Source organism: Streptococcus sp. FSL E2-3494 (genome assembly GCF_038007085.1).
Lineage (GTDB): Bacteria > Bacillota > Bacilli > Lactobacillales > Streptococcaceae > Streptococcus > Streptococcus thermophilus.
On the sequence record NZ_JBBOWN010000001.1, the window covers coordinates 1,153,430 to 1,211,100 of the forward strand.

50 protein-coding genes, 7 pseudogenes and 1 riboswitch (2 of these 58 running past the window's edge) are annotated in these 57,671 nt (G+C 37.3%); of the genes and pseudogenes, 10 read left to right on the top strand and 47 right to left on the bottom strand.

All coding sequences use genetic code 11. The features are described from left to right. From NST05_RS05995 to pcrA, 9 genes and pseudogenes are all read right to left on the bottom strand, one after another. Positions 1 to 328: the start of a bifunctional riboflavin kinase/FAD synthetase gene (locus NST05_RS05995; RefSeq protein ID WP_084828809.1), read on the bottom strand. Its footprint begins 584 nt before the window's first position; the window shows 328 of its 912 coding nt (coding positions 1-328); its start codon is at positions 326 to 328; the stop codon falls past the left edge of the window. Further along, entirely contained in the window at positions 325 to 1,206 is an 882-nt protein-coding gene (gene truB / locus NST05_RS06000; RefSeq protein ID WP_004197018.1) for a tRNA pseudouridine(55) synthase TruB, read from the bottom strand. The genes NST05_RS05995 and truB overlap by 4 nt, the downstream gene beginning before the upstream one ends. 121 nt (positions 1,207 to 1,327) lie before the next feature. Continuing rightward, positions 1,328 to 2,682: pseudogene (locus NST05_RS06005) on the bottom strand (DUF438 domain-containing protein). A 1-nt stretch (position 2,683) separates the two neighbouring features. After that, positions 2,684 to 2,917 carry a DUF1858 domain-containing protein gene (locus NST05_RS06010; protein ID WP_084828808.1) on the bottom strand — a complete coding sequence of 78 codons (234 nt, stop codon included), beginning with the start codon at positions 2,915 to 2,917 and terminating at the stop codon, positions 2,684 to 2,686. Between the two features lie 87 nt (positions 2,918 to 3,004). Next, positions 3,005 to 3,625, bottom strand: coding sequence for a restriction endonuclease subunit S (locus NST05_RS06015; RefSeq protein ID WP_084828807.1), 621 nt, complete (start codon positions 3,623 to 3,625; stop codon positions 3,005 to 3,007). Between the two features lie 122 nt (positions 3,626 to 3,747). Further along, positions 3,748 to 4,242 carry a thiol peroxidase gene (gene tpx, locus NST05_RS06020; RefSeq protein WP_084828806.1) on the bottom strand — a complete coding sequence of 165 codons (495 nt, stop codon included), beginning with the start codon at positions 4,240 to 4,242 and terminating at the stop codon, positions 3,748 to 3,750. A gap of 64 nt (positions 4,243 to 4,306) precedes the next feature. Then, positions 4,307 to 5,062, bottom strand: coding sequence for an HAD-IIB family hydrolase (locus NST05_RS06025; RefSeq protein ID WP_084828805.1), 756 nt, complete (start codon positions 5,060 to 5,062; stop codon positions 4,307 to 4,309). Between the two features lie 60 nt (positions 5,063 to 5,122). Then, positions 5,123 to 6,403: pseudogene (locus NST05_RS06030) on the bottom strand (O-acetylhomoserine aminocarboxypropyltransferase/cysteine synthase family protein). A 120-nt stretch (positions 6,404 to 6,523) separates the two neighbouring features. Further along, a complete protein-coding gene (gene pcrA, locus NST05_RS06035; protein WP_084828804.1) occupies positions 6,524 to 8,836 on the bottom strand; it encodes a DNA helicase PcrA in 2,313 nt (770 codons plus the stop codon). Between the two features lie 315 nt (positions 8,837 to 9,151). Further along, positions 9,152 to 9,258, top strand: a riboswitch (glycine riboswitch). A 94-nt stretch (positions 9,259 to 9,352) separates the two neighbouring features. Here pcrA and NST05_RS06040 point away from each other — a divergent pair. The 3 genes and pseudogenes from NST05_RS06040 (at position 9,353) to NST05_RS06050 (ending at position 13,279) form a co-directional block, all read left to right on the top strand. Then, on the top strand, positions 9,353 to 10,696 hold the full coding sequence (locus NST05_RS06040) for an alanine/glycine:cation symporter family protein (RefSeq protein WP_340742925.1): 1,344 nt from the start codon (positions 9,353 to 9,355) through the stop codon (positions 10,694 to 10,696). Positions 10,697 to 10,824: 128 nt separating this feature from the next. Then, positions 10,825 to 12,195: a tRNA uridine-5-carboxymethylaminomethyl(34) synthesis GTPase MnmE gene (gene mnmE, locus NST05_RS06045; RefSeq protein WP_084828802.1), complete on the top strand. Its 1,371-nt coding sequence runs from the start codon at positions 10,825 to 10,827 to the stop codon at positions 12,193 to 12,195. A 142-nt stretch (positions 12,196 to 12,337) separates the two neighbouring features. Continuing rightward, positions 12,338 to 13,279: pseudogene (locus NST05_RS06050) on the top strand (AraC family transcriptional regulator). A 38-nt stretch (positions 13,280 to 13,317) separates the two neighbouring features. Here NST05_RS06050 and NST05_RS06055 read toward each other — a convergent pair. From NST05_RS06055 to NST05_RS06135, 17 genes and pseudogenes are all read right to left on the bottom strand, one after another. Beyond that, positions 13,318 to 13,590, bottom strand: a complete 273-nt coding sequence (locus tag NST05_RS06055; RefSeq protein ID WP_227972279.1) for an LPXTG cell wall anchor domain-containing protein — start codon at positions 13,588 to 13,590, stop codon at positions 13,318 to 13,320. A gap of 155 nt (positions 13,591 to 13,745) precedes the next feature. After that, complete coding sequence (locus NST05_RS06060) at positions 13,746 to 13,976, bottom strand: hypothetical protein (RefSeq protein ID WP_100262484.1); 231 nt, start codon at positions 13,974 to 13,976, stop codon at positions 13,746 to 13,748. Between the two features lie 131 nt (positions 13,977 to 14,107). Beyond that, complete coding sequence (locus NST05_RS06065) at positions 14,108 to 14,680, bottom strand: amino acid ABC transporter permease (protein ID WP_231907511.1); 573 nt, start codon at positions 14,678 to 14,680, stop codon at positions 14,108 to 14,110. Between the two features lie 138 nt (positions 14,681 to 14,818). After that, positions 14,819 to 15,534, bottom strand: a pseudogene (locus NST05_RS06070) (transporter substrate-binding domain-containing protein); the annotation flags it as partial. Between the two features lie 72 nt (positions 15,535 to 15,606). Beyond that, the gene (locus tag NST05_RS06075) at positions 15,607 to 17,055 is read right to left on the bottom strand and encodes a recombinase family protein (RefSeq protein WP_340742926.1); all 1,449 of its coding nucleotides are present in this window, start codon (positions 17,053 to 17,055) and stop codon (positions 15,607 to 15,609) included. Then, positions 17,048 to 18,667: a recombinase family protein gene (locus tag NST05_RS06080; protein WP_044771620.1), complete on the bottom strand. Its 1,620-nt coding sequence runs from the start codon at positions 18,665 to 18,667 to the stop codon at positions 17,048 to 17,050. The genes NST05_RS06075 and NST05_RS06080 overlap by 8 nt, the downstream gene beginning before the upstream one ends. Continuing rightward, positions 18,667 to 20,241 carry a recombinase family protein gene (locus tag NST05_RS06085; RefSeq protein WP_340742927.1) on the bottom strand — a complete coding sequence of 525 codons (1,575 nt, stop codon included), beginning with the start codon at positions 20,239 to 20,241 and terminating at the stop codon, positions 18,667 to 18,669. Before NST05_RS06085 ends, NST05_RS06080 begins: the two co-directional genes overlap by 1 nt. Before the next feature lie 98 nt (positions 20,242 to 20,339). Continuing rightward, the gene (locus NST05_RS06090; protein WP_012775552.1) at positions 20,340 to 20,480 is read right to left on the bottom strand and encodes a hypothetical protein; all 141 of its coding nucleotides are present in this window, start codon (positions 20,478 to 20,480) and stop codon (positions 20,340 to 20,342) included. Between the two features lie 260 nt (positions 20,481 to 20,740). After that, a complete protein-coding gene (locus tag NST05_RS06095; RefSeq protein ID WP_340742989.1) occupies positions 20,741 to 20,965 on the bottom strand; it encodes a helix-turn-helix domain-containing protein in 225 nt (74 codons plus the stop codon). Between the two features lie 603 nt (positions 20,966 to 21,568). Further along, positions 21,569 to 22,324 carry an SDR family NAD(P)-dependent oxidoreductase gene (locus NST05_RS06100; RefSeq protein WP_340742928.1) on the bottom strand — a complete coding sequence of 252 codons (756 nt, stop codon included), beginning with the start codon at positions 22,322 to 22,324 and terminating at the stop codon, positions 21,569 to 21,571. Positions 22,325 to 22,336: 12 nt separating this feature from the next. Further along, the gene (locus tag NST05_RS06105) at positions 22,337 to 23,530 is read right to left on the bottom strand and encodes a thiolase family protein (protein WP_340742990.1); all 1,194 of its coding nucleotides are present in this window, start codon (positions 23,528 to 23,530) and stop codon (positions 22,337 to 22,339) included. A 34-nt stretch (positions 23,531 to 23,564) separates the two neighbouring features. After that, a complete protein-coding gene (locus NST05_RS06110) occupies positions 23,565 to 24,311 on the bottom strand; it encodes an SDR family oxidoreductase (RefSeq protein WP_340742929.1) in 747 nt (248 codons plus the stop codon). Further along, positions 24,311 to 24,949, bottom strand: a complete 639-nt coding sequence (locus NST05_RS06115) for a hypothetical protein (RefSeq protein ID WP_340742930.1) — start codon at positions 24,947 to 24,949, stop codon at positions 24,311 to 24,313. The genes NST05_RS06110 and NST05_RS06115 overlap by 1 nt, the downstream gene beginning before the upstream one ends. Before the next feature lie 33 nt (positions 24,950 to 24,982). Then, on the bottom strand, positions 24,983 to 25,465 hold the full coding sequence (locus tag NST05_RS06120) for a hypothetical protein (protein WP_340742931.1): 483 nt from the start codon (positions 25,463 to 25,465) through the stop codon (positions 24,983 to 24,985). Between the two features lie 10 nt (positions 25,466 to 25,475). Further along, entirely contained in the window at positions 25,476 to 26,318 is an 843-nt protein-coding gene (locus tag NST05_RS06125) for a Cof-type HAD-IIB family hydrolase (RefSeq protein ID WP_340742932.1), read from the bottom strand. Next, complete coding sequence (locus tag NST05_RS06130; RefSeq protein WP_340742933.1) at positions 26,266 to 27,057, bottom strand: AfsA-related hotdog domain-containing protein; 792 nt, start codon at positions 27,055 to 27,057, stop codon at positions 26,266 to 26,268. Before NST05_RS06130 ends, NST05_RS06125 begins: the two co-directional genes overlap by 53 nt. Positions 27,058 to 27,076: 19 nt before the next feature. Continuing rightward, the gene (locus NST05_RS06135; RefSeq protein WP_340742934.1) at positions 27,077 to 27,421 is read right to left on the bottom strand and encodes a carboxymuconolactone decarboxylase family protein; all 345 of its coding nucleotides are present in this window, start codon (positions 27,419 to 27,421) and stop codon (positions 27,077 to 27,079) included. A 146-nt stretch (positions 27,422 to 27,567) separates the two neighbouring features. On the opposite strand from NST05_RS06135, the gene NST05_RS06140 reads away from it, so the two are divergent. Further along, a complete protein-coding gene (locus tag NST05_RS06140; RefSeq protein ID WP_340742935.1) occupies positions 27,568 to 27,924 on the top strand; it encodes a MerR family transcriptional regulator in 357 nt (118 codons plus the stop codon). A 496-nt stretch (positions 27,925 to 28,420) separates the two neighbouring features. On the opposite strand, the pseudogene NST05_RS06145 reads toward NST05_RS06140, so the two are convergent. From NST05_RS06145 to NST05_RS06160, 4 genes and pseudogenes are all read right to left on the bottom strand, one after another. Then, positions 28,421 to 30,309 (bottom strand): annotated as a pseudogene (locus NST05_RS06145) (SAG1250 family conjugative relaxase). Then, positions 30,296 to 30,661 (bottom strand): MobC family plasmid mobilization relaxosome protein, encoded by a 366-nt coding sequence (locus NST05_RS06150; protein WP_212575954.1) that lies wholly within the window; start codon positions 30,659 to 30,661, stop codon positions 30,296 to 30,298. Before NST05_RS06150 ends, NST05_RS06145 begins: the two are co-directional and overlap by 14 nt. Positions 30,662 to 30,670: 9 nt before the next feature. Continuing rightward, entirely contained in the window at positions 30,671 to 31,030 is a 360-nt protein-coding gene (locus tag NST05_RS06155; RefSeq protein WP_044979926.1) for an SAG1252 family conjugative relaxosome accessory protein, read from the bottom strand. Between the two features lie 490 nt (positions 31,031 to 31,520). Next, positions 31,521 to 32,936, bottom strand: a complete 1,416-nt coding sequence (locus tag NST05_RS06160; RefSeq protein ID WP_010730302.1) for a HEPN domain-containing protein — start codon at positions 32,934 to 32,936, stop codon at positions 31,521 to 31,523. A gap of 310 nt (positions 32,937 to 33,246) precedes the next feature. On the opposite strand from NST05_RS06160, the gene NST05_RS06165 reads away from it, so the two are divergent. From NST05_RS06165 to NST05_RS06185, 5 genes are read left to right on the top strand one after another with little or no spacing between them, the layout of a single operon-like run. Continuing rightward, positions 33,247 to 33,939: a helix-turn-helix domain-containing protein gene (locus NST05_RS06165; protein ID WP_010730303.1), complete on the top strand. Its 693-nt coding sequence runs from the start codon at positions 33,247 to 33,249 to the stop codon at positions 33,937 to 33,939. A gap of 2 nt (positions 33,940 to 33,941) precedes the next feature. Then, positions 33,942 to 34,076 (top strand): hypothetical protein, encoded by a 135-nt coding sequence (locus NST05_RS06170; protein ID WP_010730304.1) that lies wholly within the window; start codon positions 33,942 to 33,944, stop codon positions 34,074 to 34,076. A 4-nt stretch (positions 34,077 to 34,080) separates the two neighbouring features. Next, entirely contained in the window at positions 34,081 to 35,496 is a 1,416-nt protein-coding gene (locus NST05_RS06175) for a Y-family DNA polymerase (protein ID WP_340742991.1), read from the top strand. After that, the gene (locus NST05_RS06180) at positions 35,493 to 35,861 is read left to right on the top strand and encodes a hypothetical protein (protein WP_039670966.1); all 369 of its coding nucleotides are present in this window, start codon (positions 35,493 to 35,495) and stop codon (positions 35,859 to 35,861) included. Before NST05_RS06175 ends, NST05_RS06180 begins: the two co-directional genes overlap by 4 nt. Then, positions 35,848 to 36,135, top strand: coding sequence for a DUF5960 family protein (locus NST05_RS06185; protein ID WP_003085340.1), 288 nt, complete (start codon positions 35,848 to 35,850; stop codon positions 36,133 to 36,135). The genes NST05_RS06180 and NST05_RS06185 overlap by 14 nt, the downstream gene beginning before the upstream one ends. Before the next feature lie 55 nt (positions 36,136 to 36,190). On the opposite strand, the gene NST05_RS06190 is transcribed toward NST05_RS06185, so the two are convergent. The 16 genes and pseudogenes from NST05_RS06190 to NST05_RS06260 form a co-directional block, all read right to left on the bottom strand. Next, complete coding sequence (locus NST05_RS06190) at positions 36,191 to 36,541, bottom strand: recombinase family protein (RefSeq protein WP_039670967.1); 351 nt, start codon at positions 36,539 to 36,541, stop codon at positions 36,191 to 36,193. 96 nt (positions 36,542 to 36,637) lie between these two features. Continuing rightward, entirely contained in the window at positions 36,638 to 37,321 is a 684-nt protein-coding gene (locus tag NST05_RS06195) for a DNA/RNA non-specific endonuclease (RefSeq protein WP_010730308.1), read from the bottom strand. A gap of 230 nt (positions 37,322 to 37,551) precedes the next feature. Then, the gene (locus NST05_RS06200; protein WP_010730309.1) at positions 37,552 to 37,833 is read right to left on the bottom strand and encodes a hypothetical protein; all 282 of its coding nucleotides are present in this window, start codon (positions 37,831 to 37,833) and stop codon (positions 37,552 to 37,554) included. A 44-nt stretch (positions 37,834 to 37,877) separates the two neighbouring features. Then, entirely contained in the window at positions 37,878 to 38,273 is a 396-nt protein-coding gene (locus NST05_RS06205) for a DUF5945 family protein (RefSeq protein ID WP_010730310.1), read from the bottom strand. Between the two features lie 3 nt (positions 38,274 to 38,276). Then, entirely contained in the window at positions 38,277 to 38,504 is a 228-nt protein-coding gene (locus NST05_RS06210) for a DUF5965 family protein (protein ID WP_010730311.1), read from the bottom strand. 53 nt (positions 38,505 to 38,557) lie between these two features. Beyond that, a complete protein-coding gene (locus tag NST05_RS06215; protein WP_340742936.1) occupies positions 38,558 to 39,646 on the bottom strand; it encodes a DNA primase in 1,089 nt (362 codons plus the stop codon). A gap of 38 nt (positions 39,647 to 39,684) precedes the next feature. Further along, positions 39,685 to 40,323 (bottom strand): hypothetical protein, encoded by a 639-nt coding sequence (locus NST05_RS06220; RefSeq protein WP_010730313.1) that lies wholly within the window; start codon positions 40,321 to 40,323, stop codon positions 39,685 to 39,687. 110 nt (positions 40,324 to 40,433) lie between these two features. Continuing rightward, entirely contained in the window at positions 40,434 to 40,724 is a 291-nt protein-coding gene (locus NST05_RS06225) for a DUF5966 family protein (protein WP_260224030.1), read from the bottom strand. Between the two features lie 14 nt (positions 40,725 to 40,738). Beyond that, positions 40,739 to 41,038 (bottom strand): DUF5962 family protein, encoded by a 300-nt coding sequence (locus tag NST05_RS06230; protein WP_010730315.1) that lies wholly within the window; start codon positions 41,036 to 41,038, stop codon positions 40,739 to 40,741. A 69-nt stretch (positions 41,039 to 41,107) separates the two neighbouring features. Next, positions 41,108 to 47,698, bottom strand: a complete 6,591-nt coding sequence (locus NST05_RS06235; RefSeq protein WP_445684140.1) for a DEAD/DEAH box helicase family protein — start codon at positions 47,696 to 47,698, stop codon at positions 41,108 to 41,110. Further along, the gene (locus NST05_RS11085) at positions 47,637 to 47,912 is read right to left on the bottom strand and encodes a hypothetical protein (RefSeq protein ID WP_445684141.1); all 276 of its coding nucleotides are present in this window, start codon (positions 47,910 to 47,912) and stop codon (positions 47,637 to 47,639) included. The genes NST05_RS06235 and NST05_RS11085 overlap by 62 nt, the downstream gene beginning before the upstream one ends. Before the next feature lie 51 nt (positions 47,913 to 47,963). Then, positions 47,964 to 48,515, bottom strand: coding sequence for a hypothetical protein (locus tag NST05_RS06240; RefSeq protein ID WP_010730317.1), 552 nt, complete (start codon positions 48,513 to 48,515; stop codon positions 47,964 to 47,966). Continuing rightward, a complete protein-coding gene (locus NST05_RS06245) occupies positions 48,499 to 48,690 on the bottom strand; it encodes a thrombospondin type 3 repeat-containing protein (RefSeq protein WP_003083517.1) in 192 nt (63 codons plus the stop codon). Before NST05_RS06245 ends, NST05_RS06240 begins: the two co-directional genes overlap by 17 nt. After that, entirely contained in the window at positions 48,691 to 53,595 is a 4,905-nt protein-coding gene (locus tag NST05_RS06250) for an SspB-related isopeptide-forming adhesin (RefSeq protein ID WP_340742937.1), read from the bottom strand. It abuts the gene before it with no gap. 193 nt (positions 53,596 to 53,788) lie between these two features. Further along, positions 53,789 to 54,022: pseudogene (locus NST05_RS06255) on the bottom strand (HEPN domain-containing protein); the annotation flags it as partial. 123 nt (positions 54,023 to 54,145) lie between these two features. Then, positions 54,146 to 55,150, bottom strand: coding sequence for an IS5-like element ISSth7 family transposase (locus tag NST05_RS06260; protein ID WP_011681261.1), 1,005 nt, complete (start codon positions 55,148 to 55,150; stop codon positions 54,146 to 54,148). A 104-nt stretch (positions 55,151 to 55,254) separates the two neighbouring features. On the opposite strand from NST05_RS06260, the gene NST05_RS06265 reads away from it, so the two are divergent. Continuing rightward, positions 55,255 to 56,601: a tyrosine-type recombinase/integrase gene (locus NST05_RS06265; RefSeq protein ID WP_051673283.1), complete on the top strand. Its 1,347-nt coding sequence runs from the start codon at positions 55,255 to 55,257 to the stop codon at positions 56,599 to 56,601. Between the two features lie 148 nt (positions 56,602 to 56,749). Here NST05_RS06265 and NST05_RS06270 read toward each other — a convergent pair. Beyond that, positions 56,750 to 57,671: pseudogene (locus NST05_RS06270) on the bottom strand (IS1182 family transposase) (its annotated part continues 636 nt past the right edge of the window); the annotation flags it as partial.

Below are 57,671 nucleotides of genomic sequence, written 5' to 3' on the forward strand. Positions count from 1 at the left end.
TGAAGTCGTCAGAACTTGTTCGAGCAAAATCACTATTAAAATCTGTTAAGTAAAGTTGATCTGTGCCATAGGCTTTAAAAAGATCACAACGTCTCTGAGGTGCTGTGATATGCAGAAGGAGATCATCCGTATAGCGTTGGAAAGTCAGTTGAGGGCTCTCGTTAAAGGTAAGGACAGCTACTTCAAGCTGTTTTTCATCAGCAATCTGGCGTGCCTTATCAAAAAGGACCTTGTGACCACGATGAAGAGCATCGAAATACCCTAAGACCAAGACGGTTTCCTTATCCTGATGGATATCTTTATAATCGTTTATCGGCGTTACTTTCATTGACTTAATACTTTTCTAGGTTTATAGACTTGACCTCGCTTTTCCATAATAGCTAGAACTTTATCGCCCAAAAAGGCAGCAACCAAAGGCTCTTGACTATTAATTGAAATAAAGCGACCAAATGAGATTTCTTTGGCATCATCTTCAGTGACTTGTACGGCTGGCAGGTCCTGAACGCCAAATTCGATAGGGAGTAGGAAGGACTGGTCTCCTGCTTCTACCATTTCAGAAATTTGTGACAGGCTTAGGGATGAATCTAATGTTAAACCTGCAGAAGCTGTTCGACGCAGAGCAGACATATGGCTGGCAAAGCCTAGTTTTACACCCAAATCAACAGATAAGGTGCGGACATAAGTTCCTTTACTACAAGCAACACGGAAGGTGAATCTTGCGGTACCGTTTTCTAGCTCAATAGGTGAGGTTCGGACAAACTCGGTAATTTTTACCTGACGTTGGGGACGTTCAACTTCTTCTCCAGCTCGGGCGTACTCATAAAGTTTCTTTCCGTTGATCTTAACCGCTGAATACATAGGAGGAATTTGTGTGATTTCTCCCTCAAAACTAGCCATCGCCTGATCGACAGTTGCTCCATCTAGCTCTGTTATTGGAGTTGTTTGGACGACTTCTCCACTAGCATCTTCGGTAGTTGTCGAAAATCCAATGGTGATTTCGCCTTCATAGACTTTACCCGCTTCAGTCATGTATTCAATAACACGAGTAGCTTTTCCAACCGCTATAGGTAGAACACCAGTAACATCTGGATCAAGAGTTCCGCCGTGCCCAATTTTTTTCTCATGTAATATTTTGCGTAGTTTAAAAACAGCATCATGACTGGTCATTCCAGCCTCTTTTTTTAGATTAATAATTCCTGAAATCATACTTTTAATTATATCAAAAGCAATCCTAAAGAGCTAGGTAGAAACATAAAGAGGCAGAGAACAACATCTCTAACCTCCTAACTTTTATAATGAGAAGATATCACAGGACTACTTGTTCATTTTAATCGATATCTCTATTTAGATCACTTTCCAATTCAAAGAAAGGTTGAATATCTTGCACATACTCTAAGACACCTTGAAAATGCCCCTGGTCATCCCTGACAGCAGCATAAGTTACATAGACGAATTTTCCTAAACGTTCAGACTTGAACCACATTGGAACTTGGTCACGTTCCCCACTTCTGAGTAAGTTAAAGATTTTCTTGACCTTATCAAGTACTTTGGGTGGATGACAAAGTTCAACATTTCGTCCAATTTGGCTAGGTGTTCGTTTAAAGACCATCTCATCTGCCGGGACATTATTCATTGTAGTATTGGAAAACATCATCTTTATTAACAAAAGTGATTTCCAAAGGGAGATGATTAAGAATGAGATTAGCCTGTTCAACAGAAAGGTAACCATTACCAAATGGCTGAGTGGTTTCTCTGTTTGCGACAGATTCATTTTTTGGTTTTAGCGTGAAGGTGATAGTGAATTGACCCTCAGGAGTGTCGATGATTCGAGTATTTTCGGTATTTTCCTCAGTCCTTGTCCTAGACTGTTTTTGAGGAGTCTTCGTATTGTCCTCTTCAAAACTCTCACGCTTAGGTTTCCAGACAGCTGAGGGTTTTATAATTGCATAGCCGTAGGCATCGCTTTCCTCGGCAATTGAAAGCCAATCATCCTGTGTGAAGGTTTCAAGCAGAATCATAAGTAAGATAGCCTCTTCTTTGAAGATCATAGCTTCAAATTCTTCCGAAAATGTTTCGAATGCTTTTGAGAATTCTTCAATATCAACATCAGAGTTCGAAAGTTCTTGGAGTTTAGACTCTGCATCTCGAAAGAGTTTTCGGATATCGTCATCTACTCCCCGCATAACCTTTGGAGGTGAATCGTGACCATAACGCTCCATAATGGGAAAAGAAAAACTTTTCTTTACGCGTATAATGATTATGGAATTGCCCAAGTAAAGTCATCTGATGCTTAAGACCGTTTAATAAATCAGATTTAAAGGGCTCATTTTCAGGCTTACTGATGTTTTCTATGATACGACGGATACGAAGTATAGCTGAACGTAGAGCTAGATTTTCTTGCTTGAAAACATAGACAGGATGACCTTCTTGATCAGCATCTGCTACTTCGACATCTGCAATTGCTCCCTTGAATAAGTTGGCATGGACATTACAGAGACTCATTACATCTTCAAATGTAACCCCATCTTCAGATGCCATCAATTCATGCTCCATCATAGATATTTCAAGTGCAGATACTCCCTTGAAGTGTTGATTGAAACGCTCTTGAACACTTTCGGGACTAGCTCTATGATGAAAATCAAGGAGAATTTCTTTAAGTATTTGAATACGATTGTTTTCCATATTAGTCTCCGATGACATCATAACCATTGAACAGTAAGGTTCGCTTAATTTTAGATAAGGGAATATTTGATAACTTAGAGCCAGCTTTTAAACTTGTTACCTTACCGACAGTATTTAGCATAGCTGGGTTGGACAAGGGCTTGAAACCAAGATTAATCAGTAATTCCTTAACCTCTGGATGCTCTTTTATGATTGTTGCAACAGGTTGTGATAAATCTATAGTGTTGGTAGTCATAATGACCTCCTAATAACATATTTACTACTTCCATTATACACGAGAAGAATGAAAAAAAGACCAACAAATCTTAGTTTGTTGGCTTTGTTAATTCCCAAATAGGGCTTCTGTAACGTTTTGCTGGATATTTTCCCACTCCTGCTCTGCACGAACCATCTTACGGTGGTAATCGGCACGCCCACGTAAGTAAGCAGCAATTTGATAATCTTGCTTAACAATCGGTATCTCAGGAATTTTAATATCCAAGAGGTCAGCTGTCGACAAATTTAGGACAGCCTTACCCTTATCAGCATAGTCTAAATAGGCACGCCCAATCTCAGTTTCAAGAAAGAATTTGATGTAGAAACCACGAAGTTTCTTTTTGGGACGAAGCACTGTTATGTTTGATGAAGCGACTACTTCACGCTTGCCTTGATCTTCGAAAACAGCAACTTTCTGAACCGTTCCCTTAGAAGCAATAAGGACATCACCATCTTCTAAAAGAAAGCGTAATAATTTTCGGCGTTCTTCAGAAAACGTCTTTAGGTTATCGTAGGCAATGCCGTTGCTTGTCATATCCGATAGGTTAATAACTGCAAACTCTCCTGGTTCTGCCTTAGCAGGAACGGCTTTTCCTTTAAATTGATCGACAACATCTCCTAAACGAACGAGTTTATCTGTATTAGCTTCGTAATCGATAATAAGTTGAGGTCTTTCTTTTTCAGACATTGGATTTCCTTTTTATATTCTAGTATCCGTAATGAGTATTGCTATACAATAATAGCAAGAAGCTAATACTTTTGCAAGTGAAAACTGTAATAAAGGCAAAAAAAGAGACCTAAGTCTCTTAATTATAAACTTTTAACAGCTGTCACTGCTGCTTCATAGTTTGGATCTGAATTGATATTGTCCAAATACTCAACATAGGTAATCTTGTTGTCAGCATCTGCAACTAAAACTGCACGAGCTAACAAGTGCCATTCTTCGATAAGGACACCATATTCTTTTCCGAAACTATTGTCATAGTAGTCAGAAAGCATGATAGCATTTTCAAGACCTTCAGCACCACACCAACGAGCTTGTGCAAATGGTAGGTCCACTGAAATAGTAATTACCACTATATCATCTAGTTCTGACAATTCCTTGTTAAAGGTACGTGTTTGAGTTGAACAGATACCTGTATCAATGGATGGAAGGATAGAGATAACTTTTTTCTTACCGTCGAATTCTGAAAGTGTTTTTTGACTCAAATCTGTGGCTGTCAAGTTAAAGTCACGCAAGATATCTCCAACTTGAAGTTGCTTGTCTTCAGCTACTGTAACTGGTTTTCCAATAAATGTTGGCATGTTAGTCCTCCAATACTTTTTTAACTATTGTACTGTAAATATAGGGATAAGCCTAAGCATTTGTTTAGAATTTTTCAAACAGTAGTCTAATTTTTTCAGCAATAACTGCATTAATTGCAGGAATAACCTCATCCACAAAGTTATTTAGGTAGGGATAATCACCAATTTGCACTCCATATATAGCATTTTTGAGAAGAGAAATATCATTTTGATCATTTCCAAAAGCTACAAAGTCTTTACCAAAGTGGTTTAAAACAGTACTAGCCTTGGTCACACCTTTAGGATTAATGTAAAGACACCTTTCGACATCATGATAACTAAGGTCTAAACATTCCAGTTTGTTTAGATTAAAGATAAGGTCTTCACGTATATCTTCATGCTCTACAAGTGGAATAACAACTTTGATGGGCTCATTAAGTTCATGAACAGGCAAAATCCTTGCTTTGTTTAATGGATCAACATTTGAAAGAAAAGGGATTTGCTCAGAATTTTGAATAGCATAATTAAAGGTATCATCAATAAAATAAGGGGGATTATAAATATCACAGTAGCTAACAATCGTTCTTAGAGCAGAAGAAGGTATTGTGTATTGTGATACTAAGCGTTCATTTTGAAAGACTTCACCACCGTTTAAGCCAACTACTGTCAGCTTTCTCAATTCTCCTTCTAAAATACTAAGACAGTCTCTGTAAGAGCGTGCTGTTGCAAAAATAATTTCATGCCCGCATTTTGGTGCAGTTAAAAGAACCTTTTGTAGGTCTTTTGACATGGTCATACCATCAAAACATAGGGTTCCATCCAAATCAAAAACAAATTTCATAGGGATAGTATAACAAAAAACCAACTAAAGAGCTGGCTAAATCATTTTGTATTGAAATACTTAGATTTTATCAAGAGCTAGTTTTAAATCTTCAATCAAATCATCTGCGTTTTCCAAACCAACTGAGATACGAATTTGATTTGGAGTGACACCACAAGCTAGTAAATCAGCTTCTGCCAATTGTTGGTGAGTTGTTGTTGCAGGATGCACCACCAAAGATTTTGCATCAGCAACGTTAGCTAAATCTGAGAAGATTTCAAGATTATCTATAACGGTACGTGCTTCGTCTTGTCCACCTTTAACGTGGAAAGTGAAAATAGAACCTGGTCCTTTAGAGAAGTATTTTTGTGCCAAATCATAGTAAGGACTTGATGGTAATCCAGGATAGTTAACTTTTTCAACTTTTGGATGATCTTCCAAAAAGTCTACGATTTTTTTAGTATTTTCGACGTGGCGTTCGACACGAAGTGAAAGTGTTTCAAGTCATTGCAAGAGCAAGAAAGCATTGAAAGGTGCCAAGGCAGCCCCTGTGTCACGCAAAAGTTGTGTACGAAGGGCAGTTACAAATGCTGCTGGACCAACATCACGCGTATAGCTGATATTGTGGTAAGATGGGTCCTCGTCAACCAACTGTGGGAATTTGCCTGAAGCTTCCCAGTCAAATTTACCAGAATCGACGATAAGACCTCCAATAGTTGTTCCATGTCCACCGATAAACTTAGTTGCAGAATGAACCACGATATCTACACCATGGGAGATAACATTGATGAGATATGGAGTTCCAAAAGTATTGTCAGCAACCAACGGAATCTTATGACTGTGAGCAATCTCAGCAATTTTTTCAAAATCAGGAATATTAATAAGCGGATTTCCCAAAGACTCAATCAAGACAAGCTTGGTATTATCTTTGATAGCAGCTTCAATTTCTTCAGGATTGTCAACATCTACAAAAGTTGTTGTGATACCATAGCGTGGAAGAGTTTCTTTTAAGAGATTGAATGTCCCACCATAGAGGGTTGTTGCGGCAACAACATGATCGCCAGCATGTGCCAAACCAAGGATAGCATAGGTGATTGCAGCCATACCTGATGCCGTAGCCAGGGCCCCAACACCACCTTCGAGGGCTGCAATACGTTCTTCAAGTACTGCTACTGTTGGATTAGTAATACGTGTGTAGATATTACCAGGCTTTCTAAGGGCAAAGAGATCTTCACCTTCTTGAGCGTCGTCAAAAACATATGAAGTGGTTTGGTAAATTGGAACAGCACGTGATTTTGTTTCCTTGTCAGGTGTTTGTCCAGCGTGTAATTGTAAGGTTTCAAATGAAAATTCTCGTGACATATGAGTGTCCTCCAAAACAAAAGTTGCCTTCATTCTACACCTAGAAAAGCTAGCTGTCTAATAGAAATTTTTTATCAATGTGATAGGGAGGGCTTATAAAAAGGACCTTTCGGTCCCTTTCTATTTCTTCACAATAGGTGCTACGCTTGCCAAGACTTTTTTAAGTCCAACTTCTGGAAATTTTATCTTAAGTTCCTGTGTCTTGCCACTTCCAGTTACTTCTAGGACGGTACCATCTCCCCATTTCTTGTGGTGAGCGATATCTCCGATTTCCCAATCTGTAGCTGAGTTTCCAGAGTCTGAAGCCTTACTAAAAGGTAGTCCCCCAGTAGCTTTTGAAAATGGCTGAGCGCCACCAGTATGTTTTTGCGGCTGTGCATTTGCTTTTCTGGTCTGAAGCGCTTGTTGTAAACTCATGCCCTGACCAAATTGTATCGGCTCTTCCTTTGTAAAACGAACACCAAATGATGAATTGGCTGGACGTGCTAGACCTTGATATTGTAATAAATCATCTGAAATTTCACGTAAGAAACGGCTAGGACGATTATAGCTAGTCTTACCAAAAAGCGTACGCGTATTAGCGTTGGTAAGGAAAAGAATCTCTTCCGCACGAGTGATACCTACGTAAGCCAAACGACGCTCTTCTTCGAGTTCATCTGGCTCTTCTGAAGCACGTGACAAAGGGAAGACTCCTTCTTCCATACCAATTAGGAAGACAACTGGGAATTCAAGCCCTTTGGCGGCGTGGAGGGTCATTAAGGTCACTTCTGCTGCCTCAGCCTCACCATCGTCCGTGTCAGCAATCAAAGCCAAATCATTCAAGAAACGGCCTAAACGGTCAATGCCTGTCTCATCTTCAGTTCCATCTGTATTAGTCTCGTCGAAATTCTTTGTTACAGACATGAACTCTTCGATATTTTCAATGCGTGATTGGCTTTCAAGCGTTTGTTGCATGGACAGAGCATCCAGATAACCAGACTTGTCTAAAATAGCTTCTACAGTATCGGTAATGCTTAGCCCATCCAACTGATCACGTAGGTTCAGAATCATGTTAGCGAAATCGTAAACACTTTGAGCTGCTTTCCCTTTAATAGGAGACAACATGATATTAGCTGAAGCATCTAGGAGACTCATGTTTTGCTCATAGGCAAAGTTCCGAAGCTTTTCAAGTGTGCCAGGCCCAACTCCACGTTTAGGTTCATTGACGACACGTTCAAAACTAATGTTATCCGAAGTGTTGGCAATCAAGTTCAAATAAGAAATAACATCACGAATCTCTTTACGGCTGTAGAATTTTGTCCCACCAACCATTGTATATGGAATATTAGACTTGAGCAAGGCTTCCTCAATGGTACGAGACTGAGCATTGGTACGGTAAAGAACAGCGAAGTCTTTGAAATTCTTGACTTTTTCACGGACGATATTATCGATTGTTGAAGCTACGAATACAGCTTCATCATGCTCGTCGTTAGCACGGTAATAAACAATCTGTTCACCTTCATCATTTTGAGTCCAAAGTTTCTTAGGACGGCGGTTGCGGTTGTTCTTGATGACTTCGTTAGCCGCTTGAAGAATTTTCTTGGTTGAACGGTAGTTTTCTTCCAGAAGGACAACCTTAGCTTCAGGATAATCCTTCTCAAAATCAAGAATGTTCTGCATATCAGCTCCACGCCATCCATAGATTGATTGGTCAGCATCACCCACGACACAGATATTCTTAAAGCGTGAAGCTAGGAGTTTCACCAATTGGTATTGAGCATGGTTGGTATCTTGATACTCATCTACGTGAATGTACTGATAACGTTGCTGATAATAAGCGAGGACATCGGGATTTTTGTCAAAGAGACGAAGAGTCATCATAATCAAATCGTCGAAATCCATGGCCTCACTACGACGAAGTTCTTCTTGATAGGCCTTGTAACATTTGGCTACGATTTGCGTATACATGTCACCAGCTTGATGCTCATAAGCTATCTCATCTAAGAGGTCGTTTTTGGCGTTAGAAATGGTCCCTAAAATGGCACGTTCATTCCACTTTTTAGGATCTAAATTCAGATTCTTGAGAATACGTTTCATCAAAGTACGTTGTTCTCCTGGATCTACAATAGTAAAGTTTCTGTTGTAGCCAATATGATCCGCTTCACGACGAAGGATTCGTACACACATGCTATGGAAGGTCGCAATAAAGGTTTCTGAAGTTGCGGGATTTAAAGCCACTGCACGTTCACGCATTTCACGGGCAGCCTTATTGGTAAAGGTAATGGCCAAAATATTCCAAGGATTGATCATTTTTTCGTCGATAAGGTAGGCAATGCGATGGGTAAGGACACGAGTCTTACCTGATCCAGCACCAGCCATAATCAAAAGAGGGCCTTCAGTCGTTTGGACTGCTTCGGCCTGTTGATCATTCATACCAGTTAATAATGGGTTCATCATATTCTCCATTCTCAAAAATAAGCTCTACTATTTTATCATTTTTTAGATGAAAATGCAGAGTCTATTCGTAATAGAAAAAAATAATTGAGTGAAAAACTGTTTGTTTTTGCTAGGGTCTCAGCTTAATAAAAAGGGTGACATTACGTGCTTTTTGAGAGATTGAAAACTATAGATAACGATAAATTGAAAGCTCAATATTCGGATTTTTTTACGTATATAATAAAATTATATGTTGACAGCGTTCGGTTTTTTCGATATGATGGAACCGCAATAAAATAATAACCGAGTGATTTCATCAGGATGACTGGTGATTGACGGACTTCTGGAGAGATCTTGAAACGGCTTATGCTGTAGACAAGACACCGAAGGGGCAAGGGATAAGACCCGAAACTCTCAGGTAAAAGGACAGAAAGCATTGAAAGTTTTTAACTTTCAGTAATAGCTTTGTACTTTCAGAGGTCTGGTTAAGCCAAACCTCTTTTTGATGTCTCGGTCTAAGGAGATTTTAAACGCATGTTAGACTTTTTCACTTCCATTGATGACTTTGTATGGGGACCTCCCCTTCTTGTCCTTCTTGTAGGAACTGGTATCTACCTTACAATCCGTCTTGGACTTTTGCAAATCATTCGTCTGCCTAAAGCCTTTAAACTTATCTTTGCTGAAGATAAAGGAGAGGGTGATATTTCTAGTTTTGCAGCCCTTGCCACAGCACTTGCTGCAACTGTTGGTACTGGTAATATTGTTGGTGTTGCGACAGCCATTAAGACTGGTGGGCCTGGTGCTCTTTTCTGGATGTGGATTGCTGCTTTCTTTGGTATGGCAACCAAATATGCTGAAGGTCTCTTAGCCATTAAATTCCGTACGCTTGATGACCAAGGAAATGTCTCTGGTGGACCAATGTATTACATCACACTCGGTTTTAGTGGAAAATGGCAAATAATCGCTAAGCCTTTAGCCTACTTCTTCGCTTTTGCTGGCGTTCTTGTCGCATGGTTGGGTATTGGTACCTTCTCGCAAGTTAACTCAATCACATCATCTCTTCAAAACAGCTTTGGTTGGTCACCAAAAATTGTTAGTGTTATCTTAGCTCTTATTACTGCTGCTATCATTTTCGGTGGTATTCAATCTATTTCAAAAGTATCCGAAAAAGTTGTGCCATTTATGGCTGGTCTTTACATCATTGCCGCACTTATTGTCATTTTTGCTAATTTCAATCAGCTGCTCCCTGTGCTTGAGATGGTTTTCCAATCAGCATTTACTGGTAAAGCTGCTGTCGGAGGTTTTGCTGGAGCAACTGTCATGGCTGCTATGCGACTTGGTATTGCGCGTGGGGTATTTTCTAATGAATCAGGTCTTGGTTCTGCCCCTATTGCTGCTGCTGCTGCCAAGAATGAAGAGCCTGTTGAACAAGGTTTGATTTCTATGACAGGTACCTTCATCGATACTATTATCATTTGTACGCTTACTGGACTTGCTATTCTCGTAACTGGACAATGGTCTGGTAGCTTAGAAGGTGCACCAATGACACAAGCGGCCTTCTCTTCTATTTTTGGAACTTTTGGAGAACTTGCTCTAACACTTTCTTTAGTCTTGTTTGCCTTTACGACTGTTCTCGGTTGGTCATATTATGGGGAACGTTGTTTCGAATTTATTTTCAAATCTACCAAATTCCTCTCATTTTATCGTCTTATCTTTGTAGTTATGGTCGCTCTTGGTGGCTACCTAACACTTGAGGTTGTTTGGAAAATTGCGGATATCGTAAATGGCTTGATGGCATTGCCTAACTTGATTGCCCTCCTAGTCCTTTCACCAATTATTCTCAAAGAGTCTAAATCATATTTTGAACGTCATAAATAAGGAAAAGAGCTCAGGCTCTTTTTTCTTGCCTTTAAAGGTAACCAATCCTTGCTACTACTGCTCATTTGAGTTACAATGAAATTAAATCATTTTAAAACTTGTAAAGAAAAAAATCCAAAGGAAAAACTATGTCAATTACCAAAGAATTCGATACTATCACTGCTATCTCAACTCCCTTAGGTGAAGGTGCTATCGGTATCGTCCGCTTGTCTGGTACCGATGCTATTGCTATTGCTAATAAGGTTTTCAAAGGTAAAAATCTTGAAACCGTTGATTCTCATACTATCAACTACGGCCATATTGTCGAAAATAATGAAATTATTGATGAAGTCATGGTCAGTGTTATGCGTGCACCAAAAACCTTTACACGTGAGGATGTCGTAGAAATCAATACACATGGTGGTGTCGCAGTTACCAATGAAATCCTTCAACTCCTGATCCGTTCTGGTGCTCGTATGGCCGAACCAGGGGAATTTACCAAACGTGCCTTCTTAAATGGACGGATAGATTTGACCCAGGCTGAAGCTGTCATGGATTTGATTCGTGCCAAAACTGATAAGGCTATGACTGTTGCCGTCTCTCAGTTAGATGGTTCGCTTAAAAATCTCATTAACAACACACGCCAAGAAATCCTTAATACTTTGGCACAAGTCGAAGTCAATATTGATTATCCAGAGTATGATGATGTTGAAGAAGTTACCACAAATCTAGTCCGTGAGAAAACTCAAGAGTTCCAGACTCTCTTGGAAAATCTTCTTGCAACTGCTAAACGAGGAAAAATCCTACGAGAAGGTCTTTCGACGGCAATCATAGGCCGTCCTAATGTCGGAAAATCTAGCCTTCTCAACAATCTCCTACGTGAGGAGAAAGCCATCGTCACTGATATTGAAGGGACTACCCGTGATGTTATTGAAGAATACGTTAATATCAAGGGTGTTCCTCTTAAGTTAATCGATACCGCTGGTATTCGTGACACAGATGATGTTGTCGAAAAAATTGGTGTTGAGCGTTCTAAAAAAGCTCTTGAAGAGGCCGATTTGGTCCTTCTTGTGCTTAATAGCTCTGAATCACTTACCGACCAAGACCGTACACTGCTTGACATCAGCCAAAATAGCAACCGAATCATTCTCTTAAATAAGACGGACCTTCCACAAGCTATCCAGACTGAAGAGCTTCCTGAGGACCTTATCCCAATTTCAGTCCTCAAAAATGAAAACATTGACAAAATCGAAGATCGTATCAACCAACTCTTCTTTGATAATGCTGGCTTAGTAGAAAAAGATGCTACTTATCTTTCAAATGCACGCCATATCTCACTCATTGAAAAGGCGCTTGAAAGTCTCGAAGCCGTTAATCAAGGTCTTGAATTAGGTATGCCTGTTGACCTATTACAAGTTGATATGACTCGCACATGGGAAATTCTTGGCGAAATTACTGGTGACGCCGCACCGGATGAGCTTATTACTCAACTCTTTAGTCAGTTCTGTCTCGGTAAATAGACATAACTTAATTTATGTAAAAAGATAGATTGCTATCTTTTTATTTTAAATTAAGTTATTACAGAAATATAATTATGTTAAATATAATAAATTTATACCTTAAAATGATTTTGCCATGCTTTTCGAAAAAGAAAATGCTGTCATGGTACTATCCTATGATTTTGAAAGGTTAATGATGGGCCAACAAACTACTGATACTGATTTTAAACATTTTATAGATTTTGATGATAATCTTCTCCCTTTTAGACTAACTGAAACTAAGGTTGACAATGGACGACCTGACATTCTTTTTCATTGGCACCCAGAACTTGAAATCTAATACGTCTATGAAGGGACTGCTCGCTATCACATTGATTATGACTATTTTGATAGTCAGGCTGGAGATATCTTTCTAATTCGTCCTAATGGACTCCATTCTGTCCATCCTATTGATAATCTGTCGCACCATACTGACACTCTTCATTTTCATTTAGATATGTTAGGACAATCTCTAGTGGATCCTCTTAGTCTCCGTTATCTTCAACCATTACAAAATTCTAATTTTAAGTTCAAACAATGTTTAAAACCAACTGATGAGGGGTATTCTGAAATTAAGGGAACCCTATTTGCAATTTTTAAGATCATTAGACAAAAAGAGAGACACTACGGGATTTTACTTAAGTCCAAATCGGAGGAACTCTTCTACCTTTTCTACTACTATCGTTTGGTAGAGAGAAAGACTTCTGATGATCATTATCGTAAAAATGAAAAAATTCGGGAAATCATTGATTACATCAATAAGCATTATGTCGAGACGCTTACTATTGAACAATTGTCCGAGCTCATGGGGTATAGTAAGACGCATTTTATGACCATATTTAAACAACATACAGGTACCTCTTGCACTGAATTTATTATTATTTAGGCTAGACTGAATGCTGCTTGTGAGGAACTCCGTAATAGCGTAAAACCAGTTTTAGAAATTTCTACGAGCGTTGGTTTTAACAATCTTTCAAACTTTAACCGCCAATTTAAGCATTATTATGCTCAAACACCGAGCCAGTACAGGAAGACACATAGCAACAAGAAAACAAATAAGAGTTAACCATTGGTTAACTCTTATTATTTATGCAGAGAAGCTATTTAATTTTTCTCTTTACCTTTGTGTTTGCCACTAAGTCCAAACATCGTAAGCAACATGTCCAGTCCAAGAAGACCTGCATGTGAAGCTTTATCCCCTGTTGTTGGAAGTTCTTCGGTTTGGCTTGGAGTTTCAGTAACTTTTTCAGTTTCCTTAAGAGTTTCGTTTGAAGTTGAAACGAAGAAGACTTTACCGTTAGGTGTTGTTACTACTAGACCGCGTGTCATTTGCGATACCTGATAAGAGTGCATCGCCAATGACTCCGTTATAGTCACTCTCTACCATACGACCGTGAACGTCGTTAGTGTGAAGAACAGTTACAGTATCATTATTGTCACTTGCGCTAGCGTTTGTCACAACTGCTGGTGTTGCTGGGCTTGCAGCTGCAGTTGCTGTTTCATTGGCCGTAGCAACTGGTGCTACGCTAGTTTCAGCTGTTGAAGTTGGTTGAGCTAGCTAGAGGTGTTGCAGACTCGTTTGACGCAGTTGTTGCTGCAGTAGATGTCATATCGGTAGTTGCCTCTGTGGTTACTACTTCTGTACTTGGTGCTGTAATAGCTGCACTAGTTTCTACTTCGTCAGCCTTAACAGCATTAGCCAAGATGGCTGTTGATACAAGTAGGGTCGATAGGGTCGTTGCAACGATTGTTTTCTTTTTCATCACTAAAAAAACTTTCAAAAGAATATCGTTAATTTATATCATAATTATATGTATGTAAGCTGTTGAAATATTAAATAATTCTAAATATTGTGATAAACAGACCAAGATACTTTTCTCGGTCTGTTTTACTCTTAATATACCGTTAAACGTTTTTCGACTTGCCCTTGAAGAAGCTCTAAAATGAAACTAAGTACCCAGTAAATAAAGGCAATTAGAATATACATAGACATGTAGTCATACTCACGCCCACCAATAATTTTTGCGTTTTGGAAAATGTCAGGCACTGTAATCATAGCTGCCAATGAGGAACTCTTAACCATATCGATAATGACATTGCAAGTGGTGCTACTGCAATACGTAGGGCTTGAGGTAAAATGATGTGACGAATAATTGGCTTTTGAGGAAGTCCTAGAGATTGAGCAGCCTCCCACTTGTCCCTTATCTACAGCAGAAATGGATGAACGGAAAATCTCTGCCATATAGGCTGCACTTACGGTAGAAAAACCAATTATGGCACATAGAAGGGCGGGTATCTGAATGCCAACATAAGGCAAGCCAAAGTAAAGAATGAAGAGCACGACCAACATAGGAATCCCACGCATAAATGAAATGTAGATACGGGCTGGATACTTTAACCAAGGCTTTTGTGACATCCGCATAAAGGCAAGAAGAATAGCAAAAAAGTTTCCAATGATAAAGCTCAAAACTGATATTCCTATGGTGTATGCAGACCTGTTAGGACATAGGGAATACTTTTTAAAATCAGCGAAAAATCAATAATCATAAGTCTATCTTTCTAAACATTTCTTTAGCAAATAAGCGATCCAATTGGATCGCTCATATTATTCAACATCAGAGATATCAATCTCAGTGTAGTCAACTTTTGTTTTCTTTGTAACGTCTTGACCAGCAAAGAATTTCTCAGAAATCTTGGTAAGGGCACCATCTTCCTTCATGTCTTTGATGGCTTTATTAACTTTTTCTTGAAGAGTTTTATTCTTCGATGAGAAAGTAAAGCTTGTTGAGTAAGGGTTACTGTAGATACCATCGTTGATTTTAACAGGGTACTTATCCTTGATAGCGGCTACTGCCATTTTTTGCAAATAGTAATCGTTAACGATAACGTCTGTACGCCCATTTACCAAGTTTTGCATGTACACATCATTGGTAACATTGTCATAAACAACAAGTTCGGCACCCATTTTTTTAGTAATCTTCATGTATTTAGTACTTGTAGCACCCGCTGCTTTCTTACCTTTGAGGTCTTCCCATGAAGAGATATTCCTGGGTTATCAGATTCACGAACCGCCATAGAAGTGAATGAATACTTATATGATTCAGAACGCAAGAATTTTTTAATGTTGTTATTCTCATCTTCTAGTGAGTAGTTAGCGATATCTACTTGACCACTATTTACAGAAGTAAGCATACCATCGACGCCCATCTCAGTGAAGTCGATCTTTAACTTAAGACGTTTCCCAACTTCTTTAAGAATTTCAACATCGTAACCAGTCAAATTGTTATCATCGTCGTGGTAAGTTTGTGGGTAAAGACTTCCCTCTTGTGTCAAGTTAATGACAGCATTTCTTAACAATATTTTTTAAAAAAGAGACTTCATGATAAAGTCTCTTCAGATATTCTTATAGTCAATTCGATAGCCACCAGCATGGTTAACTATAATTTGTTTCACTGATTCTCGAAGTGTTTCTTTAGACAGCGAACTGTCAATCATACATTGAGAATTATTCAATTTGTTTAATTCTTCTTCAATATCATCAATCTTCTTATCTATTTCTTGCTTATAATATATATAGGTTTCACGGTTAATTTTTTCATCCTTGTAATCTTGGTAATATGAAAACTTCTGAGCTTTTAATTGTGACATCAAGTAAACAAGAGACTTATTCGATTTTTGAGACGGAACGTCTTCTTTCTTAGATTTTAAATATTCTAAAATCTTCTGCTCCACTCTATCAGACCGACAACCTTTTAAACTAATTCCCTGGACTTTACAATATCTACAATAGAAATAGTGATGAGTCTTCTTTTTATAAGTGTATGCTGTCAATTTATGACCACAATGCTCACAAATCATAAAACCTGTTAATATGACATCATATTTTTTTGTTGATTGTTGATAAGAATGCCTATTGTTACGCGATTTTAAAGCCTTTTGAGCTTGTTCAAAGATTTCACTTGTTACAATTGATTCATGGTTGTTCTCAATTCGCTCCCACTCCTCCTTTGGTCGTTTAACTTGTTTACCATTGAATATTGTCTTGGCATTAAATAGATAGGTTCCTTTATAAGCTTCATTTTTAAGGATTCGAGAAACAGTGGAACGAGTCCAAATATTTCTCTTCTGCTTCTCAGTCACTACTATTTGATATTGATAATTCGCCTGACTGATCTGTCTTTTTCGCTCTGCTGGTGTAATCGTATTCTCATCATTAAGAATAATCGCAATTCGAGATAGACCTACACCTTCAATACACAGTTGAAAAATTCGTTTTACCACTGGTGCTACACTTTCATCAATAATGATTTTAAAACGATCATTCGGATCCTTTAGATAGCCAAATGGAGGTAGCCAGCTCATATTCTTACCTGAACGCTTCATTGTATTCATGGCACTTTTAACTTTTTCCGAGACATCCCTAGCATAAAAATCATTTAACAAGTTTCTAAAAGGGACATCAATTTCAACACCATTGTTTTCAGAAGTGAAACTATCAAATTGATCATTTACAGCTATAAAACGAACTCCTAGAAAAGGGAAAATATTTTCAATATAATTCCCAAATTCTAAATAATCACGCATAAAGCGTGAAAAATCCTTTACAATAATATATCGAATTTTTCCTACTCTAACATCCGACATTAGTCTGTTAAAAGCTGGTCTATTAGGATTTTTTCCTGAGAAACCATCATCAATAAATTCAATACGTTTAAATGGATGAAATTCTGGTGTTCGGTCAAGATACTGATTCAGTAAAATCCTTTGATTAGTAATCGAATTACTTTCATCAGCAGTTGCTTCATCAACAGAAAGGCGGAGATATAACGCAATTTTAGGCATTACCATCACTCCCTATTTGGCAAAGAAAAGTTACCGATATCTGTCTATTCTCGTCTATTTCAATACGCTCTATTAAAGCATTTAGCAAATCGGCAGATAAAACAGGTGATTGATGATTTTTAGATAGTGTATTTAGCCAAGCAACTTGTCTATTATACTTTTCATCTACTGCTTTTAGTCTATCTTCATACTGATCAATTTCTTGTATAAGTGTTTCAATCTTTCTATTTTTTTCTAATTTCTGGCTGATATAGTCATCTCGACTATCTCTTAAAAGACTATAAGAGGCATATAAATCGCTGATTTCCATTCGTAACCTAACAATGTGTTGTTTATGCTTAACAATCTTACTCTGCAAGAGTTGAATGTAGGCTTCATACTTATTTTCTAGTGAAGATAACAACTCATCAACTTTTCCAATTTTTGCCATCTCAGCTTGGATAATAGTGATAATTATCCTATCTAGAACATTCTCACGAATACACACCGATTTTCTATTAGCGTTACTATTAAGAATATAATCTCTATAATAAAAATGTCCCTCACAATTTTTCTTGCTTTTTGATTTCTGATATTCTCTAGACATTTGCCTGTAACTCCCCTTCAAATAAAGCAAGCCTCTATAACGATTAGGTGTCCTAGAATAATCATATTTTTTAGTTATTTTCCTATTTGCAATCAATTCTAATATAGTTTCATAATCTTTACGGCTAATATAGGATTCATGGGCATTATTAAAATGGATATAATCATCGGGTGACAACTGTTTGTTAGATTTACGCTGCACAAGATCCCCTGTATAAACTTGATTTCTAATCATACGCCGAAGGTTAGTATTAGACCATAGCTTTGTATCATCAATTCTTCTATACAATTCTCCTGTCTGACGATATGAAGTTGGTGTAGCTATATTATTCTCATTAAGCCAATCACTTACTTTATAGGAAGAATAACCAGTCAAAAATAACTCAAACACCTTATCTAAAATTGGTTTGACAGTCAAGTCAATCTTTAATTTATTGCCTAGTTTTTGTTTATCTAACTTATAACCATAAGGAGCAAAGCCACTGATAAAATATCCTTCACTTGCTTTTTGAATATGACTAGCAGTTACTTTTTTTGAAATATCTTTCGAATACATATCATTAACCAAATTCTTGATTTCAACTTCAAAAGATTTCTTTTCTTTTAGTCCACTTAGAGTATCCAAGTTATCGTTGATAGAAATAAATCTCACACCTAGAAATGGAAAAACCTTATCTATAAGCCTTCCCATCTCTATGTAATCTCTCCCTAAACGTGATAAATCACGTATCAAGATACAATTGATAACACCTTTTTTAATGTCATCCATCATTTCTTGAAAGGCTGGTCTCATAAAGTTTGTTCCTGAATATTCATAATCAGTATAACACTTAACGACTGTTAGACCATGTTGCTTTGCAAAGGTTCTAGCAAGTTTTTCTTGATTTTCTAGTGACTGAGATTTATTCCTACAGGCCTCTGTTCTTTCTTTTGATAAGCGAATATAAATACCAGCAGAGTATCGTTTTAGTTCTGATGTCTTATCTGTCACCTCTGATTTACGGTAGCGATTTTTGGTACGTGCCATTAAATCACCCCCACTTCTGAAAGTGATAATTCCTGTAAAATAGCAATCTCATTCAAGTCATGAAAGACAAGTGATATTTCTTGGTTTTCAGAAATGTTAATACGATCCAGCAAGGTTACAAGAGTCAGACGGTTCAACGATGATTCTTCTTTTTGGCAAGTCAATTTCTTCAACCAAGTTTTCTTATTTTGTAGTTTATTAACTAATTCTTGTGCAAGCTTTTTCTTATTAACAATTGTCTGTTCAATATCTTTTAGCTTTTGGCGATAGGTTCGTTGAAACTCCTGATATTCTGCTTCATTTATCAGTCCATCATCTAAATCCATATATAAAGATTGAAGCAACTGTTCATATTTTCTACGGTCAGATACCAAATTTGTAAAGTCAATTTCTAATAACTGTTCTTGTGAAAGGTACTCTGGAATTTTCTTTATCAGATGAGACTTCCAATCAAGATGATTTTCGATTAACTCAGATACAATGCTAATTAACTGTTCATATTTAATCGCATGGCGACTACAGCCTCTCCCTTTATTATAGGTACTACAAATAAACTGGATTGTTTCGTTATTCTTATAGCGTATTTTACGCTGTAAGAGTTGAGCATGACAGTCATTACAAAATAATAAACCAGCAAATTCATTAGGTTGATTATTACTATTCTTAACATCTCTCAGTAAAAGACTGTTAGCAATCTTAAAGGTACTTTCAGAAATAATACCTTCATGAGTCGATTCCACACAAATCCAATCTTCTTGATTAACTTTAATAGTGTGTTGAGCCTTATAATTAAGTTTCGTCCGTTTACCTTGTTCCAAGGCTCCAGTATACACTCTATTCGTTAAAATACGATTAACCATCTTGGTGCCCCACTTATTAGTGTGACCACAAAATCCTCTAAGTTTTTCTTGGTTACGTTTTTTATGTTGTAATGGTGTTTCTATACCACATTGATTAAGATATATAGCAATCTGATTTGATGAGTAGCCTTCCAGCTTCAATGTAAATATTTTTTCAATGATTGAACGGATAGACTCATCAACAACCAAATGATTTTTTTGTCTAGTATCTTTTTGATAACCATACGGAGCAAAAGCTCCTATAAACTCACCTTTTAGCCGTTTTGCTTTGTGTGTACTACGAACTTTTGTGGAAATATCTCTACAATAGCTATCATTGATAAGACTCTTAATAGGCATTACTAAATGGGTTTCATTAGCATCTGCAGTCAAACTATCATAGTGATCATTAACAGAGATAAACCGGACACCCATAGCTGGAAATATCCTTTGGATATATTTTCCCGTTTCAATATAGTCTCTTCCAAATCGAGATAAGTCTTTAACAATGATGGTATCAATCGTTTTATTATTAATATTCTCCATCATACGATTGAAATCAGGGCGATTAAAGGTTAAGCCACTGATACCATCGTCCACAAATTCTTCTAAAATAGTAATGTCATGATTTCTAGCATAGTCACGTAACAGAGAGCGCTGATTGATAATTGAGTTACTTTCAACATTATCCCCATCATCACGTGATAACCGTAAATAAATACATGCTTGTGCCATAATCTTCTCCTTAATCAATTTTTAGGTGCTTACCGATTAAGGATTGAGGTTCTACACTTTTATTTTACATAATTTATGTGAACTTGTCCGCTTAAATCTTAAATTTTTTCTAGCTGTCGTCCCAATAAATCATCTAGTATATCTGTAAGACTTAATGGTTTATCTGTAACCTTCACAATAACTTTATAACCTTCAATCATAATCTGTGGTGACTCAGCACCTGTACTTGTTTTTTCCATATTTTTAATTCCTTTTATTTCAAAATTGTACTTCGGTGGGTATGATTGGTTAAATCACTCATGGGCACCGAAGCCACAACGTGCGCCTGAACGTTCAGAAGTATCATTGTCCTTATTTGTGGTCATGGCAGATAGAGAACCACTCTATTTTTTAGCTAATAATTTTCGCTCCTATCACGGCGTATCTCACTAAATTGCTCGACAAATAAGAAAGTCCCACCTCGGTTTATTCAATTGTCAATGTACAAATCAAGGAGAGACTATTTAATATTATTTTTGATTCGGTGAGGAAAATCTGTTAATCCGAGCAAATAATCAATGCTAACGTTATATAGATTTGACAGTTTAATTAAGACTTCTGCTGACAAGATTCTTTCCCCTCTTTCAATTTTAGCATAGGCTGAATGAGTAAAAGAAAGATAGGTAGCAATTTGTTTCTGAGTAAGGTCATTGTCTTCCCTCAAATCTCTTAAACGCTGATACATCACATCTAGTTTTCTCCTAAAAATAGTATAGATTAGAATGTAAGAGTTTATTCAAAATTGTCCTAATTGGACACATTTTGAATCCTGATACAAAATTCCTTTCAAAACTTGATTGATGTTTAAGTATTTTTATTGAAGAATGATTACTCTAAAAATGTATAGAATTACTTTATTGATAACGTAATTCTATGCCTTTTCTGCTATGTGACTTTCGGTCCGTTTCGCTCCACAGAAGTAAAACGTGGTGCAAAAGACACATAGTTTATCACACACAAAGTGGATGTGTACATACCATATCGTTTTTTCCTTATTTTCCAAATAGTTGAGCCGAATAATCAGTCAAATAAACACGTTATTAACGACAATAAGTGAGGCTTTTTTAAAATGCATGATTTTCAATAAATAGAGACATACTTTTTTGATAGCACTAAGATTGAAGTCAGTACGTTAATCCAAAGGATAGCTTAAACAAAGTAAAAGCCAGCGTCTTAAGGCACTGGCTGGTAATGTAGCTTATAGCTACTATTCAATCCACTCGTTATACAGATTGTCATGAACTTTCTGAAGTTTTTGCCAAACCGCAGAAAAAATTGTCTTAATAAATTAGTGATTAAACAATGGTCCGCTAAGATGAAATTCAAAATTTGTAACATCAACTAAACCAACAACTTTGTGACTTTGATATAATTCCATCAAAAATTGTGCCATCTCTTCACTTGTGTGATATTTAGCAAAATGCTCATCATAATCATATTCTTTCAAATCTGTAGCAAGTTGACCGAATTCTGTTTTTGTGGCAGCTGGAGCTAAAACCTTAGCTTTTAATTGATGTTGATTTGCCTCTAGTTCCAATGCCAAGCCTTCTGTAAAAGCACTGACATAAAATTTACTTGCACAGTATGTAACTGCATTTGGAACCATCATGTATCCGCCTCTAGATGATACGTTAATCAATTGAGCGCCTTTACAATCTTTATAATCTCTCACATATAGAGTTGATAGAATTGTTAAAGCTTCAATGTTTAGATGGATTAATGTTATTATCTTTTCTAAATCTTGAGATTCAACCTTATCATAATTTCCAAAACCAGCATTATTTATTAGAGTAGTAATGTGATATTTTTTTAAACTTTCATAAAGAGCGAAAACATTACTGGATTTCGATAAATCAACAACTTTAATAACAACATCTAAATCCGGATAATGGTCCAAAATCTCTTGCTTCAATTTTTCTAGTCGTTCTTGACGCCGAGCAATTAAAATAAGATTCGTTCCTAATTTTGCAAATTGTCTTGCTACCTCCGCTCCTATACCAGAACTAGCCCCAGTAATACAAGTATAATTCTTTATTTGTTCCACACTATTTCTCCTTTAAAAATTGCTATTTTCATTTTTTATAAGAGTGGCTAACCCCATTCCTCCACCTATACACAGAGAAGCGACTCCATAATTAACTTTATTTTCAATCAACTCATATATTAGAGTGGTCAGTATTCTGCTTCCTGAAGCTCCAACTGGATGCCCTAAAGCAATAGCTCCACCTTTAGGATTAACCTTGCCCATTTCATTGATTCCCAATTGCCTTATGGAAGCTATCGATTGTGCAGCGAATGCTTCATTCAATTCAAAAATATCAATGTCATTTACATCCATGTTTTGTTGAATTAACAATTTCTTTACAGCAATTTCTGGTCCCATCCCCATTAATTGAGGTTCTAAGCCTACTAACGAAGAATCTATCCATTCTGCTAAAGGAGTTAATTTGTAATTATGAAGAACTTTTTCTGAAACTAGCATAAGGATAGAAGCACCATCATTTATGCTTGACGAGTTTCCAGCGGTGACTACTCCTGACTCTTTAAAAGCACTTCTTAGCTTTGCTAATTTTTCAATATTTGTATCAGGACGAATATTTTCATCAGTCTCAATTATGGACCTTACTCTACTATTTTCCACTACAATATTAACAATTTCATTTTTGAAGCTTCCATGTTCTGTTGCATAGGTAGCCTTCTGATGGCTTTCAACAGCATATTTATCCATTTCTCCCCTTGTAATAGAGTATTTAGCCGAAATGTTTTCCGCTGTAATTCCCATGTGGTAATTTCCAATAGAATCAGTAAGAGAATCTTTTAGCATGGAATCAATTAAAATACCATCCCCCATTTTGTATCCTGATCTTGCTTTATCTAATAAGTATGGAGCATTAGACATACTCTCCATTCCTCCAGCTAAAACAACTTCAGCTTGTCCTGACATAATAAGAGAGGCACCTAAATTAACACTTGACAAGCCTGAACCACACACATCATTAATGGTAATTGCTGGTATGGATTCTGGAAGGCCAGCTAAACGACTTGCTGTTCTAGCTGGATTTTGTCCTTGACCTGCCTGCAACACATTTCCTATCAATATTTGGTCAATTTTTTCTTTAGGCAATTTGGATTGTTTTAGCACTGCTGATATCACTTTCGCTCCTAGTTCTGAAGCTGAAAAAGTTGATAGGTTTCCGCCAAATTTACCTATAGGCGTTCTTTTAGCACCTACAATAAATACTCTTTTCATATCTGTCACTTCTTTTCTATTTTTAGAAACAAAATCAAAATCCTGAATACGCACCATTGTCAACATTTATTGAAGTTCCTGTTATTATATTATTCCTTTCATCTGCTAAATATAATACAGCTCGTACAACATCCTCCGTTTGAACTAACTTTAAGTACGGGTCTGTCAGAAAAAGTAATTCTTTTTTTCCGGAAGCTATAATTTGATTAATTGTTTCTTTCCAGAGTAAAGATTGGACTGCTCCTGGGTTCACCGCATTAACTGTAATATTTGTTCCAGCTAACTCAAGTGATAAAGCTTTAGTAAAAGACAGCAATGCAGCGTTAATCACTGAACCTACTATAAAAAATGGACTTGGCTGTTTCCCAAAAGTACCTACGACATTGATAATTCTACCATTATTCGCATTCTTCATAAGGGGAATAACTTCTCGAGATACCCTAATATATCCTAGTAGTTTTAAATTAATATTTTCTATCCAGTTAATATCTGATATTTCTTGGATTCCTCCTAATGGCCCACCCCCAGCACTATTAATCAATAATTCTATGGTATCGTACTTATCTTTTATACTTTGAAAGGTATGAACTATATCCGACAAATTTTTAAGATTAACAGAGTATATTTCAATATTATCTGGTGAATAATTTTGTAAATTTTTCAATTTTGATAAATTTTGAGCAATGGCAATAACTTTATAGTTATTCAAAATTAATGATTCTACAATCTTATATCCTATACTTCCTGTAGCACCTGTTACAATAGCGATTTTTTTATTCATTATTCTACCTTTTCATATTCAAAAGTTTGTAGTCCTTGCTCACCACTTTTAATATGATCATGACCTGCTTCTTTAATAATTTGTTTGTACTCATCAGTCAAAAAGCTAGCTCTGTACTCATCAGGGTTTCCTTCAAATTCAGTAACAAATAGTACTCCCGGAACAGTAGAGAAAACTGAATGAAATGCTAAAAATGAAGTAACTTTATCATTTCTTTTTACAAATTCAAAAATACGACGTCTCCTCCATTCTAAATAAAAATCAATATTAGAAAGTGGAACTTCAATTGAACGCAGTTGCATGTATTTTGTTTTCGGAATAAGTTGTTTACGTTCAAGAACTTCTTCTACTAATCCGACAATAGACTGATGAAAATCACTTTGCATATATTTTGATTGATCATTAACAAACTGTTTAAATTCATTGCTCTCTACAAATTGTTGAATAACAGAAAAATCCTTTACTTCATATAAAACAACTAAAGAATTTTTAGTTAATCCTTTATATAAAACAGAATTTTCAAAAAAATTCGATACCTTACTATTGGTCCATACATTTGCAGCTTCATCTAATTTTCCTTTTTCTACTTCCCACTCCATCACAGCAAGATAAGGGGCATTTTTAATTTTTAAGTTCATAGTTATTTCCTCCTTGTATTCACGCAAATAAATCTACTTAACTTCTCGACTTTTATTTAAAAAATCTGGATTCCTTCCACTAATGCTATTTTGGAACCAATTCTCAGGAATGATTTCTCTAATATAAATAACTGTATTATCACCAGATATTTTGTGCTTTGTCATAAAATACTGTGTTAATTTATTAACTAGATTGGTTTTGCTTACAAGTGATAATCCTGTCCACGTATCAATCGAAATCATAACAAGCTTCTCTACATCCGAAATGAGACTAGGGGAGGCGTAATAATCATCTGACTTAATGGAGATACGTCTACTTAAAATTCCAAATTGTGAATTAATGGGTGATACACCACCCCTGGAAACTTCGTCATCTCCTACAGTTGATATATGTACTTGAATTTTATCTGGAAGTACATTCCATTCTTCAATAACAAAATCTGTAGCAACTTTCATAATTTCTTGCTTCTCAATAGATGAAAAGTTTTTATTTGAAATAATAGTTAATAATGGCATTTTCTCCTCCTTATAATAGTAAATTTTGCAAGGCCTTTAGCACCCCATTTTCATCGTTACTTAGTGTAATGTAATCAGCAATTTCTTTTAATTCCTCACATGAGTTTCCCATTGCAATACCGATACCCGAATTCAATAGCATTTCAATATCATTATAACTATCACCAAAAGATATAATATCCTCTTTGAGTATATTTAAAATCTTAGCAAAATGAGTGACACCTTCCCCTTTAGATGTATTTTCAGGAAGAATTTGTAACAGCCAGAAACTTTTATCTGGAATTAAAACATATGAAAAATTTTTAAATTTGTCCATAATTTGTCTTAAAATATTATCTAGTTCACTTTTCTCGGAAAGAAATAACAAAGAGATTACAGTTTCTTCTATTGTTGACAACTCACCTTTTTTTATATTAATACCCAAATGTTTGGCATATTCTTTAGACATTGAAGTGATTTTATCAGTTATGACTTCATTAGTTAAATTCAAATGTAGAGGTACTTGAAATCGTTTATGTAATTCAATAGAAAATTGAACAATTTCACTTGGAACGTGATTTTCATAATAGCATTTTCCATTCTCTAAGTTTGAAATTACAGCACCATTATGTGAAATAACAACCTTAGAAATATTTAGTCTTTCTAGTGAATTATAAACCGCAAGAGGCATTCTACCAGTCGCAAAAACTATTATTAAATCCCCAAAGTTTTCTCTATTTACAAAATTAATTAATTCTATCGGTAGTTTTCCACTTGAATCAAGACTTGTGCCATCCATGTCTAAAGCAAGAAGTTTAAAATCAGATAATCTCTTTTTCAAACTTAATAATTGGCCAATTTCCTTTTTCTGCAATGTTATAAGCTCCTTCCTTTAACAGTTTTCTCTTATTTCTATATGCTTCTTTTGTTCTAAAGGCATAGGCTCCAAGGTAACCTTTCGCAACTAGTTTATCCTCTTGGTATACGCCAAAAACAATGTACATCGCTCCTCCGTCGGATTTGTTAATAGGGATAATATGAACAACGAATGGGATAAATGTTTCAATATATTGGAAATATTCAATCTTCAAATTTGTTAAGGCTAAGGATGAATCATACTTAAGATTATTAATATGAAACGCCGCTAACATTCCTTGCCGAATAATCTCAAATAGTTTTATGCCATCAACATGGTCGGACATATGATCACTATCTAATTCTTTCCAATCCGAGTAAGCTCTAAATGCAATACTCTTACCAAAGGTTTCATATTCAGACAAAAGAACATTTTCTTGATTTTCCTTATGAGCTAGCTCTTTAGGCAAATAGGTTCCATTATTAGATAATTTATATTGGATATCTATTGGCAATTTAACCATATCAATCAACCCGTACGCCTCTTGGGGTGATAAATAATCCCACTCAAAATCATTTTGAATAGCCAATAATTGTTCTGGAGTCAAAGCTTTCCCGTCTTTTTCAACTTCTTCAATTAACGAACCGTATACTGATAAAATTTTTGCTAATTCAGTACTATTTCTATATAAAATAATGTTCTCAGACGGGGTACCTAAATTTGTCAATTTAAATTTCATTAATTTTTTCCCTTTCATTAAATACTTCTTTTGCCACTTAAACAGCATTTAGAACTTTTGGAAAACCAACATATGGGATACATTGGATAAATGTTTCAAGAATTTTTTCCTGACTTAGACCAACATTTAAAGCTCCATTAATATGAACTTTAAGTTGAGGTCGTGTTCCACCCTGAGATAACAAACTTGTAATAGTAATCATTTCTCGCTGTTTTAGGTCAAGTGATTTACGATTGTAAATTTCTCCAAAAACAAATTCTAAAATATAATTTCCAATATCTTCTGCTACTCCATCGAGGGCTTTTATGACTTCATCGCCAACTTCTCCATCTATGGTCTTCAGGTACTTCAAACCAATTTTTCGTCTTTCCTCCTCATCCATATGGTATTACCTCCTTCCCTAGCTTTTTATCAAATTCCTTTGATGCTTTGTATTTTACATAGTAAAGTGCACTTTATGTCAAGAGAAAACTATAAATTTTTTAAAAATTATGCTAAAATAATCAAAAAATAAAGGAGTGAAGTATTATGACTCACTATTCTATTGGAGAATTTGCTAAAAAAACTGGACTTTCTGTTCCAACTCTTCGATACTATAAACAAGAAAAATTAATTTACTCACATAGAGAAGAAAATAATCGTAGATACTATGATGATTCTGATATTGCATGGACTCAATTCATCATTAGATTAAAAAAAACTGGAATGTCTATTAAAAATATGCAAGAATATGCTTACCTAAGATACAAAGGAGACTCCACAATTCCTCAACGCCTTAGGCTACTATTTTTTCAACTTGATGAACTTCATGAGCAACAATCTAAAATTAACCAACATATTGATTTTCTTGAAAACAAAATTAAAACTTATTTAGGATTAAATTAATAAACATCCGTTATATTAGGTAACCAAGCATATGAGCTTTTACGCTCATACTATATTCCTTTTGACTGGTTTCAAGCATAACTGGATAAGTCGTAAAATAACTTTCACTCTAATTTTGAGTGTCCAAAGGTTTCGTCAGCGTAAATATTCGATTTCAAACTATTCTAGACTTGATGGAACTGTTTCGATTAATTTTCTCAATCGAATCATTTAAATTATAAGTATTACAAATGGTTTGGTGCAATGCGCAAGGAAAACTTTCAATCTGAAAGAGCATGTTTGATAATGGTCTAAGACCATAAAATGGTTCATATTCTAAAAACTTTGAGCAAAACTTTGCAGTTGCAACAAAAACTAGGTACTCTGAGAACTAATCAAGAAAAAGATTATGGTGGATTCTGCGGTAGGTCTGACACCCTTATTGAAGCACCCCATAGGTAGCTAGCGATAATGACAATATTGATTTCCCGTTGTAATTAGATATATTTGTTACACCTCATTTTACAACAGGGCAAACTATTTCTTTGTATTTTGAGTTAATATTTTGTGATACTAATTTTATTTTCTTATTATTCAGTACATTCACAAATGTTTCCAAGCTTTTTATGAGTGCTTCATACCTATCAATATCATTACCGAGTTCCTGTTGTAACATATATTTTTCTTCAGTCACTTGTTCTAATGTGCTTGATTCTGTTAAGTTCAGTTTTAAAAATTCATACCTAGCTAGTTTTCTACTACTCGGGTCTTCACTCTTTAGGTTGATAAGCACTTCCGCCATCTTGTTTAAGGTGGCGATTTTTTCATTGGTTTGATTCAGTTTGGTATCTAGCTCTGCTATTTCTGTGACCAACTCGTCTTTAACATCCTGGTATTTTTTGTCTATCTCTGTTAACTCAATCAAGAGGTTAATCTCAGAAATCTTTTCTTGAAGTCTTTCAACAGTCGGTCGTCTGTATGGTATTACTCGACTATCGTTGGTTAGCTGTCTAATCAAGGTTCGTCCTTTTATATACTGATTCTTATCCGAATGTTCTTTGTTGTAGATAAAGTATGAGGCTGTCTCACGGATATAGACTTTATATTTTGTCTGATTCTCTTCTTCAAGAATATCTAATTGATAGTTGGGAATGAAAATAAGACCACTCTGTTTGATACCGAATGCCACTTTGATATAAATCCCCGCATCAACTAACTTCTCTATTTGGTGCTCTGCAAGTTCCACTTCAAATTCATGAACGGCATCTCGTTTTTCCTTAAATTCCTCAAAGGCTTCCTCAATTTCTTCAGCGGCTACCTTCTCCTTATCTCGTTCTTCTTGAAAAGCATGGTACTGTTCCTGTAAATTCTCTAATCCTTCTGAATCACCAACTTCCATATTTTTAAAGTAATCTTGAAAAAAATTGACATCATATAATTTCTTATCACTTATTTTTTTATGACTCAGACTGAATTGCTTTCTACTTTCTTCAAGTATAAAGATTACATTTTTTTGTTTTAAGTCAATGGTTAGATTCAATTCTTTTGCTTTTGTTAGTAACTCTTCTAAAGAATTAACACGGTTCAACAAAAATTCTAATCGACTTTCAATCTCTTGTTTGGCGAAATGTGTACGAAAAAATTCTTCATCATATAAATCTCGTTTACTGAGTTGGCGTCCTCGAATTGGTTTTGTCATTGCTCTATCTGTCATCATGAATCGACTATGCTTCTGACTAAAATCAATATGAACATGTAACTGCACCGCTTTTTCTAAAAAATCATCAAAGGACTTTGAGTGCTGCATCAAAAAATAAAGACGTTGCTTCAATTCAAATTTATGACTAGACTGCCTATATTTTTGATAGTCACGGTAGGAGAAACGGTTTTCAATAATTTTCGCTCCAGCAATCTTAGAAATGCGGTCTGAAATCATACGAAGGTTTCGTTCCAAGGCATAATTCCATATCAACTTTTTATCTGAATTACGGTCAATGGCGTTGATTAGGATGTGATTATGAACATGATCTTTGTCTGTATGAGTCGCTACGATAAACTTAAAGCGACCTCCTGTTAATTCCATCATGGTATCATAACCAATGCGGTTAATTTCTTCAGGTGTCAGATTATCTTCAGGAGAAAATGATTGAATGAGGTGATGAGCATGGATATTTTGTTGGTGTTTTTCTTGTCGGTCATTTCTGGATTCGTACAACTTGTCGTTATTGGTAAAGTTGACATTGTACATTTCTACCATTTCTTCATAGCTAGAGAAGTCTAAATAATTGCTCATGCCAAAATCAGATACCAATTTCAAATTGTCCGTTTTATCAGGAATGAGAATATACTTAATTAAACGCCTACGATATTTTTTCCGTGTGTCGCAAAGTGTTTAGTGACTACCATGGAGCTCCTTCAGTCTTTTCACTTCAACTTGAAATTCTTTCTCTACGCCAGTAATTAACTCACTAACTCCCTTACTTAATTCTTGTAACTGTTCCTGGGAAATCAGATGACTTTGATTGATCGCACGCGCAATTTGATTAATGTTATTTCCAATCCGTCTCAATTCAAACACTAACTGCTCATAGGTATCAGTGTTAATCGTGACAAAGGACATATTGGGATTAAGCAGAACTTTTCTAGCATATACTGAGAAATTTTGACAGTGACTCTTAGCAATTCGCTCATTCAATTGGTGTAATTCTGAATCTGTTAGAAATACTTTTTTGAGATTAGTGCGATAACGATAAACCATAGCAGCCACCTAACCAATATATTTTTCACGAAACTCACGACTGAGTGGCTGAGTCTGAGTCACTTCCGCAATCAATTCTTGAACACAGGTTAACAAGATTGACACATGCTCTTGGGTCACTTGGTGATTTTCTCTTGCGACAATCAAAACTTCATGTACATCACGACAAATCTGTTCTAACTTTTGAGATTGCCAAAGGGAGAACCATTCTTTAGCAACCAACTGTTTATTATCAGTCATCAAAATTTTGTCTCTCACAAATGGTGAAAAGTGACGATACTTATCAACCTCCATCATCTTTTCAATCTGTTTTAGTTCATCTGAGGTTAAATTTACCTCTTTTCGAATATCACGGTACTGTTCAGACATCTTTTTACCTCACCTTCATCCTTTATCGGGTAAGACCCGCCCCCGTGTATCATACGGGAAATTTCCTAAAGCCCTTGTTCGGTCTTTGCGAGCTCAGGCATTGTGGTCACAATACCCAAAAAATCATATCGCCAGCTAACCAAAACCTTCCAGTTTTGACAGCCAACGATAAGATAACTTGGTGGCTTCGCCCCCAAACCCCCAGTGAAAAATCAAAACTTGATTTTCTTAGGAATGATATTAGGATAACAGGGATGATTTGGAAAAGTTATCACAGTATGAAAAAAAAGAGAGAGCTAAACAGCTCTCTTTAAAACCTAGCAATGATACGATGACAATAAATCTCAATAAACGAAAGTAACATTCATTACATCTATATTTTTGAATTTAATCATCAATCATTAAAAATTAAGTTATCAGACGACTAAATAGAACATACAAAAATAGAGTGAATATAGGTGAAACAATAGCTAATAGCTCTGTATTTAGTTTATTTATTCATTTTTCCATATTTATCTTCAAAAGCTTTTTTGATACTTAAAGTTGTTCTAACATCTCCCCATCTTTGAACTAGCTTTTCTTTTAATTTTTGATGATCCGAAAAACCTAATTCCGAATAAATATAGTAATCTAAAATTATCAACAAACAATTATTACAGATTGTTAATTCCTCTTCGGATAGAACTTTGCCTCTTTCTTTTATTGACTCATCATAGTGAATATAATAATTTCTAGTATTAGCAACGATAAATGGAAACTCCCACATACTAATGTCACCAGTTATAAAAAATACCTGATATTCTGCAAGCATTAAATCAGCAAGCCTACTTTCAAGAGTAATAAAACTCTTTGATTTTGCCAATAGAAAACTTTCCATACCATCTGTTCGACCATCTGTTAATGTTTTTACTCTGTCTTTAAATTCTCTCATGGTTCCTGCTTTAAACCTAGCATGATAAGTTTCTAGAGCTTGAACAACATTTAAAAATAGTCTTACTTGGGATATTCCATTCATATATAGCAATTCCATATAAAGCTCTATCACTGGCTTTAATTTATGATAAGAAGCTAAATAATTTTTAAAACTATTATTTTTTAGCAAATCATCTAAAAGAAAAGATTTTAGTATATACCTACCATAATAGTTTCCCTTAAATCTATCCTTTCTGATAATAGGGCTAATGATATCCAATGTTCTAGAAAATTTATGTTCACTATCATATAAATCAAATTCTAAATTCGATAGCCCTTGAATTTTATGAACAACAATTTCTCCAACAAGTGTCAATTCAATTAATCTTTTAATCTTTTCAAATAAGTTAAAAAAATTATCTAAAAAGGTTTCGTTTGAGAATTCAATCTCAATTAACGTTCTTTGAATCAGTTCAATTTTATCTTTAAATAATTCAGACTCATGAACAGGAAGCATCGTACCCCTAACATGATATTTAATATTCACGTTATCATCTTCATAAATTAATGTACCGCTATCAGAATCATTATAAACACCATAGTTTTCTCCAATCGAATATGCAGATTTTCCTCCCCACCTCATTACACCACTAATTTCAAAAAATACACTTTTAAATTTATTTTGAAACTTTTTTAAATCCCGAAACCCACTCACATAGTATTTTGCACCAAAAGAAAAAACAGATGTTCTAGATGAAACATTACTTGAAACCCCTTTAGAACGAAATACATCAAATAATACAAATTTTGCACCATTTGATAATTCGACTTTTAATTCAGTAATTTGGTCTGGCAATTCCAATGTACTAGGAAGTGCTTCCTTAACCTCTATTTCAAGCAATATTCCACCATCTTCATCATTCAAATAAAGGTGACACTCTCTTTTTTTACCCTGTAATTCCACAGCACCACTACCATGATAAGACAATTCCATATTAATTCCTCCAATTGAATCTATTTAAATTGTAATATGTAACTTAATAAAATTATCAAAATGTTTCTTAAAACAATTGTAACATAAGCAAAACACCTCCACAAAAATTTGTAAAAATAATTCAATTATAAACTCCTAACACAATGAAAAAAAACTTTAATATTAGAGTGTTGGTCTTAGACAAGCAATAAATGATTATTTTAAATAAACAAATTTTCTTTGAATCATTAATTAAGAAAGATCAATACTTGCATCTTAAAAATTTTTTGATATAATTGTTGCATAATAAAGCAACAGGGGGGTTTGATTTATGTTTTCTGGTAGCCGTCTTAAAGAACGTAGAATGGAAAAGCAGTATTCTCAATCAGAGTTAGCTAATCTGTTAAAAATCAATAGAGCTTCATACAATAAATGGGAATCTGGTAAATCTGTTCCTAATCAAAAAAATCTTTCTGCCCTTGCAAGAATACTTGATGTTCCAACAACCTATTTTGAATCGGAATACAAGATTGTGAATACTTATCTCCAACTCTCTACAGAAAATCAAGGAAAGATTGATAAGTATGCAGAAGGATTGCTTCAAGCGCAAGAATCACATGATAATGTTATTCCATTGTTTGCTGTGGAAGTATTATCTGATGTTTCACTTTCTGCTGGTCTTGGGGAATCACTCTTTGATGAATACGAGACAGAGACCGTCTATGCTGAGGAAGAACAGTATGGTTATGATATCGCTGCTTGGATTAAAGGAGATTCTATGGAACCCATCTATCTTGATGGTGAAATAGCCCTTATTCGTGCTAGTGGTTTTGATTACGATGGTGCAGTCTACGCCCTATCTTGGAATGATTCTGTCTATATAAAAAAACTTTATCGAGAAGAAAATGGCTTTAGAATGGTGTCACTCAACGATAACTACCCGGATAAATGGATTCCTTATGAAGACAATCCTCGTATCGTGGGGCTTGTTGTGAGCCACTTTATGCCAGTTATAGGAGCCTAAGCATGACAGTTAATGTTAATGAAATGATTTATCTCAAAGACAATCGTATCTATTTTACACCCTATCTCAAAGAGTATGATATTACTGATCATATTCAAGAACTCATGGAACAATTAGAAATGCTTAAAAGAGGATAAGATGATGGGCTATATCGATTATTCAAAAGAACCTCAGTCTGATATAGCTTTCGTTGATATGAAATCATTCTATGCTTCGGTTGAATGTGTGGATAGAGGATTGAATCCCCTCCATACCTCTCTCTGTGTCATGAGTCGAGCAGATAACTCTGGAGGCTTAATTTTAGCCTCTTCTCCCATGTTCAAAAAAGTCTTTGGAAAAAATAATGTTGGACGTGCCTATGATTTACCTTTTGACATCAGCACAAGAAAATTTGACCACTATAATGCTAAACGTCAAGGCTTAGACATATCACCACGCTATATTTCCTATATTGAACATTGGGCTAAGCGAACGCTTATTGTCCCTCCTCGAATGGATCGCTACATCGAAAAAAATATTGACATTCAACATATTTTCCAAGATTATGCGGCTCCTGAAGATATTCTCCCCTACTCCATTGATGAAGGGTTTATTGATTTAACCTCCTCACTCAATTACTTTGTAAGTGATAAACAGATGGATAGAAAAGCAAAATTAGATGTGGTCTCTGCCAAACTACAACATGACATCTGGAAAAAGACTGGTATCTATTCTACCATTGGTATGAGTAACGCTAACCCATTATTGGCCAAACTCGCTCTAGACAATGAAGCCAAGCGTACACCTACCATGCGTGCCAATTGGTCCTACGAAGATGTAGAAACAAAAGTCTGGTCAACCCCTCATCTAACTGATTTTTGGGGAATTGGTTCTAGAACCGAGAAACGCCTTCATAAACTAGGGATTACCTCTATCAAGGAACTAGCCAATAGCAATCCTGATCGATTGAAAAAAGAATTTGGAAAGGTTGGACTCCAGTTGTGGTTTCATGCTAACGGTGTTGACGAGAGTAATGTTCATCAACCCTATAAACCAAAGTCACACGGGCTTGGCAACTCTCAGGTGCTACCTCGTGACTATGTCAAGCAGCGTGATATTGAGATTGTTCTTAGTGAAATGGCTGAACAAGTTGCCATCCGAATGAGGCGAGAACATCAGAAAGCTACTATTGTTTCCATCTTTGTGACCTACTCTAAAACAGAAATGAAACAGCCAATCAACGCTCAAATGAAGATAGAACCTACTAATCATACACGACTGCTTACCGATACCGTGCTAACACTTTTTCGTAAAAAATACACGTCAGGAGCCGTTCGGGGTATTGCAGTCAATTACTCAGGATTTGTCGATGAAAGCTATGCCTTAATCTCATTATTTGATGATATCGAAGCAACCGAAAAAGAAGAAAAGTTACAACAAACTATTGACCATATTAGAGACCAATTCGGTTTTTTAGCGGTTCAAAAAGGAACTGCCCTCTTAGACAGTTCTAGGAATATTGCAAGAAGTAAACTAATAGGAGGCCACTCAGCAGGTGGCTTGGAGGGATTACAATGATTGACCGATCATACTTACCATTTCAATCCGCAAGAGACTATCAAGACGTTAACATGCAAAAGTGGATGGGGTTCTTTTTATCGGAACATACCTCTGCCTTATCAGATGATGATAAGCAAGTCAGCTACCTTTCTGACCTATTGCTGAATCAAAAATTAATGTTACTCAGTCAGAGTTACGCTAATCAATTGACCATACAGGTGACTAGAAGACAGGAAAATGACTATCAAACTATTATCGGAACCATTCCGACTCTTTCAACAAATGAGGTCATTCTAAAAACCAATGACGGACATATCGCTATCGCTTTAGAAGATATTCTAGCTATCACATTAGTTGAGGAGGTCTACCATGAATCAGCTTGACTTTTATAAAAACGAATTACAGATGGACTACTTCAGTGATAATTACCGTAAATTTGAAAGTGACTTCTATCGCTACTCAGCACTTGATACACCACTGACTTTTCTAACAGATGATATCATGTTGGCAATGGCGAAATCTGCTAAAAACTATTTCAAGCTCAATAAAGAAAATGCTAAAGACAATCGTGATCATTATTTCATCTTTGACATAGAAAACCTAAATGATAGTAAATTGACAAAAAAATATGTGTATCAAAAATCCATTTCGAAGTAACAGCATAAAAGGAGCAAGTCAAATAAACTGACTGCTCCTTTTTATTTTAAGACACCTATTTAATAGTCCTATCTATGATGACATTTGCTTCATTGCAGACAAATAACTTTGCACCAAGTGGTTTTAAAATAGTCTCTTCAAAAAAAGCCACACCCAAGTCAGATCTAGTCACTCTATTAGCATTTGTCACTAAAAGATAATCGGCATTAGCTTTCTCAATGTCTTTGATTGCTTTAGTCATTTCTGGCCTATCTTGTATAGGCTGAGTATCGCCAATCACTTCACAATAAATAGCTAACAGTTCTAACTGAAGCTGAGAAGCCCGCTCCACTAATATCTCTTTTTGTTTCTCAATCATATGAGGAACATCAACTGAATATCTAACATAGCCTACACACGTTTTCATCCTCACACCTCCTATACTTTGGTACTATTATAACATTCAGTCTCCGTTTTGACAGCTCAATTATTAAAATTTATTTGGCAAACACTTGAAAATTTATCAAGTTAGACTAGTTATGTCTAAATAATTTGGAATAAACACACAAAATCTTTTATTTTTTTCGTCATTTGTAAGCTCCGATAACGATAAATACTCCCTCTCAAATGCTATCAATATATTTCCAATTGGATAATCTTCTTGCCCTTCTTTGAAAATTGGTTTTACATAATAGAATAGTTCCACTCCCTCTTGCAACCATTTTATTATCTCAGTCTCAAAATATGCCTGTCCACGGATGCTAGTGCCATATGCTCGGTTTATATTTGCATTCTCCCATTGAGGATAGATATTTTTGGGATTATTTTTTGAAAAATTGAAATCCCCCAATTTTGTATAATATTTTAATTGTTTAGCTATTAAATGTCCTCTATGACACCTTTCCGAAAACTCTAAAAATTTTTTATCGTTAACCAATTTTTCCTTGCGTTTTCTGATTTCAGCTTTTTCTCCCTTTATCCAGTAACCTATTTCTTTGTCACAATCCTTCTTCAAAACAATGTAATCATCTTTAGTCGGAATCGTTAAAGATAACTCATAATAATTGTACCCTTCACAAAAATCAATTGAGTTAACTAAAAAACTTCCCTGAAAAATAATCTCTTTTAATTCATCCCTGTTCTTTATCGCTAACTGATCCAATATATCTGTTTCGTTAAATATTTTATTTTTAATTCCCTTCACCATACACTCTCCCTAATTGAAATAAATTAATCCTAGCAGTAATATTGTAACAAAATTAGTTTAAAAAAAAACAAATAGGTGGTAGCGTTGTGACGCTGAAGGCTTTGTTATGAATATGACCATTAATACCAATTCACAAATATTTAATATTGAAGGAACCTCAAATCCAACAGTCTAATATGAATACAAGTTACTACTACATTTTTGCCAAAAACAGAACTTACTTCGAAAATTTATTTCGGTTTCTTTGCCTGCCTAAACTGCTCTATCCGCTTTTCAAGTTGCTCAGTCTTCAGTGTATTCTTAGCTTCAGTAATGGTCTCATCTAATATAGGCTCCTTTGGTATAGTTTTAGGAGACATTTTTTCATCTCGGTTAGTTTGACTTGTAGCGTCAAAAACGACATCCAATAATTGGTTGACCTTATGTAAGTCGGCTTCAGACATTCCTGATAAGCGATGAATGAGTCGTTTAAAACTATCTTGGTTATGCGTTTGCTTTTTGAATAACTTCATCTTCTTTCCCCATAAAAAGCAGCCCTTGTGAGGACTGCTTATACTTACAAGTCATCAATGGCTACTGAAATGGCTTGTAATTTCTTATTTTGCTTATTTTTGTCATCAATCAACTGGTGCAGCTCTTCAATTTTCTTCAGACTTTGACGATTGTCCTCATTATTCTTAGCCATCACATCGGCTAGATGTTTCTTGTAGTCGTTTGTAATGGTTGAGGAGGACACCTCTTTTGGTGTGGATTGCTCTTGAGGTTTTTGCTGTGGAGCCATCTGATTTTTAGACTTTTGTTGTTCCATTTCAAAGGCTGCCACATAATCAACGTCTTCAGCGCCCTCTTGGTTTTCTTTATGAAATAGTGCCGCAATCTTCGCACGTTCTTCTGTGGAAGATGTCGGTGTGTTATCATCTAAGGGTTGGTCAAAGGTCCAATCTTTTGTCATGTGTTATTCCTCATTTCTATTATCTGATGGTTTTAGTTCTTGTTCATCTTGGCCAAAGGCTTGCGTCAATGCTTCATCAAACGTCCAGGGACTATTTTGTTGGCGTTTGATAAAGGCTTGATACATCGCTGTTTGTAATTGACTACGATAGGTTTCTAATTTTTCCGTTTCTTTCGCAACTTTTTCCTCTTGCCTAGCTACTCTTTCGGCTAGGCGTTCAATCACACTCATAGGGTGTCCTCCTTATCACTTTCTAGATTAAGCTAAGAAACTTGATTTTGTTATCACAATTCTAAAGCGGTATTTTTTCTAGGCGGAGAATTGCTTCGGATAACTTGTAACTTGGCAGATTGTATCATGTCCTTTAAAGAATGATTACTATGACCTTTCACAACATCGTTCCAATCTGCTTTAGTTTCCAGTTCCTGTAATGGTGGTAAGTCTGTTTCAATGGGAAGTCCTTTATCAGATAATTTCTGACAAAAGTCTCGCCCTGCTTCATCATTATCAACAGCTAAGGTTAATAACCCTGTGTGCGTCTGAAAGAAAGTAGTCGTCTCTTGTATAGCATGAAGGTAATGCGTTAATCGACTTGGTTTGACAGTATCTAAAAAAGCAAGTTTGCCTTGTTCCTCAGCTGCTAATCGTAATGACTGATACGCAATCACAGAGAGTTTTAGACCTTCCATAGAAACCAAACGAACATCTGATAACTGCTTCTGATGGAGTTGATAATAACTCATCATATCAATCACCGATTCACAAAAGATAAGGCGTTTCGGTTTTCCAATATCAAAGCTCATCCCTATATAGCCATGAGAGTCTTTCATGATTTTCTTGAGGTAACCTCGATCATGTCTCTGATTATCTTTGACAAGCCCTTGAAGACTTGCCCCCTCTAGTTGGCCAAGATGATTGTAACTCTTAAAGACAAGAACTGATTCCTGAAAGGTCTTTGTCTGGTAATGAGCCTGTGCTAATAGACCTTGTCTGCCAAAAGCATTGATAGTGTCATCACTTAAACCACGAATATCATTTAAGTAAGTTCGTGCTTGGTCAAATGGTTCTTCTCTTAGATAATAACGAAAGGGTTGGTAAGTCTCTTCGACTACCTTAGCTTGTTCAAAGTCTCCAGTTTCAAGGTAAGACAAGGCTTTTTTAAAAGACACTCCCGTCATTAACTGAACAAAATCAATCACATCTCCCTGTACGTCACGTGAAAACCATTTAAAGGTATTGGTGTCCGCAAAAATCCGAAAGGAATCGTGTTCTGGATGTTCATAGACTTGTCCTGATAGGTGTTTAAACGAATAACCTAGACTTTCTGCTACGTCTAAAATCGCCTTTTGTTTCACTTTTTCAATTTTTGTCATCTCATCTCCTTATCAAAAAAGCAGAAGATAAACTCCTGCTAGTTGGTCTCACTTGTAGTAGTGCCTTGAATCTTTGGAATGCTTGAATTTACTTCATCAGAAGACTCTTTCAAGTCCTCTAGCTTGCCATTCCAAATGGTTACCTGATTGACAAGGAGTTTATCTGACAATTTGGCATAAGATAGTTTAAGAGAGGTGGTTTCTGTCTGTGTGCTTTTCTGAGCCTTATCACTGACATCTGACACGTAAACAACCTGATAAGACACTTCCGCAAAAGCTTCATTTGCTTCTGTATTGACATAGATATTGGCAGACTCAAAGCGATAATCCAACATATAGTCTTTATAGACCTGGTTGATGGAATCTTCTTGACGAGCTACCTCTTCCTTAAAGGCAGAATCTGTCATATAGGGTTTAATACGGTTGTTATTCTCGCCCAGCTTTTCCTTAGTATAGTATTGGGTGAGGAATTCCTTGACTAACTCATCAGAGAGGACACTTGCCTTCTCTTTTTCTTTCTCTTTGGTCAGTAATTTTTGAGCCTCAGATTGGATTTGTTTCTGCGTGTGATTGGTTACAGACTGAGAACCAATGGTGTAACCCATCATCACCATAAAGCTAGTCACAGCTAAACCACCCAAACCAATCAATAGCCGAGCCTTCATTTTATTTAACATCACTAGTGCTATCTCCTTTTTCCATAAGATAGCACCATCATAACAAGATGGACTTGAAAAAGTTATCACAATAAAGAAAAGGACTACCTAACTTAGGTAATCCCATTTCTCTATGCCATCCGACTTCTAATCACTTTGACTACAAGTCCAAATATAAGTAGCACATTGAAACCAATATAGAAAGTGGTAAAACTCAAAATACCATCGGTGGCTAAATCTTCCACATAGAGGTATCGTTCTGTAAAAAAGAGGTAAAGCCCATAGACTTCTGTGAAAGCTAAAAATCCAATTAATCCAATGACAAATAAGCTTCCAAGCATCCTCGCAATCTGGTAAAGGACAAGTAAAATTAGTCCTGTTGCTGCGATAATCAAAAGACTTTGAATGATTTGTTCTAACATATCTACACCACTTTCTACGTTAATTGCTTACGATAATAATCTGCCTTCCCCTTGTCTAGGTCATCCAGTTGGGCAACTAGGTCAAGATACTCTTCTTTAGTTACTTCATCTAAGTCTGGAAAGTCATTCTCACGAGTGGTGATGATAACTTCTAATTGACCAATAATTTCTCGCTTTGAACAGCTGTAATCAAGGGTTTCATCCTCATACTGCTCCTTTAAGGCTTGATAGTTAGCTCTATCTTCAGGGCTTGTAAAACCTTGTGCTAGCCATTCTTCTAGTTGGTATCTTAATTCTTCTACTGTCTGGGTCATAATCAATTCTCCTTTGATGATTTCTTGACTTCATTTTACCGCGTTCATTATTTTTTGTCAGCCTTTTTCTTAAAAATCAAGCGAAAGTTGTTGGTCGTGTTGCGGTTGGATCGTTTCATTGAACTTAGCTAGGGCTGCATCAATTTCCTCAACCTCTGCTTCTTGTTCAACCAAGGGGGCAAGGATGTCATATTTGGCTTTAACCAGCTGATAATCCTCTTCTTTAGGAAAGACCTTCTCTACTTCAACCCTTGCGACTGCTAGCTTATCTTTCAAATTGTTAGCCATTTCTTCTGTTTTTTCTTGGTCCTCTAGGATATGGTCAATGGCATTAGTAATGCGTTGGATGGTTCCCACATCTGATTTCAAGTCTAAAGAGACAGAATACTGGTTGCTGCCTGAAATGGTTAAAGACACCATATCTGGCAAGGGCTCACTAGGACTTCTGGTTGCCATTTTAAGCTCAAACCCTCTAAAGGTCGCAAGCGTTCTTACTTCTTTGGTTTCCGAACGGTTGTAGGTAATGAGTTTTCGTAGATAGTCTCCAGCTTCTGCACGGTTATCCATCATTTGATTGTCAAACCGCATGATAAAATCTTGTGACTTAGTTGCCAAAGATTGGGCAATATCACGGTCATATTGGCTAAGGCGTTTCTCTAAGACAGGGAGGTTCTGCTCACAGTAGGCAATGGTATGGCGATACTCATCTTTGGAGCGATGAAAGGCACGCTTTTGATTGTCCAATACCGTCAACTCATTCTCTAGTTCCATCTTGAGTTTCAGATAAGGATTACCTGTCGCTAAAGCCTTAAAGTCTGAAGCAGTCATGGTTTGTTCATCAATGTCTTCTGCCGACCGTACTGGGTCTTTAGAGGTCATGATTTGCGTGATGTATTTGAGCTTATTCTCCTGTGTTTGCCAGAGGTAGTTATCAAAGCTCCCTTTCGTAATGTAATGGTAAATATCTACCTCTTGGTGCATATTGCCTTGACGAATTAACCTACCATTGCGTTGAACAATATCAGAGGGCCTCCAGGGAACGTCTAAATGGTGGACTGCTTTCATACGTGATTGGACGTTTAATCCTGTTCCCCCTTTTTCCGTAGAAGCCATGAGAATCCGTACTTCCCCACTATTGACCTTGCGTGATAGAGTGTTTTTCTTGTCATCCGTATTAGCGTCATGGACAAAGGCAATTGCTTCTTTGGGAATCCCTCTATCCACTAAGAGGTCTTTCAATTCATTGTAAACGTCAAAGCCTTCTTCCTTACTTTTAGGGGTGCCAATATCTGAGAAAATCATCTGGGTAGCTTTATCATCTTGTCCCTCACGGTAAATCCGTTCCACGTTATCCACTACTTGAAGAATCTTCTGATTGTCAGACAAGGTGTAAACAGGATCAATGAGACGCATGTCAATGGCTAGTTTTCTGGCTTCTCCTGTAATCTTTAACATGTTATCAACACTAGGGTCAACGCTGCCTGACTTGATAGCGTCTGAACGGTCAACCAACTCTTCAAGGTAGTATTTCTGAGCTTCTGTCAATTCGCTCTCCACTGCAATAACCTTGGCTTCAGGAACATGTAAATCAAGCATATCAGAGGTCTGAATGTCCGCAGTTTCCTTGTAGATTCGCATGAGTTCAGGAAGGTTGACAAATTTCTTGAACCGTTTCTTGGGTTGGTACTTATCTCCTGTCGGGGCTAGTTCCATAGAGTTTTCAATATTCCCAAAAGCCCCAACCCATGAATCAAAATTGGATACCTGGTATCGCTCTAAAACATCAGGTTGAATGTAATTCATCATGGTAAAAAGTTCACTAATAGAGTTAGAAACTGGTGTTCCTGTCGCAAAAACGACATTTCTATCTCCATGCTCTGCCTGAACCTGTCTCACCTTCATCTCCATATCCACGTTCTTTTTTGAAGTGGTATTGGTGATTCCCGCGACATTCCCAAGTCCAGTGATTGGACGAATATTCTTGAAGTGATGAGCCTCATCCACAAAAAGAAAATCAATACCAAGGTTTTCAAATTCGATAAAGGTATCCCGCTCTAGTTTTTGGAGTTCTTCTAGTTGGTGTTCTAATCCCTTAATTGAACGCTCTGCTTCTTTTACGGTATAATCACTGTCACTTCCTAGCTTGATTTCTCTGAGTTGCTCGAGTTTGTCATTGATATAGGTGACCTGTTTTTCACGACTCATCGGTATCTTCTCAAATTGTGAATCCCCAATGACAATGGCATCATAGTCCCCTGTGATAATACGTGATACAAACTGTTTGCGTTTGGCTTTGGCAAAGTCTTTCTTAGTGGTCACATAGACTTTCTTGGTTGGGAAAAATTTCATGATTTCTTGACCAAACTGAGCAGTCAAACTAGAAGGAACCACATAGAGAGGTTTATGCACCATCCCTAATTCTTTCAACTTGAAACCAGCTCCAAGCATGGTCAAGGTTTTTCCAGACCCTACCTCGTGGGCTAATAGGGCACGTTTTTCTTCCACAATCCGTTGAATGGCATTCTTTTGGTGAGGACGTAAGAAAATATTCTGAGCAAGTCCATCAATGGTTAAATGGCTACCATCATAAGTCTTTGATACCGTACGATTATAGAGACTGTTATAGGTGTCTTCAATCATCTGTTGGACTTCTGGATACTTTGCTACAAAATCTTGAAAGAGTTCTTGGAGGTGCGTTTCCTTAGCACGTAGGACCGTTGTTTTCTCTACATCCGTCACATTCTTTTTCTTATCCCCTTCGACAACTTGTTTTGTGATGGTTGGTTGATTGGAATTCAGGAGATTTTCAAAGATTTTTCGACCACTATCATAGCGTGAAGCAGGGACACCTAAACTCCTATCCGTTGCGTTGGAATAGGTGTAGGCAAACTTAGATTGGTAAGTGATAACTCCGTCAATGGGACTGACTTCAAGGACTGTTGCTACTTCTTGGTCTGACAGTTCATAGACTTTCCCCATAAAGGTTTCTTGGGCAAATTTACCATAAACGGCTAGAGGAATCCAACGTGAGCCAATCCGATAATCAATATCAGCTAAGGTCACACGTGGTGGTTTCACGTCTTCTAAGAGGTTTTGATAGTGTTGCCACGGAAAATCAGAATTGTCTTCTTTAATGAGTAAGTCCACGACCTCTAACTTAGTCATCGCATCCCCTGATAAGAAATCCTGCCGAGATACATAGACCACTTCCCTATCGTTTAGATAGCGTTCTGGGTCTGGAATAATAGCATCTCCTAATTCCTCAATCAAAGACGCTTTAGAATCCGTCTGATAAATAGACATCATGTAATCCAAATCGACCCCACGACCATCTGCTAGACTAGAATTGAGAGCGTCAAGGGAAGAAGAAACTGCCATCACTTCCTTTTCAGGACGAACCAAGGCTTTTTCAAAGGCAAGTGACTTGGTATAGATAACTGTCTTCCCACTTGGATCAAGACTTTCATCTTCTAAACTCGCAAGGAGCGAATACTTATCATCACTATCGAAGAGGTTACGGTTTACGGCACTATTTACATAGCCAAAGCGTTTCACAAAACTATCATAGGTGCGATTGAGCTTTCCTAACAAGTGATTGAACTCGTCTTTGTCATAGTTATAGTAGCGCTGTATAGCAATCACCTCTTGGTAGGCGTTCCGAATATCAATCATCCCTTTAATTCGTGCCACTTCTTTCTCAGACAAAGGCGCTTCATAGAAAACAGTCTTTTTGAAATAGCCCTTAAATTGCCCACGTTTAGCGGCTTCTTCGGTCACATACACATCAAGAGCGGTGCTATCAGTCACTTCTAAAGCATTAAAACGGTCAATTTGTTTTTGAGAATGCTTGGTATCCCAATCCTTAAAGTTACCCTCTTCGTCCACATAGTAGCTAATCTCCTCAGTTTTTGTCCCTACACGAATGCCCTTATGATCACGGTAGTAAACCGTAGAATCTTTATAGCCAAAGCTATACTGGTCTAAGCTTTCTCTGATGTCAGAAGGAATCGAGGTATCAATGACTTGTCTTCTCATCACATCAGGACTGATGAAGATATCAGAAGGGTCAACAGTTCTAGGCGCTTTAACCTGTTTAAGAGCCATCTGAACATCTGCTAGCAAATCATCAGAAGTTCCTTTAACAGACAGTGTCCCACCGTTAAAGTTTCTGACTTCATAGCTCCCAAGAACCTGACTGTTGTAGTCCCCATCAAAGTAAGGATTCAGCCAAATACGGTCATCCTTGACATAGCGAATAGAACCTGAAAAAGCTAAATCATCTGCTTGGTAGCCCTTATCCATATGTTTCTGGAAGAACAACATGTCTGTTGTGACATTGGTACCTGCAATGGCCTTAAAGGCGTTATCTGGTAAACGCACACCACCAAGAAAATCAGTCGTCTCACGAATGTCCTGGAGGATGTTTTCTGTCCGTTTGTCCATGGTTCCTGTGGAGGAAATCATAGCCACTTGCCCACCATCATGCACCAAATCAAGGGATTTTTTAACAAAATAATCATGAATCATATAGGGTTTGTCATAGCGACTGTCCGCAATCCTAATATTAGCAAACGGTACATTTGAAAGAACCAAATCAAAGCTATTGTCATTAAAGGCAACAGTCTCAAAGCCCTTTACTTCAATATGGCTATTCGGATGAAGGTGTTTGGCAATAGCTCCTGTAATCGTGTCTAACTCTACACCATACAACTCACTATTTTCTCTCAGGTGTTTAGGCATTGCCGCAAAGAAATTCCCCGTTCCCATAGACGGGTCTAGGATTTTACCACCAGTAAAGCCATCACGTTCTAATTTCTCCCACATCTGACGAATCAAGTGAGGGTCTGTGTAATAAGCTGTCAAAGAAGATTGTTTCATATCTGAATACTCTTTATCGGTGACTAGTGTTTTTAATGCCTCACGTTCCTTAGAAAACTTTGGGTTATGCTCGTCAAAGAACTCGTTAGCTAAGCCTCCCCAGCCCACGTATTTGGCAAGCAGTTCTTGTTCACTTGGTGTGGCTTGACGGTGTTCAGATTCAAGACTTTTCACCAAACGAATAGCAGCAACATTCATATCAACCTTATCCCTTGTTGTCTTAGGGTAAAAGTCTGTTAGATCTTCTGGAAAGTGAAAATCAGTGGCTGGGGGCGTCTTAATGACTTTTGGTTCCAACTCATCTTCTGACAATGCTTCTTCTTGTTTAGCCTCTCTCTTATTTGATGATACAGAAGCCGTCACTTGAGAAACCGGCTCATTTTGTTCTTCCATATCCATAAAGGAAAACAGGTCTAATTCCTGCTGAGTTTCTTCCACTTCCTCCTTTTCTTCGACAGAAGGAACATGAAGAGCTTGAGTGATGTCTTCTAGTGTCCGTAAGAAAAGAACCGGATTTTGTTCAATTACATCTGTGAAATCATTTTGTAATTCAATCCGAATCAGGTTATTAACGCCTGAGTCCTCAATAGCCATTACCTGAAACTCTTGCCCCTTATAAGTCACTCTAGAATCAATCGGATAGCGTTTAAGAGCTTCCTCTACGATAGGATTTTGAGGGATTGATGGAGGCGTGATGATTTCAGTTTCTGTTTGCGATAAGTGTTCTCGCCATTCTCTAAAGGATAGGTCTGATTGGGACAGTTTGTCCCTTTCAAAGGTTCTTGCTTCTTCAAGAGTGAGGTCTTCATGCAAGAAGGCGTAGGCAATGGGTCTTAACTCTTCTAAGTCTAGCTGACTGGTCAAGAAAAATTCTACTTTATCGTGTGACAATCCCATCTGAAGCAATTCTGTCGCAAGGGCTAATTGAGTAACGGTTGCTTTAGGATAGCCCCCTAATAAGGCTAGGTCCGCATTCTTCAAATGAAAACGCCCTGCAGCATCTATCAGTATCCCACGTTGTTGCTCATCAACGTCAGCTAAGCCTATCCCTAAACGAGTCAGTTTTTCGGTATTTTCAGCCAAAATGGTTTGACCCATTTCAGCTAAAATCACTTCTTCTTGAGGTGTTAGGGGACGTTGCAAGTCATAGACTGTCCCATCAGCTTCTAAATAGGTTAAGAGCTCATTGACCTCATAGATTGGTGTCATTTCCATTTCATGGTCAAACTCCCCACGTCTCAGGTTTAGTAGCTTTGGACGGCTATTTCGCACTTGGTCAAAGTGACTTAATATCTCAAATTTTTGAGACAAGTTTAGATGTTCATAAGCTGGTAAATGTTCTGTTTGCCCTGTTCGTAAATCGAGTTGTGATAACTCTTCCTCATCAAGACTTGCAATCATGACAAGCCCTACTTCCCGAAAGGTGATCTCTTGACGAAACTCTGGTATGACAATATTCTCAACAACCTCCTTTTTTTCCTCCAACGTTTCCTGTGTACTTTCTAATTCAGGTTCATAAGTGAGAAGAAACTGTTCAATATCACGGCTAATACGATCAGACAAATTATTGGCCACTCGGTAAACATTGACCAAATTTGCAGCTTTGCTTTTATCCAAAAGAGAAGCTACCGAAATGGACTGATAGGCGCCTTCTTGGTCTAAGAGCTGAAAGCGAGTGGCTAGGTTAAAGAGGGCTACCTCAATCACCAAGGCTTTCTCATCACTGTTTAACTGAGGTAACTTCTTTAAGCCAGCCTGACCAAAGGTCTGTTGCCTCGTCAAAGGGGCTTACCTTGACAAAAGCAGAAACCTCTGTTTCAAAGCGAACCACTTGAACAGGTGAGGTGACTATTCCTCTTTGGGTTGTAAAATTTTGGATAAGGCTATCCCAATCCTCATCAAAATGGACTGCTTGATAGCGTAAAAAGGATTCCAAAAGAATCTGGTCACGTGGCAATCTTGCCCGCAACATCTCAAGTAATTGTTCTTGAGTCATACGTTCCTCCAATTAAAAAAAGGAGCTGAGAGGTATTCTCAGCCCACTGCTTTACTCTAGGACCAAGGCGTTATGGTCTTTTTCTTGTGGCAACTTATCCATCAAAGTTGTCACATACTGTTGTAAGAAATGGCTTTTCTGGTCTAACAAATCCTTCTGCAAAGCGAGATAGGTCACATCTCCAAAATAATCTTGACTCGTTAAAGACAACTCCTTTTGGATAATGCCCTGCAAGGTCTCTAAGGTGAGAGATGAATAATCCTCCTCATTCAAAACCACATACAGAGAAAGGGTCTCAAAAATATTGTTGGACGCAATCACTTCCATAATGAAACTAGCTCCCTCACCTGTTCGATAGAGTTTATCCAAGAGGTCCGTCACTTCTTCTTGAAGCTGTTCCTGATAACCGTCTGCTCTTAGGCGCAGGTCATCACTGACTAAAGACAAGTCATCAATGCCCATAAAGTCTTGATAAAGCCTGTCAAGAAGTGACTTGTTTTTGGTACTCAATTCCATGGCTAAAAAGGCTTTAACCATGTCTTCATAGTTTTCTCGTGCCATCTCAGAAAGGGTTCTAGAAATTGTGTCATAATTCCAAGCCATAGCTTCTCTCCTTACGCTGTTGAATTGGATTCAAGCCTTGTTGGACTTCTTCAAGGTCTGTCAGTCCGTCACTATCCGTATCACTGCTAAAAGGATTCGTCCCTAGAGCTAACTCCTGAGCATCCGTTAGACCATCTTGGTCTGAATCTCTTGTGTAAATGTTTTTGGGTTCCATTTAGTTGTCCTCCATTTTGCGTTTAGAAAGTCCGTAAGCTAGGCCTAAAAGAAGTCCTCCACCGACAAGCGCCAAGAGGGATTGACTCTCTCCTGTATTTGGTAAGACACTTGCTGGAACTGGTGGTTCTTGTGTTGGAATAGGTGGTTGGGGTGGTGTTGGTTGATTCGGAGTTGGTGGCTCTGGTTCAGGGGTAGTTGTTTTAACCGTATTTGAACTGATGGTGTAGCCATTGACAGTATGTAATACGGTATTTTCTACTTCACCTGAAGCGATTCGTTTCATTTGCACGTAAACATCTGCCTGAAACTCAGACTCTTCTGCTAGTTTTTCAAGGAATTCCTGATCAAAACTAATGGTAACTGTCCCTTTTGACGTGTCGACATGTTGTAGCGTGTACTTGGTCACTTCTGTCCCTTTTGGTAAAACCATTCCATCTTTTAGAGTCACATCTACTAAGGTATAAGCCTTGTAAACACCATTATAGTCGTCATGGCTTTCATCGTAATCATCGTCAAAGCGGTACTCGATGAGTGGTGTCGCACGATTACCTGGAATGAGTGCTCCCACCAAACGGTAGTTAAAGACCTGATTCAAGGCAACTTCTTTTCCATCAAGGCTTTTCTCCTTTTGTGATAAATCAATCACCACATCTTTTTGTGGGTCTAGTTTTGGCACATTATTAACCACAGTCTCTGTCACATAAGCCAAACCAAAGTCAATCTGATAAGCGGTGTTTTCATACTTCCCACCAGTCTTTGTCAGCTCATTCTTAATGGTCATTGGAAGGGTCACCACTAAGGTTTGACCAGTTTTAACATAGGTTTCGTAAAAGGCTTGTGGATCATCAGCGCTTAAAACTTGAATGGCTCCTTTGGGTGTGAACTGGCGTTTGGCCATAGCGTCTTGAACCACTTTAGGCGCTTCTGACAATGAGGCATAGGCTTTCACCGAAATCCCTTTGACAAGATTTCCAGCCTTATCCATCACTTGGACACCATCTGCATTGACGCTAAGCGCTTCTTCAGGGTAATCATCTACCATGTAAAAACCTTTGGCAAGAACATCCTCCGTCACTACCAAATCCTTGTACTGACTATAATCAAGAACAATCTTATAATAATTGACGGTATTTGGAAAAACGGTCTTGCCATCAATAGACACGCCTTCTTTATTGGTATTAGTTTTATGTGGTGTTACTTTTGGCACGTGATTCGTTACCGTATTGGTCTCATAGGCTTGTCCAAAGTCTACCTGATAAGCTACATTGTCATAAGACTTGCCTGTATTTGCCATCTCCTCACGGACAGTCATAGGGGTGATGATGGTGATATTTTGACCTTGCGTTACATATGAATCATAAAAGGCTTGTGGATCTTCTGCCATAAAGACTTGGAAGGTTCCTTTAGGCGCAATCTTGCGTTTTGAAAGGGCTGCTTGTAGGTTTTTAGGAGCTTCTGATAAACTAGTGTAGTTTTTTACCGTCACACCTGACACTGCTTTACCATCAGATGTCACAAGTTGAATACTTGCTTCATCTGGTAATAGAGCTTCTTCGGGATAATCATCCACAAAGTAAAACCCTTGTGCAATCTGAGCCTTATCAGCTTTAATGCCACGGTATTGGTCCAAGTCCCATGACAAGGTATAGTGGTTTTGTGAACCGACTACCATAGGTTTGCCATTGATGTCCACCTTATCCTTATTCAGATTTTGTTTTTTTGGTGTTGGGCTTACAAGGGTATTGGTCACCTCATCGGTTTCATAGCCATTGCCAAAATCAACTTGGTAAGCCTTGTTTCGATAGGTTGCAGTTTCCCCATAGAGGTCATCTTTAACCGTCATTTTGGTGAGAAGGTTTAAAGAAGTTCCTGTTTTAACATATTGGTCATAAAAGGCTTGATTGTCATTCGGCATAAAGACTTGGAAAGCCCCTTTAGGAGAAATCTTAGCATGAGCGAGTTTATCTTGAAGGTCTCTAGGCGCTTCTGACAGCGACGCATAAGCATTAACAGTAATCCCTGATACGGCTTTGCCATCAGGAGTGGTGATACCTGTCCCCTTGTCTACTAAGTCCAACACTTCTTCTGGGTAGTCATCTACAAAGAAGAAACCACGAGCAATTGTCTCTTTAGAAGACCTATCGCCTTTATATTGATCTAAATCCCAAGTCAAACGGTAATGATTAGTTGTTCCTAAAGCCACTACCGTATCGTTAATGACCACACCATCTTCATTTTCATTTTTCTTCTGCGGCTCAATACGGCTAGTGGTCGTTCCATCACCAGGCGTTCGCACCGTCACGACATTGGAAGTCACTGTATAGGCATTTGGGGTTCCCTTATTGATGTGGAGCTTATAACTGTTGGAATAGGTTGCCCCATCATTTTGAAGGCTACCATAAAGTTTCGGAGCCACCAGTTGGTAAGACTTGGTGAGGTCTTTGTTGACCTCTTGAAGCAAGGCTTCCTTGGCGGTCAAGGTCACAAAGTTCTTAGCAATATCAAAGCTGAGGGTATAATTTCCGTTTTCTGCCTGCGTTTTTTCCTTGTCAAAAGCATAGCCTGCTGGAAGGTAATCTTCAAAGGTGAGGCTAGTGGTTTTGGCTCGATTTGGAGAAAAAGCGTCTACGGTTAAGGGATAAATGACCGTTGAATCTTTTGCGACCGTTTTGTCATGAAGGTTCACTTGGTCGGTATTGATAACTTCCTTAACAATTTCAGGAGTCGTTGTCAGACGATAGTCGTGGTAATGAACCGTTGGCACTTGTGGTGCTTTTGGTAACGGTTCTGGCGTAGGGGCTTTAGGCAAGGTGACCTTGGTAAGTGCTAGGCTGGGCTGAGTGACTTTCTCTAATGGTTTTTCCTTAAAGCTCACAGGTGGCTCAGGTGTAAAGGTCTTTGGGGTAAAGGTTTTCGGCACAACCTTAAACGGTTCTGGAATTGGCTCTAACTTTGGTGTCACATGTGGTTTTGGACTATAAGGTTTGACCATCCGTGCAACTGGAAGGGTATTTAAGGCAAACCAATAAGAGAGACCAACATTTTGGGGCATATCCCCTTGACCAAAGGTCACTGTATAGGTGTTGCCTGATGTAACCGTTGAGACAATCGCTCCCTTATAGGCATACTTACTATATGACGTATCCCATTCTTCAGGAAGATTTAAATCACTGGCACGATTTGACCCAAGTGAACGAGCTAGGCCTTCGTTAGTCACTTGAATGGTTGAGCCATTGATAGGAACGAACTTACCTGATGTGTCTTTTACATACTCTAAACCGATGTCATTATGGTTGAGTGAGGAATGAGTAAAGACACCTGGTTTTTCCTTGGTGAAGCTCACTTGAGAGCCATCTTCTAAGAAATACTTGGCCTTGACACGAAACTCCATCTTGTCTGTTCGCCAATTGCCTGTCCCATCATTACGGTAGGCAATAAAGCCTTCTGTTGGGTCATTTGGCACGACTAACTGCACGGCATTAGTTCCAGCTGGAGAAACAAGGTTTGTAATGTCATAGGCTACTTTTGTGATTTTCTTACCATCAAAGCGAGCATTTTGAAGATTTTGATAGGTAAAGGAAAGGGTTTCTCCCGTTTTAAAGATGTCATAGACGAAGAAACCAGTAGAATCTAGGATTTTAGAATACCCACCAAGCATTGGGTCACCTTTTGCAACGATACGATTAGGATTTCTGGTATCAGCTGAATGTCGTGCTTGCGGTTCTCCATTATTCAAGTTGAGAGCCTGAGCAAGAGCTTGAGAGATATAGCCTTCCTCTCCTTTTGAAATCTCAGCTAAATCACGTTTATAGCGCTCCATTTCCTTGGTGTTATAGGCGTCAATGGCAGCATTTTCTTTCTTGGCTGCTTTTTCTTTTTCCTTATTACTTTTCGTGATAGCAGCAATCTCAGCTTCACGGTCTGTCATCAATTTTTGTTGGTCTTTATTATAGGCATCAACAGCAGCTTGACCGGCTTTATTTTCATCATCCACTGCTTTTTGTCCAACTTGATTGCGTTTGTCAATTGCTTCATTATCAGCTTTTGCTTTAGCAAGACCCGCTTCATTTTCCTTTTGAGTCACTAAGTTCTTTGCGACAATGGCATCTGCATCTTTTTTATTTGATTCGTATTCAGATAGATTGTCCTTATTTTGCTTATCAATAGCAGCTACCGCAGAGGTATAATCCTGATAGCCTGAAACCGTTGAACCATCTCCTGATGTTACGGTTTGAGTTGTGACGGTCACATTAGCCGACGGATCTTGGTCTTTGATTTTTGAAGCTGTGCTATCTACTGAACTATTCAAGGCCTTTCCTGCTAGAGTGGCTTCTTTATGACTAGCAGCCAACGCATTATTCCCTTGTTCAACACGTGTTTTATCTTGTTCATAAGTCGCTTTATCTGCTTTATAGGTATTGGTCACCTGAGTGATGGCTTCAGCCTGCTTAGCAGCATCCGCTTCCGCCTTATCCAATTGCTTACTGGTCTCACTCGCAGAAGTTGTATTTCCCAAGTCCATAGGTTGGTCTTGAACAGTAGTAACTCCTTCAGCAGTTGCTTGATTGACAGCCTGTGTCACAACATCATGAGGAACCGTAACCGTGATAGCCCCATGTGATTGACCAGTTAACGCAAGACTATCCGTCTGTTCAACAACTGGTGTAGGTTGCGCTTCTGGTAAGTTGGTCGCAGGATTTTCTGTCAACTGAACGGTTTTATCTAGCGAAGGTGTTACCACTTCATCAGCTTGTGCTACTTGGCCACCCCAAGCGACAACAGCCGTCACCATAGTTCCAAGAGCTACCGAACAAAGCGTACGGTACTTCTTACTTTTACGGAAGACGTGTTTTTCTGCTTTTTCCTGATTGACTAAAAAGTGATGATGACATTGTTTGGTCATAAAAAGTCCTTCTTTTCTTTTGATAAGTAGTAACAATCTGTCACTCTCTCCTCATCATAAAAAAGACGACTTGATTTTGGTATCACATCAAAGAAGGACAAAGAAAAAAGCTATCGGCAGCACTACCGATAACCTCTGAAAATTGCTTATAAAAAAAGGGAGGACTGACGCATCAGACCCTCCCAGAACCACTCTATAATGCCAAATTATGGTGAAATACTTCATTTATAATTTTTTGGGTTTCTATCTCATCTATTCCAAAATATTGTAGTTGCATAGCTAGGACAATTTGTTCAAGGAACACTACATCTAGCAAAGACTCATTTATAAATTCTTTATCTAAATTTCCGTGGGCAAAATTATTTCTTTGCTTGCCAATCCTCTCTCCGATTTTAGAATGATCATAAGAGATATTGTTTATTTTATGGGAACCTCTAAAAACACCAGTAGAGCATCTAGAGCGTCAAATTTATCTTTAATCTACAGTTTATTTCTTGTAAATTTTTGTTTGTGAGTCTTACTCAAGGCTATTTCCCAATTTTTGGGCGCACTAAGCCCATGATTTCAACCCTAGTCGTTTAATCTGTTCAAATCGAAAGATGTTATAGAGGAGGTTGGTTAAGGTCACATTTGTCTTTGCCCTATCCATTCCAATCCCTCTAAAGGTACTTCCCTTCATGCTATTTTCAATAAAACCAAAAACATGCTCAACTCGACAACGGACTTTGGCAATATGACGGTTAATGTTCTTGTCAGTATCGGTCAATGGTTTATTTCGGAAAGCACGACGGACGGTATGGTGTTGGCAGTTGTCAGGAACACTTTTCCCCACATAGGCACTATCATCAAATACAGGTTCGTTGGCATCACAAAGAGAAGCTAGAACATTGGAGTCATGTATACTAGCTGTTGTGACGCCATAATCTTTGATTAGCTTTGATTTTCTATCAACACAGACGTGATTTTTATAGCCAAAGTAACGAACACCCCCTTTTTGAGTCCAGCTCCCATCGATATCTTTTTGGCATCGTTTGGCTTTGTTCCAACCTTCTACAGTTTCATGCGCTTTGATTTTCTCGTTTTCCTCACGGGAATTGCGTTGCTTAGGACATTCCACAAATGAAGCATCAACTATTTGACCTGTGTGGGCAATCAAACCTTCGTCCGAGAGTTGAGTATAGAACAAGTCGAATAATTCCTTTTCGCGACCTGATTGAGTCAAGCGATCTCGATAAAGCCAGATAGTTTTTGAATCTGGGACATTATCTTCGTGGCAACCAACGAAACGACGAAAGGATAAGCGATCAAGCAATTGATATTCCATAGCATCGTCAGACAAGTTATGTAATCGTTGAAGTAAAAGGACTTTGAACATCATGAGGTAATCAAGGTGAGGACGACCTCCACGACCAATAACTTTATTCTTGCGAGAAAACAATTCTGATAACAAGGGGAGAAAGAGTTGCCAATCCATGACAGCGTCTAGACGTTCCAATGGATTACCTTTTTCAGTGAGTTTTGACAAGATTTTTTCATCATCAGTAAATAAATGCATCGTGTTTAACCTCGTTTATCGAGTTTTATACTTGTATTTCTATTATCTCATTTTATAGGTTTTTTGAGAAGTTTTTAGAGGTGCCCATTTAAAGAGGTGGGATAATGGAGCAAGTTAAAATAGCTAATATTACTCAAAAGACAACAAGACCTGCAGATAAAACTGGATATATTGAAGTAAAATTTAGAACCTACTTCAATAACCCGTTAATGAATAAACGCAGAGAAATTCTATCTGATTGGTATACTATCGCCAATAAAAAGGATACCTCAGGAAAAATAAAACTATCTCCTCAAATTAAAGCTATTATCCATAAAGAACTTCAAGAGAAAGCCAATAAGGTTTATGAAGAGCTGACTAGAACTATTCTTCTAGAAAAATCAGATATCACGCTTGATGAGGTCTGGAATGAATGGCATAATGAACGAGTTGAAAGACAACTAGTTGCTCCTAAAACATTAGCAGGTGAAGATGGTAGATACCGTAACCATATTACTAAGCAAATCCCTAAGGATTCGATTTTAAAAAATATTCCATCTAGTTTAATCAAAAACTTACTTGATAATCTATATCCTATAGGAAACCATAAAAGACTCGCACAAGGTGTAAAATCCGATTTAACATCAATCTATAAGTTTGCCATTCTTCATGATTACATTTTTCCTGACCAAAATCCAATGCCCTATATAAGTATAGGTAGGAAAGGGCTTTCTGACGAATTAGATCGTTTAAAGAAATCAGATATAGAAGATCAATATCTTGAATCTTGGGAACTCAAAGAAGTATTATCCATTGTTCGTAAGTACAATGAACAGTATGCACGTATTTTTGAATTTCAAGCACTAACCGGAATGCGTATTGGGGAAGTGCTCGGTTTAAAGGAGGAAGCTATTGATTTTAATAAAAATATAGCCTCAGTTATTAGAACTCGTGCTACTCATGGAGGAGCCTCAGAAGATAGCTATGAAGGTAATGTAAAAAACTTACAAAGTTACCGAAATGTCCAATTATCTAAAAGGGCTATCGAAATTCTTAAAGAGGAAATTGAGTTAAATCACCAACATATAAGATTCAATCCTGATTATGAAGATAATGGATGGATTTTCACCTCTAAGAGCATCCATAAACCTGATTACAATGGTACTCCTCTTCATTACAGTGTATTAAACAACTTCCTCAACTCTTCAGAAAATGGTAAACTAAACCGCAATGGAAACCCGAGACGGGCAGGAATCGATATTGACAATAAGCTTAGTTTCAAGAAACATATTACAACTCATATCTTCCGACACACGCATATCAGCTTCTTGGCTGAACAAGGAGTACCTTTAGAGGCTATTCAAGATCGTGTTGGACATTCTAGAGGTAGTCGAGTAACAGAAATTTATTTGCATATCACTAAAAAAACAAAGGATCAAATTATACCTATCCTTGATACTCTTACACAATAAGTGTGGCAAATCTGTGGCAAAACACAAGAAAAAGAGGCTGGGCAAAAACTAGCCAGTAAATAAAAAACACAGATAGATTCAAGCTGATTTTGATGAAATTCAGCCGAACTATCTGTGTTTTTCTTTTTATCTCTATTATCTTGGACTATTTTCTTAGCCAATTTCGTTAGATTCATGCTCATTAGGAGGAATCCTATCTCTGTTTCAACCACTTTTTGTCCTCTGACATGAACTCTGCGCACGCCAAAAACACCCTTCATCCTACCAAATACAGGTTCGACATCCACCTTTCGTTTGGCATAAATGCGGGCTCCCACTTTACTTGTCAACTCATCTTTGACAAGGTTCTTGAAATAGTTCCACGTAGGATTATACTGAATTTGTTTGAGATTTCCTTTTTCCGTCCGTGCTAATTGGTCTAATTCCTCACTAGCTTGTACTGGATCAGCTTCGTAAATCTTAATATCTCTCTCAAATCCATATTTATCCGTTCTTCGTGAATAATTCTTGAATGAATACACAACTCCATCTGGCTTTATCCACTGATCAGAATCTTCTAGATAGGTCCAGTTTTCAGGATTGGCATCACTCTTCTTATAGCTTTTCTTCTGCTCTTTCTGATATGTTCCGTAGGGAATCAGAGGTGTTTTCTCTAGGTCATCAACGATAAAGCTATAATTTTCTTCACTTCCATAACCTGCATCCGCGACAATGTGTTGAAAGAGTTCTAAGGTTTGGATGGATTGAAGAAAAGGCTTGAGTGTACGAGTGTCAGTTGGATTCGGATACAATCCGTAAGCTAAGGCAAACTGGCTGTTTGTACCAAGTTGGAGGTTGTAGCCTGGTTTGAGCTGACCATTCTTCATATGATCTTCTTTCATTCTCATGAATGTTGCATCATGATCCGTTTTAGAGTAGGAGTTTCGCTCTTGTAGAATCTGTTTATCTCGTTCGTACTTCTGTTTCCGAACAAGACAATCCTCTTTCAACTTTCTCTTTAGTTTCTTAATTCTTCTTCGTTTCTGTCTGTTGGCTGAGCCACCTTTAATGACTTTAGGCTCTTGTGAGAT

Bases quoted from the DNA above. Each gene is read 5' to 3' on its own strand.
- NST05_RS06245 (WP_003083517.1), bottom strand. From the start codon at position 48,690: ATGGAACCCAAAAACATTTACACAAGAGATTCAGACCAAGATGGTCTA.
- NST05_RS11085 (WP_445684141.1), bottom strand. From the start codon at position 47,912: ATGACTCAAGAACAATTACTTGAGATGTTGCGGGCAAGATTGCCACGT.
- NST05_RS06025 (WP_084828805.1), bottom strand. From the start codon at position 5,062: ATGAAATTTGTTTTTGATTTGGATGGAACCCTATGTTTTGATGGTATG.
- NST05_RS06090 (WP_012775552.1), bottom strand. From the start codon at position 20,480: ATGGAAAAAACAAGTACAGGTGCTGAGTCACCACAGATTATGATTGAA.
- NST05_RS06165 (WP_010730303.1), top strand. From the start codon at position 33,247: ATGTTTTCTGGTAGCCGTCTTAAAGAACGTAGAATGGAAAAGCAGTAT.
- NST05_RS06105 (WP_340742990.1), bottom strand. From the start codon at position 23,530: ATGAAAAGAGTATTTATTGTAGGTGCTAAAAGAACGCCTATAGGTAAA.
- NST05_RS06240 (WP_010730317.1), bottom strand. From the start codon at position 48,515: ATGGCTTGGAATTATGACACAATTTCTAGAACCCTTTCTGAGATGGCA.
- NST05_RS06120 (WP_340742931.1), bottom strand. From the start codon at position 25,465: ATGCCATTATTAACTATTATTTCAAATAAAAACTTTTCATCTATTGAG.
- NST05_RS06260 (WP_011681261.1), bottom strand. From the start codon at position 55,150: ATGCATTTATTTACTGATGATGAAAAAATCTTGTCAAAACTCACTGAA.
- NST05_RS06190 (WP_039670967.1), bottom strand. From the start codon at position 36,541: ATGAAAACGTGTGTAGGCTATGTTAGATATTCAGTTGATGTTCCTCAT.
- NST05_RS06175 (WP_340742991.1), top strand. From the start codon at position 34,081: ATGGGCTATATCGATTATTCAAAAGAACCTCAGTCTGATATAGCTTTC.
- NST05_RS06170 (WP_010730304.1), top strand. From the start codon at position 33,942: ATGACAGTTAATGTTAATGAAATGATTTATCTCAAAGACAATCGTATC.
- NST05_RS06180 (WP_039670966.1), top strand. From the start codon at position 35,493: ATGATTGACCGATCATACTTACCATTTCAATCCGCAAGAGACTATCAA.
- NST05_RS06205 (WP_010730310.1), bottom strand. From the start codon at position 38,273: ATGACAAAAGATTGGACCTTTGACCAACCCTTAGATGATAACACACCG.
- NST05_RS06250 (WP_340742937.1), bottom strand. From the start codon at position 53,595: ATGACCAAACAATGTCATCATCACTTTTTAGTCAATCAGGAAAAAGCA.
- NST05_RS06210 (WP_010730311.1), bottom strand. From the start codon at position 38,504: ATGAGTGTGATTGAACGCCTAGCCGAAAGAGTAGCTAGGCAAGAGGAA.
- NST05_RS06195 (WP_010730308.1), bottom strand. From the start codon at position 37,321: ATGGTGAAGGGAATTAAAAATAAAATATTTAACGAAACAGATATATTG.
- pcrA (WP_084828804.1), bottom strand. From the start codon at position 8,836: ATGAACCCATTATTAACTGGTATGAATGATCAACAGGCCGAAGCAGTC.
- NST05_RS06015 (WP_084828807.1), bottom strand. From the start codon at position 3,625: ATGTCTGAAAAAGAAAGACCTCAACTTATTATCGATTACGAAGCTAAT.
- NST05_RS06220 (WP_010730313.1), bottom strand. From the start codon at position 40,323: ATGTTAAATAAAATGAAGGCTCGGCTATTGATTGGTTTGGGTGGTTTA.
- NST05_RS06130 (WP_340742933.1), bottom strand. From the start codon at position 27,057: ATGAAAGGGAAAAAATTAATGAAATTTAAATTGACAAATTTAGGTACC.
- NST05_RS06085 (WP_340742927.1), bottom strand. From the start codon at position 20,241: ATGGCACAAGCATGTATTTATTTACGGTTATCACGTGATGATGGGGAT.
- tpx (WP_084828806.1), bottom strand. From the start codon at position 4,242: ATGCCAACATTTATTGGAAAACCAGTTACAGTAGCTGAAGACAAGCAA.
- NST05_RS06010 (WP_084828808.1), bottom strand. From the start codon at position 2,917: ATGACTACCAACACTATAGATTTATCACAACCTGTTGCAACAATCATA.
- NST05_RS06135 (WP_340742934.1), bottom strand. From the start codon at position 27,421: ATGGATGAGGAGGAAAGACGAAAAATTGGTTTGAAGTACCTGAAGACC.
- NST05_RS06095 (WP_340742989.1), bottom strand. From the start codon at position 20,965: ATGTATCAGCGTTTAAGAGATTTGAGGGAAGACAATGACCTTACTCAG.
- NST05_RS06115 (WP_340742930.1), bottom strand. From the start codon at position 24,949: ATGAACTTAAAAATTAAAAATGCCCCTTATCTTGCTGTGATGGAGTGG.
- NST05_RS06140 (WP_340742935.1), top strand. From the start codon at position 27,568: ATGACTCACTATTCTATTGGAGAATTTGCTAAAAAAACTGGACTTTCT.
- NST05_RS06150 (WP_212575954.1), bottom strand. From the start codon at position 30,661: ATGGTTTATCGTTATCGCACTAATCTCAAAAAAGTATTTCTAACAGAT.
- NST05_RS06215 (WP_340742936.1), bottom strand. From the start codon at position 39,646: ATGACAAAAATTGAAAAAGTGAAACAAAAGGCGATTTTAGACGTAGCA.
- truB (WP_004197018.1), bottom strand. From the start codon at position 1,206: ATGATTTCAGGAATTATTAATCTAAAAAAAGAGGCTGGAATGACCAGT.
- NST05_RS06160 (WP_010730302.1), bottom strand. From the start codon at position 32,936: ATGGAATTGTCTTATCATGGTAGTGGTGCTGTGGAATTACAGGGTAAA.
- NST05_RS06230 (WP_010730315.1), bottom strand. From the start codon at position 41,038: ATGACCCAGACAGTAGAAGAATTAAGATACCAACTAGAAGAATGGCTA.
- NST05_RS06155 (WP_044979926.1), bottom strand. From the start codon at position 31,030: ATGTCTGAACAGTACCGTGATATTCGAAAAGAGGTAAATTTAACCTCA.
- NST05_RS06265 (WP_051673283.1), top strand. From the start codon at position 55,255: ATGGAGCAAGTTAAAATAGCTAATATTACTCAAAAGACAACAAGACCT.
- NST05_RS06060 (WP_100262484.1), bottom strand. From the start codon at position 13,976: ATGAAAAAGAAAACAATCGTTGCAACGACCCTATCGACCCTACTTGTA.
- NST05_RS06225 (WP_260224030.1), bottom strand. From the start codon at position 40,724: ATGTTAGAACAAATCATTCAAAGTCTTTTGATTATCGCAGCAACAGGA.
- NST05_RS06040 (WP_340742925.1), top strand. From the start codon at position 9,353: ATGTTAGACTTTTTCACTTCCATTGATGACTTTGTATGGGGACCTCCC.
- NST05_RS06110 (WP_340742929.1), bottom strand. From the start codon at position 24,311: ATGAATAAAAAAATCGCTATTGTAACAGGTGCTACAGGAAGTATAGGA.
- NST05_RS06185 (WP_003085340.1), top strand. From the start codon at position 35,848: ATGAATCAGCTTGACTTTTATAAAAACGAATTACAGATGGACTACTTC.
- mnmE (WP_084828802.1), top strand. From the start codon at position 10,825: ATGTCAATTACCAAAGAATTCGATACTATCACTGCTATCTCAACTCCC.
- NST05_RS06075 (WP_340742926.1), bottom strand. From the start codon at position 17,055: ATGCCTAAAATTGCGTTATATCTCCGCCTTTCTGTTGATGAAGCAACT.
- NST05_RS06080 (WP_044771620.1), bottom strand. From the start codon at position 18,667: ATGGCACGTACCAAAAATCGCTACCGTAAATCAGAGGTGACAGATAAG.
- NST05_RS06200 (WP_010730309.1), bottom strand. From the start codon at position 37,833: ATGAAGTTATTCAAAAAGCAAACGCATAACCAAGATAGTTTTAAACGA.